Genomic DNA, 55,013 nt, shown 5'->3' on the forward strand with positions numbered 1-55,013 from the left:
CCGCACTGGCTGCATTGCCGGAGACGATCTCGACGCCGTCGTCTCTGAGCCTCGCCAGCGTCTTGTCGGCGTCCTCGATGACCAGGAACGGTAGCGATGCCTGTTTCAGCGCGGCGCCGACCAGGCTGCCGACGCGGCCGTAGCCGATCAGGATGGTGTGGCCCGAAAGCGTCGTGCGCGGCGGCGGGCCATTCTCTTTTGCCGCGGCGGCCACCGAGGCCACTTGTCCGGGCTGCGTCGCCGGGCCGACCGGCTTGGCCTCTTCCGGTGGTGCTGCCTTGGCGGCGCGCGCGTCCAGCCATGGCTTCATCCAGTCGAGGGCGAGGAACATCAGCGGATTGACCAGGATCGACAGGATGGCGCCTGCCAGGATCAGGTCGCGTCCCTGTTGCGGCAACAGCTTCAGCCCGACGCCGAGCTCCGCCAGGATGAAGGAAAACTCGCCGATCTGCGCGAGGCTGGCCGAGATCATCAAGGCGGTTCCCAGCGGATAGCGGAAGGCGATGACGATAACGAAGGCGGCCAGCGACTTGCCGATGACGATGATGGCCAGCGTCGCCAGGATCGGCCAGCCATTGCTCATCAGGCTGAACGGATCGAACAGCATGCCGACCGAGACGAAGAACAGCACCGAGAAGGCGTCGCGCAGCGGCAGCGATTCCTCCGCCGCGCGGTGGCTGAGCTCGGATTCGCTCATGATCATGCCGGCGAAGAAGGCACCGAGCGCCAGCGAGACGCCGAACAGTTTGGCGGCGCCGAAGGCGACGCCGAGCGCGATCGCCAGCACCGCCAGCCGGAACAGTTCGCGCGAGCCGGTATGGGCGACGTAATGCAGGATCCACGGAATGACGCGGCGGCCAACCACCAGCATGACGATGACGAAGGCGGCGACCTTGGCCAGCGTGAGGCCGACGACGCCCCAGATGCCGTAGCTGGCCGGCAGCGACAAAAGGCTCGCATGGTCATCGACCTGCGGCTGGCCGCCGAGCACGCCGGCCAACGCCGGCAAAAGCACCAGCGCCAGCACCATGGCGAGGTCCTCGACGATCAGCCAGCCGACGGCGATGCGGCCGCGCTCGGTCTCGATCAGCCGTCGCTCCTGCAACGCGCGCAACAGCACCACTGTGGACGCGACGGAAAGCGCCAGGCCGAAGACGAGGCCTGCGCCCATCGACCAGCCGAGCATCCATGCGAGGCCGGCGCCGAGCGCGGTGGCAAAGCCGATCTGGACGATGGCGCCGGGTACGGCGATGGCGCGGACGGAGAGAAGGTCCTTCAGCGAGAAATGCAGGCCGACGCCGAACATGAGCAGGATGACGCCGATTTCGGCCAACTCATTGGCAAGACCGGCATCGGCGACGAAACCCGGCGTGTTCGGTCCGACCAGTACGCCGGCGACGAGGTAGCCGACCAGCGGCGGGATGCGAAAACGGTTGGCGAGCGCCCCGAAGATGAATGCCAGCCCCAGACCGGCGACGATGGTGGCGATAAGGGGCGTGTCATGCGGCATTGTCGATGGAGCGCCTTTCGGGAAATGTCGGGTGTGCGCCGCCCGAAGCCGCCGCCTTTTTCAATATGGTGGAGGGGGTGCGGGCGACGCAACCCGCAAGACGTAAATTGGTGGCCAGAGGCACCGAAAACGAAAGGCGCGCGCAGCAAAACCGCTGCGCGCGCCAATACCGAATGATCGATGCGTCACGCCGCCTGCAGCATGGCCTCGATATCGATCAGCGGGCGGTTGGTCAGGGTCTTTGGGATCTCCGCCTGCACCTTGTCCGTGACTTCCTTGTGCAGTTTCTTGCGCATGGTGCCGAGCACCAGCGGTGGCGCGACCAGCACGATGTCGTCGAAGATGCCGTGATGGGCGAGCTTGTAGAGCCGGTCCGCGATCTCTTCGGCAAAGCGTTCCTTGCCCTGCCGGTGCCAGTCGGTTTCCTCAACTGCGCTGCGATGTACGGAGGGGCCGTCATTGTAGCGGCCGGGACTGTCGCTGCCTTGTTCGCGCGTTGCCGGATTGTCCTGGTTCATCTCCTGGAAGAGCTGCAGGTGCGGATAGAGATTGTCGCCCTCGTTCTTCAGGAACAGCGCTTTCTCGCCATCGGCCACCATGACCAGAAGGCCATGTTTCAGGTTGATCTTGCTCATTTGCGGGCTCCTGTTTGAAGGTTCAAATCCAGCCGACGATTGTCTGTTACGGCAGGGGCAGAACGCGTGGCGAAGCGGGAACGTTCCACTTCGTTCGCCGAGATCGCACGCAGCCATATCGAGCCCGATCTATCGTCCATCGGAGCAATGTCCGAGGTGACGGCTTTAATCTACTAAATTGGTAGAATTTAGAAAAACAATTTTGCAGCTTGGCCGACTGCCGGATAAAAGAGCCGCAGAACAAGGCCTGCGGCAGCAGCTTGAATCCGCCTGGTATGCGGATGTGGAATATTTTTCTCTTGGCCCTTTGGCTTGCGGAAAAGCGATTGCCTCCCGCAAGGGGATGCGCGAGTGGGTTCCTTCAGCTTTTTCGCGTCCGCGCCTAAAACTGCCGAATTGTTCCGGAATCTGTTCGTCATGCCGCACGCCAATCCCAAGCTCACCGCGTTCCCGGTCTTCATGCGGGTCGAAGGCGAAGCCGTGGCCATCGTCGGCGGCGGAGGCGAAGCATTGGCCAAGGCGCGGCTGCTTGATCAGTCAAGCGCGACACTGCGCATCATCGCGGATGTTGCCGACGCCGAATTGCTGAGCTTCATCGCCACGACCGGCGCCATCCGTATCGACGCCCCCTACGACGCCGCGCATCTCGAAGGCGCGATCCTGGTGTTTGCCGCCAGCGGCGACGAGACGCTCGACCGCCGCGTCGCCGACGATGCGCGCCGCCTTGGCATTCCGGTCAATGCCGTCGACCGGCCGGAGCTGTGCGATTTCTTCACCCCGGCGCTGGTCAACCGCGCCCCGGTCGCCATCGCCATCGGCACGGAAGGCGCCGGTCCGGTGCTGGCGCAGATGCTGCGCAGCCGCATCGACCGCATGCTGTCGCCGTCGCTCGGGCCGCTGGCAGCGCTTGCCGCCTCGTTCCGGGGTGCCGCCGAAAAGCTGCTGCCGAAAGGCAACGCCCGCCGCCAGTTCTGGAGCAGTTTTTTCCAGGGTGCACCGGCGCGCGCCGTCGAAGCCGGCGAGCTTTCGCAGGCGCATGACGCCGCCGCCGATCTGTTGCTGTCGAAGGCTCCGGCTTCGGGCCATATCGCCCTGGTCGGCGCCGGGCCAGGTGCTGAGGATCTTCTGACGCTGCGCGCGCATCGGCTTTTGATGGAAGCCGACGTCATCGTCTATGACGCGCTGGTGCCGGAGGCGATCGTCGCCATGGGCCGCCGCGACGCCGAGCGGCTGCCGGTCGGAAAACGCAAGGGATGCCACACCAAGAGCCAGGCCGAGATCAATGCGCTGCTGGTCGAGCTTGGCAGGCAGGGCAAGCGCGTCGTGCGGCTGAAGTCGGGCGACCCGCTGGTGTTCGGCCGCGCCGGCGAGGAGATGGCCGCACTGCGCGATGCCGGCATCGCCTATGATGTTGTCCCCGGCGTCACCGCCGCCTTTGCCGCCGCCGCCGACTTCGAGCTGCCGCTGACGCTGCGCGGCGTCTCCTCGTCGATGGTGTTCACCACCGGCCATGATCTGAAGGGCAATTCGCTGCCGGACTGGGCCAAGCTTGCCATTTCCGGCGCCACCGTTGCCGTCTATATGGGCCGCTCGGTCGCCGCCGAAGTCGCCGGACGGCTGATCGAGGCCGGCCTGTCGCCGGACACGGCGGTTGCCGTGGTCGAGAATGCCAGCTTGCAGAACCGCCGCCGTTTCCACGGCACGCTGGCCGATTTGCCGTCGCTGGAAGAGCGCGCCGACCTGGCCGGTCCTGTGATGACCATCATCGGCGACGCGGTTGCCGGCGCCAACTTTGAACGTTCCGAGCCGCTTGCGGCACATAACTATGAGGGCGCCGCCAACGCGGCCGACGCAGAGGTCGAGCCATGAAGATACTGACCGCAAACCGCCTCTCCGACGGCATCGTCGTCTGGTACGCCGATGGCGGTTGGGCCGAGACGGTCGACCATGCCGACCTTGCCCATGACCAAGCGGCAGAGGACAGGCTGGAAGCAATCGGCGCCGAGGCCAACGCCAACAATCAGGTTGTCGACGTCAATCTGATCGACGCTGAAGTCGTCAATGGCGTCGTCGTGCCGGTGCGGCTGCGCGAAAAGATCCGCGCCGCCGGCCCGACCATCCGGGAAGATCTGGGCAAGCAGGCTGCGCGGGCAGCTTAACAAAATACGGGCGGACGCGCCCTGAAAGACGAAACATGTACCGCTACGATGAGTTCGACCACGATTTTGTCCAGGCCCGCGTCGCCGAGTTCAGCGACCAGGTCGAACGCCGGCTGTCCGGCGAGATCACCGAGGATCAGTTCCGGCCGCTGCGGCTGATGAACGGCGTCTACCTGCAGCTGCACGCCTACATGCTGCGCATCGCGGTGCCCTATGGCACGCTGAACAGCGCGCAACTGCGCATGCTCGGCCACATCGCGCGCAAATACGACAAGGGCTACGGCCACTTCACCACGCGCCAGAACATCCAGTTCAACTGGCCGGCGCTGTCCGACATTCCGGCGATCCTGGCCGATCTCGCCAGCGTCGAGATGCATGCCATCCAGACCAGCGGCAATTGCATCCGCAACGTCACCGCCGATCACTTTGCCGGCGCCGCCGCCGACGAGGTCGCCGATCCGCGCCCCTATGCCGAGATCCTGCGGCAATGGTCGTCTGTGCATCCGGAATTCTCGTTCCTGCCGCGCAAGTTCAAGATCGCGGTGACCGGGGCCGAGCGCGACCGCGCCGCCATCCAGACGCATGATATCGGTCTGCATCTGAAGAAGAACGCCGCCGGCGAGCTCGGCTTTGCCGTCTATGTCGGTGGCGGCCAGGGCCGCACGCCGATGGTGGCGCGCAAGATCCGCGACTTCCTGCCGGAAGCCGACCTGCTGTCCTACTGCACGGCGATCCTGCGCGTGTACAACCTCTATGGCCGCCGCGACAACAAGTACAAGGCGCGCATCAAGATCCTCGTCCACGAGACCGGCGTCGGGGAAATCACCCGGCAGGTCGAGGCCGAATGGCAGGAGCTGAAGGACGCCGAGCTGAAGCTGCCGGAAGCCGACATCCGTGCCATCGACGCCTATTTCGCGCCGCCGGCACTGACCGCCCGGCCGGAAGGCGACGCGGCGATTAAGCTGGCGCGGCTCGATTCCAAAAGCTTCTCGGATTGGCTCGACCAGAATGTCGTGACCCATCGCCATCCCGACTATGCCGCGGTGACGATTTCGCTGAAAGGCATCGGCGAGGTGCCGGGCGATGCCACCGACAGCCAGATGGAAGCGGTCGCCGACATCGCCGAGAAATACGCTTTCGACGAATTGCGCGTCAGCCATGAGCAGAACCTGATCCTGCCGCATGTGGCGCGCGCCGATTTGAAAGCGGTCTACGACGCTTTGGTCGACATTGGCCTCGCGACGGCCAATTCCAACCTGATCAGCGATATTATCGCGTGCCCTGGCCTCGACTATTGCGCGCTGGCGACGGCGCGCTCGATCCCGATCGCGCAGGAGATTTCGCTTCGCTTCGCCTCGCTCGAGCGTCAGCGCGAGATCGGCGAATTGAAGCTCAAGATTTCCGGCTGCATCAATGCCTGCGGCCATCACCATGTCGGCCATATCGGTATCCTCGGCGTCGAGAAGAAAGGCTCCGAACTGTACCAGGTGACGCTTGGCGGATCGGCCGACGAGAACACCTCGGTTGGCGAAATCATCGGCCGCGGCTTCTCTTCGGAAGAGATCACGGACGCCATCGAGCAGATCGTCGACACCTATCTCGGCCTTCGGCTCGGTCCCAGTGAACGTTTTATCGACGCCTACCGCCGTGTCGGTCCCGCGCCGTTCAAGGAGGCGCTCTATGCTGGCGAAACCAAGGCCGCTTGACCGCATCGTCGACGTCGACGACAGCATCGCCGCCAAAGCGGCGGGCTTCGACGCGCTGTATGGACATCTGAGCCCGCTCGACATCATCGAACGCGCGGCGAGCGAATTGTTTCATGACGAGATCGCCGCCGTGTCGTCCTTCGGCGCGGATTCCGCCGTCCTGCTGCATATGATCGCCAAGGTCGACCGCACGCTGCCGGTCATCTTCCTGGACACCGGCAAGCATTTCGAAGAGACGCTGGGCTATCGCGATGCGCTGGTCGCCGATTTCGGGCTGACCAACATCAGGGTGATCAAGCCCGAAGACGCGGCGCTCGAGCGGGTCGATCCGACCGGCAATCTGCACCAGAGCAATACCGATGCCTGCTGCGACGTGCGCAAGGTCGAGCCGCTGGCGCGCGGCGTCGCCCCCTTCCGCGCCTGGCTGACCGGCCGGAAGCGCTTCCAGGCGGCGACGCGAGCCGCGCTGCCGGTGTTCGAGGCGGTCGGCCCGCGCGTACGCATCAATCCGCTGGCGCACTGGACGACATCCGACCAGGCCGACTATATGCGCGCGCATGCGCTGCGCGAAAATCCGCTGGTTGCGTACGGCTATCTGTCGATCGGCTGCTTCCCATGCACGCAGCCGGTGCAGCCGGGCGAAGATGCGCGAAGCGGACGCTGGGCCGGTCATGCCAAGACCGAGTGCGGCATCCATCTGTCGGGACTGGAAGTGTCGCTGACCGACGCATCCCTTTAGCTATGGTGATATTCAGGTGAGGCTGGCCTGCAACGGCGGCTTCCGCCCGGAGGCCGCCGGTTTCGTGTGGACCGGCTTTCGCGGACTTCGATTTTGGGGCTTTAGGAATTTTCGATGATTGAACCGACGACAGCGGAGACCCGCCTCTGGACCCGGACGGGTTTTCGCGAGGACGAGTGGACACATGCCGAAAGTGCGGATGCACTGGCGGGCAATGGCCGCTTCATCCTGCCGTTGCAGGCATTTCTCGGCCTCGATGCCGAGGTGCGGCGCTCGGCCAAGGAGCGGCTTGGCGTCGCGTTGCTGCCGGGCGACCAGCTGGAAAAGATCGCCGACCTGCTCGACCAATTGTCGCTGGTGGCGCTGGCCTTTCCGGCCTTCAGCGACGGCCGCTCGTTTTCCAAGGGCGAATTGTTGCGCAGCCGCTACGATTTCGAGGGCGCGGTCCGCGCCACGGGCCAGGTGCTCGTCGACCAGCTGCCGCATATGCTGCGCCTCGGCTTCGACGAGTTCGAGATATCCAACCCGGTTCTGCTGAAGCGCCTCGAAGAAGGCCGCACAGGCGGGCTGGGCCTTTACTATCAGCCGACCGAAGCGTCGGAGCCGAAGGGGCCGAAATACTCCTGGCGGCGCGTTCGCAACAGCTGACGCAGCGGTAATTTCGCCTGTCTTTACAAAAACTGTGATCTCTTGGCTGTCCGGACGGAAGTATCCGCCAGGGAGGAAGCCGCGCTGATCGGCGGCAACACCAATGCAGCGACCATCATGATCGCCGAAAAGGCGGCTGACGTGATCAGGGCTGCAAGGTCATGATGCGCGAGGAGCGCAAGGCCACCTGAGCAGATCTTCTGGGAGATGCAGCCGCGCCTTTGGTGCGGCGGTTTATTTCTTGTTTTATGCGATCCCGAGGGAAAGCGCAGCGCGCTTTTCCCGGGAAAACCGCTTCACTTTGCTGGAATGCTTTCAGGCCAAGGCCCGCGCTTCGCGAAACGAGATCAGCTTGCGGCGATTCTCGTCCCATAGCGCCAGCTTGACGCAGCGCAGGCTGTCGAGAAGCGTGACGCGGCCGATGCCGCGCAATTCCGGATAGTCGCGCAGCACTTCCTGCAGCCGGTACCCCGGCACCTTGGCCGAGAGATGGTGCACGTGATGGACGCCGATATTGCCGGTGAACCAGTTCAGCACCGGGGGCAAATCGTAATAGGATGATCCGTGCAGGGCGGCACGCTGGAATTCCCACTCTTCGTCCTTCGCCCATTCCGTCTCCTCGAACTGGTGCTGGACGTAGAACAGCCAGATTCCGGCCGATCCGGCCAGGATCACGATCGGCAAATGGACGATCAGGAAAGCGCCGGGGCCGACCAGCCAGATAAGCAGCGCTGCCGCGACCGCGATGCCGAGATTGGTGGTCATCGACGACACCCAGGGCGTCAGGCCGCCGCGCATCATGCCGACGGGCAGCCTCTGCTCGAAGATGAACAGCCAGATCGGCCCGAGGCCGAACATCACCAGGGGATGGCGGTAGAGACGATAGGCAAGGCGTCCCCGCCAAGACAGCTGCCGGTATTCAGCAACCGTCAACGTCCTGATATCGCCCATGCCGCGCTCGTCAAGATTGCCGGCGCTGGCGTGATGGGTGGCGTGCGCGCGCCGCCAGCAATCGTAAGGGGTCAGCGTCAGTACGCCGAGCGCGCGGCCGATCCAGTCGTCGGCAGTGCGGTTGGCGAAGAAGGAGCCGTGGCCGCAATCGTGCTGGATCATGAAGATCCGCACCAGAAAACCGGCGGCGGGAAGGATCAGGATCAAGCCCCACCAGTGGCCATAGGAATAGGCTGCCGAAGACAGCGCCCACAGCGTAACGAAAGGAATAAGGGTGATGGCGAGTTCAAGAGTGCTGCGTCGCCGGTCGGGCTTCTTGTAGCGCGCCAGGATCTTCAACCAGGCGCGCTTGCTGTTGGCGGCCGTCTCGGGGGAAATCATGTTCATCAGGAAGCATAGGCGGGGCGTCCCGCTGCCGCAAGGAAAAGCTCACGCAAAATTACTGCGCGTAATTGTCGCGCGATAGCATCGCTATTGACGGCGTTGGCCGCCGGCCATGCTGGCTTCTATGCCGTCCAGGCGGTCGAGCAGGTCCCGGAAACGGGCGGGAATGTCGGCCTCGGTGCGGAAGGCCGGCAAGGTGCGCAAGAAGCGCGTCGTCGCCTCGGTGCCGAACTGGCGCCTGATGTCGGCGGCGAGCTCTTCGCTTCTGTTGCCAGTATTGCGGTCCATTGTCTCAAATCCTGTGTCGGTTTCAAAACTCCTCCAAGCTTTGAATGGTTCCCCATAGCGGGGTATTGGCAAGCAAAGGCTGCCGTTACGGTAAAGTTTGAATTAATTTTGAACGTCCTTGCGCCCCGCACCAAGTCCGACGGGCAGCCCGCAACATTGCCTGCTGTGGGGCGTCCTCCTGGGCTTACCCCTTGATTTTTGGCCGCCAAACCTCGATATCGGGCGCAAATCCAAACCATTCGAATGACGGGAAATGGCGATGAGCGACCAGACAAAAGACGAACGCGCGCCCGAGGATATCGAAACGGTCGAGGCCGAGCGCACGCAAGGCGGCATCGACGGCGACTATGAAGCGCTGGTGCGGCTGCTGAAGGAAAACGAGGAGCTGAAGGACCGCGCGCTTCGCGTCGCAGCCGAGATGGAGAATCTGCGCCGCCGCACCGCCCGCGACGTGCATGATGCGCGCGCCTATGCGGTGGCCAATTTCGCCCGCGACATGCTGTCGGTGTCGGACAATCTGCGCCGCGCACTCGATGCTATCCCCGCCGAGGCGAAAGCGGCCGGAGACGCCGGCTTCAAGGCGCTGATCGACGGCGTCGAGATCACCGAGCGCGCCATGCTGTCGACGCTGGAACGGCATGGGGTGAAGAAGCTTGAGCCGGAAGGCGAGAAGTTCGACCCGAATTTCCACCAGGCGATGTTCGAAGTGCCCAATCCCGATGTGCCGGCCAACACCGTCGTCCAGGTCGTGCAGCCGGGCTATTCGATCGGCGAGCGCGTGCTGCGGCCGGCCATGGTCGGGGTCGCCAAGGGCGGCCCCAAGATCGCGGCCACCGAAGCGCCGGTCGAGCCGGGGCCGGTGAACGAGCAGGCCGAGAAGGATGCGTGAGTAGGGTAGGCAGTAGGGAATAGGGAAGAGGGAGGAGGGAAGAGGGAATAGGCAGGCGTATCAATCGCGCGGCTTCGTGTTATTCATACTTTCCCTAATTCCCAATCCCTACTACCTCATGTCCCTGACACCCATCGACCTCCTCGACTATGCCGGCGTCGCCGTCTTTGCCGCGACCGGGGCGTTGGCGGCTTCGCGCAAGCAGCTCGACATTATCGGCTTCCTGTTTCTGGCCAGCGTCACCGGCATTGGCGGCGGCACGCTTCGCGACGTCATCCTCAACCTGCCCGTCTTTTGGGTCGCCAACTCCGGCTATGTGCTGGTTTGCGCGGCGGTTGCGGTGCTGGTTTTCTTCATCGCTCACCGCGTCGAATCCCGCTGGAAATGGCTGCTCTGGCTCGACGCCATCGGATTGGCGGCCTTTTCCGTAATGGGCGCGGCCAAGGGGCTGGCCATCACCGGCTCGCCGGTCGTCTCCGTTGTTATGGGCGTGTTGACCGCCACATTTGGCGGCATCCTGCGCGATCTGCTGGCCGGCGAGCCATCGGTGCTGCTCAGGCCCGAAATCTACGTCACCGCCGCACTCGCGGGCGCCGGCCTCTACACACTTGGCGATCTCGCCGGCCTGCCGCCGCTCGCCTCGGATGTCGCCGGCTTCGTCGCGGCTTTCCTGGTGCGCGGCGGCGCGCTGAAATTCGGCTGGACCTTTCCGTCCTACAAGAGCCGCCCGGGACGGCGACCGGAGGATATTCCGTAGGGAGAGGGATTAGGGAATAGGGAATAGGGAATAGGGAATAGGGAATAGGGAATAGGGAATAGGGAATAGGGAATAGTCGGTAGTCAGCATTCGCGGCAGCCTTCACTACTGCCTACTGCCTACTGCCTACTGCCTCACGCCGCAAAGCGCTGCGCTTCCCCGCCATAATAGTTGACGTAGCGGGCGCCGATTTCCTTGACCGGCATCACCACGAACACATCGACCGTGGAGAACTCACGGTCGATGACGCAGCCGTCGCCGATGCGGGCGCCGACGCGCAGATAGCCCTTGACCAACGGCGGCATGGCCGCGATCGCCGCCTTGGCGTTGACCGCCTCGATCGGCATCAGATCCATCGAGCAATAGCGGCCGGAGACAGCCCGCACATCCCAGGCGGAGTTGGTCCGGCAGTGATGGGCAAGGTAGGTGAGCGCCTCGGCATGCGCAGCCGGCACCGTGCCAGGGAACGAGGCACAACCGGTCATCACGCCGATCTCATAGTGGTTGATGTAGGCCCAGATGCCTTGCCACAGCGCCTCGATGGTGCGCTTCGAGCGGTATTCCGGCAGCACGCAGGAGCGGCCGAGCTCAAGGAAGCGCTGGCCGGGATGGCGGGCGATCAGCTTGGTCAGTTCGAACTCGCCTTCGGAATAGAAGCCGCCGGCGGTCGCCGCAATCTCTTGCCGCAGCAGGCGGTAAGTGCCGACGATGCGGCGATGCTCGGGGCCGGAGATCGAAGTGTCCAGCACGAGGAGATGGTCGCACAGCGGGTCGAAGCGGTCGGCGTCGCGCCGGTCCTGCGCCTGGAACAGGTCCCCCCTGGCGCCAAGCTCGTCATAAAACACCCGGTAGCGCACTTCCTGCGCGGCGGCGATCTCGGCCTCATTGCGGGCAAGCCGCACTTCGAGATTGCCGATACGGCCCAGCGGTGCGCCTGTTGCGACGGCATCGGCGTTCCGCGCGGCGAGCAAAGCGCCGCCTGCGCTGGGCCGAGTGTCACATTCCGGCATAACTGTATGCACGAGTGATTCTCCTTCGAGCCATCCCTCTTGGCACGGGGATACGGTGTAGGTGCAACAGGATTGTGACAGTACCGTGATACGGCGCGACGGGCAATACTTCGTCGGCTGGCGAAAACCCTCATTCGGCTACCTACGTGACGCGAGGATTGCGCCAGCGTCGCCATGAAGCGCGTCGCGCTGGGACGATTCACGCGACGCGCTTCAAGTCTTTGTTTTGTGCATGTCGTCTTCTCAAAACCGGGGCCATTTTCGAGCGACATGAATTCAGGCGGCCACCTGGCCCTCGACGGCATGGACCAGCGCGTCGGGATCGAGCGGCTTGGTGACAAAGCCGCTGGCGCCATGGGCGAGCACGGTGTGGCGGGTCTTTTCCTGGCTGTCGGCCGAAAGCACCATGATCGGAACCGGCGGCACAGCCATTTCCTCCTCGTGGCGGCGGATGGCGGCGATCGCGTCCAGCCCGTCCATGACCGGCATGTGCAAATCCATCAGCACCACATCGAAGCGATTTTTCAGCCCGGCTTCGGTCACCGCCTCGACCGCGGCCTTGCCATTGCCGACCACTTTCACGCGATGTCCCGCCTTCAAAAGCGTGGCGCGGGCAAGCATGGCGTTGATGTCGTTGTCTTCGGCGATCAGCACCGACAAACCTTGCTGGCGCCCGCCATGGGCACGAAGCGAGGACGCGCCGGTCTTTTCCGGCTTGGGCGGCGGCAAGGCAGGGGCATGACTGGTCAGCAGCACGCGCAGCAGGGTTTCGCCGCGCACCGGCCTCGCCAAGAAGGTGGCGTAGCCGCTGGTGCGGAATTCGCCAAGCATGCCGCGGTCGGTCGGCGCGATCAGCGTGATCGCCTCGCAATCGGCAAAGCCACTCTGGCGCAGGCGCTTGAGCAGTCTGCCGTCGCCGTCCTCCAGGGCCGCGTCGATCAACAGCACATCGCAATGTTCGGCGAAGGGCGTCGCCTGGGAAGCGGTTGCGGCGACGTCGACGGCGCCGCCATGGGCGCGGATGGTGCGGGCGATGGCGTCCGCCTCGACGGCGTTCTTCGACACGATCACGGCGCGCCGGCCGGCGAGGATGTTCTGCCGGTTCTGCGGTGCTTCGGTTGCTCCTGCGGCCGGGATCTCGAAGACGAATTCCGATCCCTCGCCAAGCCGGCTCGACACCGAAATGGCACCGCCCATGGCGGCGACCAGGCGCCTCGATATGGCCAGACCGAGGCCGGCGCCGCCATGGGTGCGGGTCGAGGTGCCGTCGGACTGTTCGAACTCCTCGAAGATGCGCTCCATATCCTCTTCGCGCAGGCCAGGGCCGGTGTCGGCGACGGTGAAGCAGATGCGGTCGCTGGTCTCGGTGCGGGCCCGTGCAACCGAAACCAGCACGCCGCCGGTGTCGGTGAACTTGATCGCATTGCCGATCAGGTTGAGCAGCACCTGCCTGACTCTTCCCGGATCGGCCATGATCATCTGTGGCACGTCGGGCTCGACATGACAGCCGAGGCCGATGTTCTTGGCGAAGGCTTTCGCCGCCATCAGTTCGATGATGTTGTCGGCAATTTCACGCAACGATGTCGGCTGCGGTTCCGGGTCGAAGCGGCCGGCCTCGATCTTGGAATAGTCGAGCAGGTCTTCGATGAGCGCCAAAAGCGCGCTGGCCGAGGTCGAGACGGCGCCGACATAGGTGCGCTGCTCGGGCGACAGATTGGTGTCGGCCAGTAGCTTGGCCATGCCCATGATGCCGTTCATCGGCGTGCGGATCTCATGGCTGACGGTGGCGAGGAAGCGCGACTTGGCCTGGCTGGCATATTCGGCGCGCTCGCGCGCGGTGATCAACGAGGATTCGGCGCGCTTGCGGGCGGTGATGTCACGGGCAATCGCCCGGTGCGAGACGGCGCCGCTATCCTTGTCGCGCACCGACAGTTCGATCCACGAGAACCAGCGCGGACCGTTCGGCGTGCGGATGGAGACGTCGGTGGAACTCAGGCATTCGTGATCCGAAAAGGCGGCGTCGGGAACGATACCGACATCGATGCCGAGGTCGGCCAGAGTCCTGCCGGCAAGGTCGCGCTGATCGGTTCCGACGAGGCCGGCGAAAACCATGTTGGCATAGACGATGTGGCCGTCGCGGTCGCGGTGGACGACGAGATCGCCGAGCGCATCGATCAGCCCGCGAAAACGCTCCTCGCTCTCCTGCATCTCCCACATGCGGTCGGCCAGCGTCTCGATCTCGGCGCGGCTGCGCGCGGCGGTTTCGTCGAGCAAGGCCGTCGCGCGGTGGACGGTGCGGCGGTTGCGCAGGTGCATGGCGACGCCGGCAACGCCTGTCGCCAGCAGGCCGAGGGTGATGAAGATCGGCGCACCGGTGAGGTGGGAGAGGCCCGCCAGCACGACACTGGCGACCACCGTCAGGAACGGCAGGCCCTCGGACGTGGGGCGCGGCAAATCCGGCGCCAGCGGCGGCGCGGCAACATGCTGCCGCTTGGGCGTCGCCGGGTTCGGCCCGTCGATGCTTTCGGCGCGGCTCTTCTCTTTCCTGGCGGACTCCGCGATCATGCGGAACTCCTTGCCAGATAGAGATTATGGAAAAGCGCGGCGGATCGTTCGAATTTTAGCGGTCATGCATTTTTGCCGCCCGTTCTGGCGGCTTCGGGGCCTCACATATCCACGACCATGCGCCCCCTGATCTTGCCCTCGACGATGTCGTGGGCGGCGGCGATGATGTCGTCGAAGCCGATGGTCGTCGACAGGCCGGCGAGCTTTTGCAGATCGAGATCGCTGCCGATGCGGCGCCAGGCTTCGAGGCGCACGGCCTTGGGCGCCATCACCGAATCGATGCCGAGCAGCGAGACGCCGCGCAGGATGAACGGGGCGACGCTCGACGGCAGATCCATGCCACCCGCCAGGCCGCAGGCGGCGACCGCGCCGCCATAGGCGGTCATCGACAGCACATTGGCCAGCGTGTGGCTGCCGACGGCATCGATGCCGCCGGCCCAGCGCTCCTTGGCCAGCGGCTTGGCCGGCTGGGAGAGTTCCTCGCGCGAAATCACTTCGGCGGCACCGAGGTCGATCAGATAGGAGCTTTCGGCGTTGCGGCCGGTCGAGGCGATGACGTGATAGCCAAGGCTGGACAGGATCGAGACCGCGACCGACCCAACGCCGCCGGCTGCACCCGTCACCACCACCGGGCCGCGATCCGGCAGGATGCCGTGCCGCTCCAGCGCCATGACGCTGAGCATGGCCGTATAGCCGGCGGTGCCGACCGCCATCGCATCGTGCGCGCTGATGCCGTCGGGCAACGGCACCAGCCAGTCGCCGTTGACGCGCGCGCGCCCGGCATAGGCGCCGAAATGCGTCTCGCCGACGCCCCAGCCATTGAGGATGACCTTGTCGCCCTTGCGCCAGTCGGCATGCGATGAGGAGAGGACGGTTCCGGCGAAATCGATGCCCGGCACCAGCGGCCAGCGGCGGATCACTGGCGCTTTCCCAGTGATGGCCAGCCCGTCCTTGTAGTTGACCGTCGTCGCCTCGACCGCGACAGTTACGTCGCCTTCCATCAGATCGGCTTCGCTGAAATCGACGATCTCGACCGATTGCTTCTTTTCGGCGTCGCGCGAAACGAGGATGGCTTTGAAGGTTTCAGGCATCTCTTCTCCTCGGCTTCGCAAAGGCTGGCGGTCGGCATTGGCTGGCTCTGGCCGAACTGTGCGGCGACCGTCCGGCGAGGTCAATTGGTCAAAAGAGTCGGGCCGTCAGGCTTCTGGGCCTTGCGGCTTGGCCTCGCGCCGCCAGCCGATGAACTCGTCGAAGACGACCAGCGCCGCGCCGACCGAAATGAAGGCATCGGCAAGGTTGAAGACGGCGAAGGACCATACCGGCGTGTGGAACAATATATAGTCGATGACGTGGCCGTAGACGGCGCGGTCGATCAGATTGCCGATCGCGCCGCCGATGATCAGGGCAAAGCCGATGCGGGCCAGCACATGGCCGGCGGGCGTGCGCGTCGCCAGATAAAGCACGAAGGCAACGACCACGACCGCGATGACGACCAGGCCGGTGTCGCCGAAGGACGAGAACATCGAGAAGGCGATGCCGGTATTGTAGGTGCGAAACAGCGCCAGGAATGGCACCAGGTCGAGCTTTTCCTGGAAGACGAGGCCGGTCTCGATCAGATGCTTTATCCACTGGTCGAGCGCGATTGCCACCACCACCAGCAGCGCATAGGGAGACCATGATTTCACGATGTGGCGTCCTCGGGGGCAAGTTTCAGCGCGCCGCGCCGGATCTCGAACAGCATGATTCCGGTGGCGACCGCCAAATTGAGTGAATCGGCGCGGCCGGCCTGCGGAATCCGCAGCAGCCGGTCGCAGCTTTCCGCCAGATTGTCGGGCAGGCCCTGCTGCTCATTGCCCATCATCAAGAGCACCGGTCCTCGGGAGAAATCGACCGAGCGGTAGTCGACCGAACCCTTCAGATGGGTGCCGACCACCAGGCCCGAGAAGCTGTTTCGCCAAGCCAGAAATGCTTCCGGCGTCGCCTTGGTCACCGGCACGGCGAAGATCGAGCCCATGGTGGCGCGCACGGTCTCGACAGAAAAAGGATCGGTAGTCTCGCCGACCAGGATGACGCCCTTGGCGCCGACGGCATCGACGGTGCGGATGACGGTGCCGAGATTGCCGGGATCGCGCACCCGGTCGAGCGCCACCCAGACGTCGCCGTCGTGAGCGCGGATGTCTCTTAGCGGCAGCAGTTTTTGCCGGAAGACGCCGACAACCATTTGCGGATTGTCACGGCGGGTGATGGCGACCAGCACTTTTTCGGACACTTCGAGCACGGTGCCGCCGGCGGCAACCGTGCGCGCCGCCACCTTTTCGACCGCCGCATTGCCGCGTCCGGCCTTGGCGAAAACCAGCGTCCTGATCGACCAGCCGAGGTCGAGGGCGTCGATGACCAGCTTCAGCCCTTCGGCCATGAAGGCGTTCTGCTGGTCGCGGAATTTCTTCTGGGCGAGCGCCTTGATGTCCTTGATCAGCGGATTGGCAAGGCTGGTGACTTCCTTGACCTGCCCGGGCGCGCCGGCGTGCCGCTCATTCATTCGGGACTCCCGGGCATTCAGGTCTCCGGGGCATTCAGGCCACCCAGCGCGAAAACAGCGATGTCGACAGCGCCCGCCCGGCGGACTGCTCGCGGATGATCAGTTCGCCTGATTCAACCGTGCCGCCCATGCCGGCAAAGGTGTCGCGCATCAAGGCATGGATGGCGAAGAAGGAGGCGCGGATGGAATAGGCGGTCAGCACCACGGCGAGCGGTTTCGGCGTCAGGATCGCGCGGCAAAGATCGGTCAGGCCGGGCAGGTCCTCGAACAACTGCCAGACCTCGCCCTTGGGGCCGCGGCCATAGGCGGGCGGGTCGAACAGGATGATGTCGTAGCGGCTGCCGCGGCGCTCTTCGCGCTCGGCGAATTTCACTGCATCGTCGACGATCCAGCGGATCGGCTTGCTGCCGAGACCGGCCATTTCCTGGTTTTCGCGCGCCCAGCCGACCGCCTTCTTGGAGGCATCGACATGGGTGACTTCGGCACCGGCGCGGGCCGCAACCAGTGAGGCGAGACCGGTATAGCCGAACAGGTTCAGCACCTTGACCGGGCGTTTCGCCGCCGCGATCAGGCTGGCCATATGGTCCCAGTGCGAAGCCTGCTCGGGGAAGACGCCGACATGGCGAAACGAGGTGAAGCGGCCGAGATAGTCGATGCCGTCATGCTTCATCGGCCAGGTCTCGCCCAGCGATACCTTCGGGAACCGCCAGCGGCCGATGCCTTCCTCGTCGGTGTCGCCGGTGAAGATGGCGTCGGCGCGGTCCCAGTCCCTGGCGGGCAAGGCCTTTTGCCAGATCGCCTGTCCCTCGGGCCGCACGATGCGGTAGGGGCCGTATTGTTCGAGCTTCTCGCCGGCGCCGCTGTCGAGCAGTGCATAATCCTGATTGGGCGCCACTTCGAGGATCACCGGCAGGCGCTCAGTGGGCAGGATGCCTTCGCGACGCGCCAGGATACGGGGGGCGGGCTTCGGATCAGACCGGTCGTCCGGTTTTGTTTCGTGGCGTGGCTGTCTGGCTTCGGGTCGGACTGGTACGGTCTCCGGCTGCGGCCGCGCCTGTTCGGTCCTGCCCTTTGCGGGCGGACGGTTGTCGCGGCGTTTGTCGCGAAAGGACTTCAAGCAGGAGCGTCTCCGGAGGCGGCAGGCCGCTTTTGACATAGGGTCACCGGCTGCGCAAACAAAATGGTCCAGCGTGCGTATGTCTGAGGTGGTGGACCTCGCTGAGGAAACAGGCAAATCTGGAATCATGTCCCGTTCCGAACGCCTGCTCGACTTGATCCAGATCCTGCGCCGGCATCGCCGGCCGGTGAGCGGTCGCACGCTTGCCGGCGAGATGGACGTTTCGATCCGAACGCTCTACCGCGACATTGCCACGCTGCAGGGGCAAGGCGCGCCGATCGAGGGCGAGGCTGGGCTGGGGTATGTGCTGAAACCCGGCTTCATGCTGCCGCCGCTGATGTTCACCGACGAGGAGATCGAGGCCATCGTTCTGGGATCGCGTTGGGTTGCCAGACAACCGGACAAGCGGCTGTCGGCCGCCGCCACCGACGCGCTGGCCAAGATCGCCGCTGTGCTGCCGGATGATCTGCGCGAGGACCTCGATGCGACCGCGCTTTTGGTCGGGCCGCACGGCGATGCTGTCGAAAGCATCGACCTTGGCCTGGTGCGCCAGGCGATCCGCAACGAGAGAAAACTCGGCTTTCTTTACCGCGACGCCGGCGGCGCCGCCTCCGAGCGCTTGATCTGGCCATTCGCGCTCGGCTTTTTCGACAAGGTGCGGGTGGTGGTGGCCTGGTGCGAGACGCGGCAGGATTTCAGACATTTTCGCGCCGACCGGATGTCGGGGCTCAACACCACGTATATCCGCTATCCGCGTCGTCGGCAGGCGCTGCTGAAGGAATGGCGCGCGACGCTGGACGCACCGAAGCGCCAGCCTGGCGCTTAATGCTCCTTTCCACGCGCCCACAAGACGCTGCTGCCAGAATCTGACAGTGGGGTCACCTATGCTCCTCCAATCGAAACCCTGGAGAGCAGACATGAACACCCCCAATTTCGTCATCCTTTATGTCGACAGCCCGGAGCGGAGCGGCGCCTTCTACGGTGCGCTGCTGGGACGCCAGCCGGTGGAGACGTCGCCGACCTTCGTGCTGTTCGTGCTCGACAATGGCTTCAAGCTCGGCCTGTGGTCGCGCCACACGGTGGAGCCGTCGGCCGCGGCCGCGGGCGGCGGTGCGGAGCTCGTCTTCGCGTTGGACCGGCCTGATGCGGTGGACGCCGCCTAGACGGACTGGGCAGGACGCGGCTTGACCATTCTGCAGACGCCGACCGACATGGACTTCGGCCGCACCTTCGTTGCGCTCGATCCCGACAAGCACCGGCTGCGCGTCTACTGGCTGAACGACGGAGAACAGGCCAATGGGGAACAGGCCAATGGAGAACAGAAATGAGTGCGCACTGGATCGCGGTCGCTTCCGCCGAACATGTCCGGCGCGGCCGCGAGGCCGGCTTCATGCAGGTCAACCACGGCAAGGCGGCACCTTTGCGCCGCATCAAGCCCGGCGACGGCATCATCTACTACTCGCCGACCACAATTCTGCGCGAGAAGGACGGCCTGCAGGCCTTCACGGCAATCGGCACCGTGCGCGAAGGCGAGCCTTATCAGGGCGACATGGGCGGTGGCTTCACGCCGTTCCGCAGGGATGTCGAATGGGCCAAGGCCGAGGAGGCGCCGATCAAGCCGCTGCTCGAGCAGCTCGACTTCACCGCGGGCAAATCGAACTGGGGTTATCAACTGCGCTTTGGCCTGTTCGAAATTACGGCGCATGATTTCGCGCTGATCGCCGAGGCGATGGGCGCTGCCATGAAGGCAGGCTGAAGCATCCAGCCGCCGGATCGGCAAGGCACCGTGACAAGGCTGCTGACACCAAGTTGTCAGCAGCCTTGTGCGACAAGCGATTGTCTTCAGATAGCGTCGCGCTTGCCCCAGGAGAATAAGATGGACTTCGTCTCGATCCGCATCATTACCGATCAGATCAAGCCCTTGGTGGCATTCTACGACACGATCACCGGGCTTACCGCAACCTGGTTCACAGACGATTTCGCCGAACTGGCAACGCCGTCCTGCACACTGGCGATCGGCAGCACCCGCACGCTGGCCCTGTTCGGAACTGATGTGGCGCAGCCGGCCGCCAATCGCTCAGCGATCGTCGAGTTTCGCGTCGCCGATGTTGATGCTGAGTACAGCAGGCTGGCGAAAATTATCGGCGATTTCGTACAGACGCCGACGACGATGCCATGGGGTAACCGGTCGCTGCTGCTGCGCGATCCCGATGGCAATCTGGTGAACTTCTTCACCCCGGTCAGCGCGGAAGCGATCAGGAAGTTCGATCGCAGAACCGGCGCAGACGCTACTGCTTGAGCGCGTTGTAGACGGCAATGCCGGCGGCAAGGTCCTCAAGCGCGGCGCCGACCGACTTGAACAGCGTGACCTCAGTGGGGCTCTGCCGGCCCTGTTTTTCCCCGCGCGCCAGCTCATGCAGATCGGCGACGATGGCTTCCGGCTTCAGCACGCCGGAGGCGAGCGGCTGGACGATGTCGCCGGCTTCCTTGGTGGCGCCGGCGCGGGTGTCGACATAGACGCGGGCGCGCGCGATCGCGTCGTCGTCGCTCTCGCGCATGGTCGGCGTGAAGCCGCCGACCAGATCGACATGCGCGCCCGGCTTGAGCAGCGCACCCTTGACCAGCGGCGTCGTCGTGATCGTCGCCGATGAGACGATGTCGGCCTCGGCGAGTTCGGCGTCGAGATCGCTTGCGGCCTCGGCGTTGAAACCGTCCGCGCGCAAATCAGCCGCGACCTTTTCGGCATTGGCGGGCGTGCGGTTCCAGATGCGGATGGTCTTGATCGGCCGCACCGCGGAGTGCGCCTTGGCGAGGAACGGCGACAGCGCGCCGGCGCCGACCACCAGAAGCCGCGATGCGTCCTCGCGGGCGAGATAGGAGACGGCCAGCGCCGAGGCGCAAGCGGTGCGCCACTGTGTCAGCCGTTGGCCGTCGATCAGCGCTTCGGGCTCACCGGTGGCGCCGTTGAGCAGGAGATAGAGCCCCATCACCGCCGGTTTGCCGATGGCGTTGTTGTCGGGCGATACGGTGACGATCTTGACGCCGATATGACCGCCGACCGACGTGCCGGCCGCATGGAAGTCGGTCCACGCCGGCATCAACAGCAGCGTGGAAGTGGCACCGTCGGGCCGTTCGACTCCGTGATGATGGCGGACGGGTTGCACAGCACCCTCGCGGAAGGCCGCGCGCAATGTCTCGACCAGCCCGGGAAAGGTCAGCGCCTGGTCGACAGCGTCGGCCGAAATGGTCAGCATGCAAAACTCCGCGAAGACAAAAGCTTCGTCTTCAGGCCGTTGGCTTCGGCAGCGCCGGACCCTGGCCCGAGCCTTGCGGTGCGGCGGGTACCCGGCTGACCGCCTGGCGCAAATTCTCGGCCTCGACCCCGCGCTGGCGCGCCAGCTTGCGGTAGCGGCCCTGCTTGACCCAGGTCGCCAGGCTGCCGACGACCATGCCGATGGCGAGCGCCACGAACAGGAAGATGAACAGCGGCAAGGTCAGCGTCAGTTTCGGATTGCCGGGGTTGAACGGGTCGAGCGTGAAGGCGACCAGCTCGCGGTTGGCGACGGCCAGCGCAATCAGGATGACGGCGAGCGGCACGAAGACCACGATAAGTATGAAGCGGTTCAACATAGAGATTCCCTGGAGAAGGCAGGCCTTGATAACGCCGGCGCGTGGTCCGCGCCTACTTGCCGCCATTCAGCCTTTCACGCAATTCCTTTCCGGTCTTGAAGAACGGCACCCACTTCTCCTCGACCTCGACGGATTCGCCGGTGCGCGGGTTGCGGCCGGTGCGGGCAGGGCGATTCTTCACCGAAAAAGCGCCGAAGCCACGCAACTCGACCCGATTGCCTTCCGCCAGGGCATCGGTGATCTCGTCGAAGATCGCTCCCACGATGTTTTCGACGTCGCGCAGGAAAAGATGCGGGTTGCGCGTGGCAATGATCTGCACAAGCTCGGATTTGATCATCAGAAAGGTCCCCGTGAAAGCGCTGCGGTCAAATTATCAGGATGATTTTATTTGCTTTTTTACTCGCCCCAACCGGCAGATCAAGGGTGCCAGACGGAAACGAGACCGTCAAGAAACAAGCGATCCGCGCCAATTTCGTGAAGCACGTCGCTGCCGGCCTCCGACAGGCCGAGCGCGCTGCCGACGCTGCGCGCTATTGCTTTCGAGAACAGGAAGCCGCCACGCCGCTCGGTGTCCTTCCATTCCACCACATTGAGCTTGGCGTCGACACCCTTGGTCGCCAGCCAGTCGATCGCCACGCTCTCGCCGCCGACAGCGTCGATCAGACCGTTGGCAAGGCCCTGGCGGCCGGTGAAGATCGAGCCGTCGGCAAGGGCCAGTGCCTGATCGCGGGTCATTTTGCGGCGCTCGGCGACGATGCCGACGAACCAGTCATAGCTGTCGAGGATGAGCTTGCGGACCATGGCTCGCTCGTCTTCATTGGTCGGCTTGAAGGGCGAGGGCGATGCCTTCAGCGGCGAGGATTTCACTTCCTCGAGCTTGATGCCGACCTTGTCCATCAGACCGCTGACATCGGGATACTGGATGAGCACACCGATCGAGCCGACGATCGACGTCTTGCGGGCAACGATATGGTCGCTGGCACTGGCGATCATGTAGCCGGCCGATGCGGCCAGCGTGCCGACCTCGGCCACCACCGGCTTGTCGGCGGCAAGCTTGCGCACCTCCTCGTAGATCGATTCGCCGCCGACCGTGGTGCCGCCGGGCGAATCGATCGCCAGGATGACGCCCTTGACCTGCGAGGATGTGCGGATGGTTTCCAGCCGCTTGATCAGTTCCTCGTCCTCGGTGATTGTGCCTTCGATCCTGACCTTGGCGATGTGGTCGACGGAAGAACCGCCGAGGTCGCCGCCATAGAACCAGCTTGCAAGCGCAATCACCCCAAGGGCCACGACGGCAATGGCGGCGCCGCGCCAGAAGGTCAGCTTGCGCCGCAAGCGGCGGCGGTCGATCAGGTCGTCGGCTCTCAGTGCCATGGTCTGCCTCACAGTCGGTGGGAAGCGATGCTTTTAAAGCAAGCGTCCGCGCCCGGCTACCTCTTCCTCAAGGGCCTGCGACGAAGCGACCTTCACGACGGAGGCATTTCAGGAAAAAATGACGCGGCGCGTTCGTTTCTGCTATGAAGTGACGAAATTGTGTCGCCTGAGTTCCGTCTGTAAAACAGCGGCCGTCACATTTTTGCGGTTTTCCTCCGCTTGTGCTTGCTTGCGGGGGCCGGCAACCCACCTATAGCAGGTGTTTTGGCGGACAAGGGTTTATTAGAAGTCAGTCATGCTTGCGCGATCGAACGAACCGACCAATGCCGATGCGGCCTTGGCGCCCACGGCGCCAGCGGGCACGCGCGGCGACGCCTTCGACCGCGCCCAGCGCCACTCGCGCCGCGTGCGCGTGCTTAAGTTTGCCGTGCCGGTGCTTGCCGCCGGGATCGCGGTTGCGTTTCCGGTCTATTCCTATCTGGCGGCGCCGATCAACATTTCGATACAGGCAGACGGCACCGCTTTCGCGGATGGCAAGCTGGTGATGGCCAATCCGAAGCTCAACGGCTTCACCAAGGACAAGCTGCCCTATTCGCTGACGGCCTTGCGCGCCATCCAGGATGTCGGCAAGCAGGACATCATCGAACTCGAAGGCATCCATGCCAAATTGCCGCTGACGGCCGACAATGTGGCGACCGTCGACGCCAAGCGCGGGATCTACAACAGAAACGCCAACACGATGGACATGACCAGCGACGTTACCGTCACCACCACCGACGGCGTCGCTGCCATCTTCAAATCGGTCTTCCTCGATATGGGCAAAGGCTCTATGAAGACAGGTGATGCGGTCGATGTCAGCCGTAACGGCTCGCGGATCACCGCGGGTTCAATGTCGGTCGAAGACAATGGCAAGGTCATCGTTTTCGAGAACAAGGTAAGCGTTCACATCGATCCGGCCACTATGAAGGCGGCAGAGGCAAAGAGCGGAGAAACGAATGCGTCCCAGTAATTCGGCACGGCTTGTCGCCGCAGCTTCGGCCTTGCTGTTGCTGGGTATGGCGCCGTCCTGGGCTCAGTCCAGCGCCAGCAGCCAGTCCGGGCTCAAACTGTCGGGCGACCAGCCGATCCAGATCGAGAGCGACAAACTTGAGGTCCGCCAGGCCGACAGCATGGCGCTGTTCAGCGGCAACGTCACCGTCACGCAAGGGCCAACGCTGCTCAAGGCCGGCAGCATGGAGGTCTACTACGTCAAGGACCCCAACGCCGCCAAAGGTGCTGCCGCCGGCGCTTCGGCGATGACCGGTTCGGCCAATATCGACCATCTGGTGGTCAAGAACAAAGTCTACATCAAGTCGAATGACCAGATCGCCACCGGCGACAACGCCACGTTCGACATGAAGACGCAGGTGCTAGTTCTGTCGGGCAAGGAGGTCGTCTTGTCCCAAGGACCCAACGTCCTCAAGGGCTGCAAGCTCACCGTGCAGATGAAAAGCGGCCTTGCTCAGGTCGATGGCTGCGGCGGGCGCGTCATCATGTCGATGACGCCGCCACCGAAATCCGAGGCCCCGAAGCCCGAATGACTGGCGTGTCTTCGCTGCTGACTCGCCTTCCCGGACGGGCGGCCAGTAAACTTGCAGCACCGGCCACAGTCACCGTTGATTCCTCGAAGTTCAAGGGCACCCTGATCGCCAAGGGTCTGACCAAGAGCTACAAGGGCCGCAAGGTGGTCAGCGGTGTCACCATCGGCGTGCGCGCCGGCGAGGCTGTCGGGCTGCTCGGGCCGAACGGCGCCGGCAAGACCACCTGTTTCTACATGGTCACCGGCTTGGTGCCGGTCGATGAGGGCACGATCGAGATCGACGGTTTCGACGTCACCTCGATGCCGATGTACCGCCGCGCCCGCCTCGGCATCGGCTATTTGCCGCAGGAAGCCTCGATCTTCCGCGGCCTGAATGTCGAGCAGAACATCCGCGCCGTGCTCGAAGTGGTTGAGAAGGACCGCAAGGTGCGTGAGCGCAATCTCGACGAACTGCTCGAGGAATTTCACATCAGCCATCTGCGCAAGTCGCCGTCCATGTCGCTGTCGGGTGGCGAGCGGCGGCGTCTTGAGATCGCCCGCGCTTTGGCGACGCGCCCGGCCTACATGCTGCTCGACGAGCCGTTCGCCGGCATCGACCCGATTGCCGTCGCCGACATCCAGCAGCTGGTTCGTCATCTGACGGCGCGCGGCATCGGCGTGCTGATTACCGACCACAATGTGCGCGAAACGCTCGGCCTCATCGACCGCGCCTACATCATCCATGCCGGCCAGGTGCTGACGCATGGCCGTGCCGACGAGGTGGTGGCGAACCCCGATGTGCGCCGGCTCTACCTCGGCGAAGGTTTCACGCTCTGAGCGTGAAATTTGTTTCCTGACGTGATTTTTGCCGCCCCGCCGGGCTTTTTTCTCCGATTTTGTGTGAGATAATGCTTCGGTAGGGGCCTTTTGCCATCGTTCGCCTTGACAAGCAAAAGCCGGGCCAGTTTCTATGGAAGGTCGAAAAATTCATTTTCGGCAGCTTCTGATGTGTAGGCTTCCGGGTGCAGAAGGGCGTTTGAAACCGAACCATGGCGTTGGCGGCGAAACTACAGCTACGACAATCCCAGTCGCTGGTGATGACGCCGCAGCTGATGCAGTCGATCAGGCTGTTGCAGCTCACCCATGTCGAGCTCGACCACTTCATCGACGACGAGATCGAGCGCAATCCGCTGCTGGAGCGCGCCGAGCCCCAGGATGACGCCGCAAGCGACCAGGTGCAGAAGGGCGATGCCGCTCCTGAGCCTGCCGCCGATGGCGACTGGTTCGAAAACGAGACGGCGTGGAGCGCCGAAGCGATCTCCGACAAGCTCGACAGCTCGCTGGAAAATCTGTTCCCCGACGATCCCGGCACCAGCGAGCGGCTCGGTCCGGACCTGACGGCGCAGTGGAAGTCGGCCACCGGCAATAGTTCGTCCGGTTCTTCCGAAGGCTTCGACGTCGGCGACATGGCCGCCGCGGCGATCACGCTGCGCCAGCATGTCGGCGAGCAGATCGCGCTTGCCTTTGCCGATCCGGCCGCAAGGCTGATCGCAGCCGAACTGGCCGACGGCCTGGACGAGGCCGGCTATCTGCGCGCCGATCCCGCCGAGATCGCCAAACGGCTCGGCGCCGATCAGGCGATGGTGGCCAATGTGCTGGCAGCCTGCCACACATTCGAGCCGGTCGGCCTGTTTGCGCGCGACCTTGCCGAATGCCTGTCGCTGCAGCTTGCCATGCGCGATCGTCTCGATCCGGCGATGAAGACGCTGATCGGCAACCTAGAACTCCTGGCGCGGCGCGATTTCCAGACGCTGAAGCGGCTTTGCGGGGTCGACGAGGAGGATCTCCTCGACATGCTGGCCGAAATCCGCGCGCTCGACCCGCGCCCGGGCATGGCGTTTTCGGGCGGCGCCAGCGACGCCATCGTCGCCGATGTCGAAGTCCGCGCCGCCAATGACGGCAGCTGGACGGTCGAGCTCAATGCCGAGACGCTGCCGCGCGTGCTTGTCGATCACATCTATTTCGCCCAGGTCTCGCCGCATGCGAAGAATCAGGCGGAGAAGGATTTCCTGGCCGAATGCCTGCAGAATGCCAACTGGCTGACGCGCAGTCTCGACCAGCGGGCAAAGACGATCCTGAAAGTGGCGTCGGAAATCGTGCGCCAGCAGGACGCTTTTCTCGTCCATGGCGTGCGCCAGCTCAGGCCGCTCAACCTGCGCACGGTGGCCGATGCCATCGGCATGCATGAATCGACCGTCAGCCGGGTGACGGCCAACAAATACATGCTGACGCCGCGTGGCGTGTTCGAGCTGCGTTATTTCTTCACGGCTTCGATCGCGGCGTCGGGCGGCGGTGATGCGCATTCCTCGGAAGCGGTGCGCGACCGCATCAAGCAGCTGATCGACGAGGAAAAGCCCGCCGATGTGCTGTCCGATGACGCAATCGTCGACATGTTGAAGGAAAGCGGCGTCGATATTGCCCGGCGCACGGTGGCCAAGTACCGGGAGGGTATGAATATTCCCTCGTCGGTGCAGCGGCGGCGTGAAAAGCGCGCTCTGGCGAGCGCGGGGCGCTAGGTCTGCTTGCCTGGCAAGGCTTTTGCTATGGCTGGATTCCACAACTTTCCGACCTTAAAGCGCATTGCGCTGAAACGGATTCATACGACGCGCTTTAAGCCTTTGTTTTGATGCATGTCGTTGTCCCAGAACCGCAGCGCACTTCTGGGCGACATGCATTAATTGACAAGCTGCAATGAAGTGTCTAGAAGCCCGCCCGCATGAGACGGGCTCGCGGCCCGCATGCGGATGGTCCGTCACGATGAAGGCCACGGGACGGCCAAGAAGGCGGATTGTGATCAACCGGAAAGTTCGGATCTAAAATCGGCGCGAGTTGACGCCGCAAAGCTTGTGCGCACGGATCACGAGTATAAACTCTGGCCAGTTTGAAGCCTGAGCAAGGAAGGTCAGTTTTCAGATGAAATTGCGCATATCGGGTAAACACATGGATATCGGCGATGCGTTGCGTACGCGCATTACCGATCGTGTCGGCGAGGCGATTGGAAAATATTTCGATCGCGGTTTTTCAGGGCACGTCACGGTCATCAAATCGGGGTCGCGTTACTCGGCCGATTGCATGATCAGGCTGGATTCCGGCGCTTCGCTGCAGGCAACCGGCGATTCCCAGGATCCGACACTTGCCTTCGAGGCGGCCGCGGACCGCCTCGAAACCAGGCTGCGGCGCTACAAACGCCGTCTGAAATCGCACAATTCAGGCAATGGAAATGGCGAAATCACCGACATCGCCTATACGGTGATGGCGCCGCTGACTGATGACGATGAGGACATTCCGGAGGACTACGCCCCGGCCATCGTCGCCGAATCAACCATGACGCTGCAGACCATGTCGGTCGCGTCGGCGGTCATCGAACTCGACACCAAGGACAGCCCGGTTTTCGTCTTCCGCAACGCCGGAAACGACCACCTCAACATCGTCTATCGGCGGCCGGACGGAAATATCGGCTGGATCGACCCGTCGACGACCAAAGTCGCACAGGCCTGACGACAACGACAATGGTCGCACAGGTGACGACAATGGTCGCACAGGGATAATAGCCAGCCGCGCGAGGGGCGAGGACTGGCGACGGCAGGCGAATAAGGGATTTCAAATATGGATCTGAGCGATCTTCTCAACGTTCCGGCGATCTTGCCGGCGTTGAAGGCGAACTCCAAAAAGCAGCTTCTGCAGTTGCTGTCCGAGAGAGCGGCGGCGATTTCCGGCATTCCGGAGCGCGAAGTGTTCGACACCATCCTGCAGCGCGAACGGCTGGGCTCCACCGGCGTCGGCAACGGCATCGCCATTCCGCACGGCAAGCTCGCCGGGGTGAAGCGCATCGCCGGCGTCTTTGCCCGGCTGGAGACGCCGGTCGATTTCGAGGCCTTGGATGACCAGCCGGTCGATCTGGTGTTTTTGCTGCTGGCCCCGGAAGGCGCCGGCGCCGATCACCTCAAGGCACTGTCGCGCATCGCCAGGGTTTTGCGCGACGCCGACACGGTGGCCAAGATCAGAGGCACGCGCGACGCGGTCGCCATCCACGCACTGCTTTCGGACACGCAGGCCTCGCACGCCGCCTGAAGTTCTTCGGATTTAAGTCTTCCAGGGGCCGCCGAAGGCGGCCCTCTCCATTTCAACCGCCAGCAGTCGCCTTAGTGAATGGCGACAGTGGTCAGGTCGTTTTCCATGGCGCCGGCCAAAGCCCGGTCTTTCGCATCCGAAAGCAGGATCGGCTGGCCGTTGGCGGCAAACAGGGCCCACAGGACCATACCAGGCGCTATTTCGCCGAGGTTGGGGAAGCGCCCGAGCAGATCGTCGCTCGAGACCTTGCGGAGATAAGCGACCGAGCCTTCGCCGAGATGGGCGAATTCGCCGCTGGTCATGGTGATGGTTTCGTCAGTTCTGGTCATTTCAAGCCTCCTTGGCGCGAGGACGCCGCTCAAGGCCATCCCGCATGAGAGCCATCGGTAAAGATCAGTCTTTCACCGATATATTTATTTTCCGTACCAGCCGTTCGGTATCCGGCCGATCGAGATCGATCGACAAAAGGCCGTTCTTCAGTTCCGCTGCGATCACCCGCATGCCGTCTGCCAGCACGAAACAGCGCTGGAACTGGCGCGCGGCGATGCCGCGGTGGAGGAATTCGCGCTCAGTGTCGTCGGTTTGACGGCCGCGCACGACCAACTGGTTTTCCTCCGTGGTGACATCGAGATCGCTTTCGGCGAAACCCGCGACAGCCAGCGTAATGCGCAGCCTTTCGGCCTTGCCGTCAGCACCGCTGAGGCGCTCGACGTTGTAGGGAGGATAACTGTCACCGGATTTCGCCAGTCGTTCCAGGGTCTTTTCCATGGCATCGAAACCAAGGAGAAGCGGGCTGGAGAAGGGCGTCATTCGGCTCATGTTACACTGTCCTCTTTGGAGCGACATAAACTGGAAAAACCCGGATGGCATTTTTCCCGATGGTCTTGATATGGTCCGCGCCGCGGCCAAGTTCAAGCCGCCGAACACCCCCGCCAAAAAGACTCCCCCGCATAAGGAAATGAAATGCCCCAGACCCGCAAGATCATCATCGACACGGATCCCGGCCAGGACGATGCCGTCGCCATATTGCTGGCGCTCGGCAGCGCCGAGCTGGAGATCGTCGGCATCTCTGCTGTTGCCGGCAACGTGCCGCTGAAATTGACCGAAAAGAACGCCAGGAAAATCTGCGAACTGGCCGGCCGGCCCGACATCAAGGTCTATGCAGGCGCCATCCGCCCGTTGGCGCGCGAGCTGGTCACCGCCGAGGAAGTGCATGGCAAGACCGGCCTCAACGGCCCGCAACTGCCCGATCCGAAGATGAAGCTGCAGGGCCAGTATGCCGTCGATTTCCTTGTCGAGACGCTGATGAAGGAAGAGGCCGGCACGATCACGCTGTGCGCGCTCGGCCCGCTCACCAATGTCGCGCTGGCGCTGATCCGCGAGCCGAAGATTGCACCGCGCATCAAGGAGATCGTGCTGATGGGCGGCGGCTTCTTCGAAGGCGGCAATGTCACGCCGACCGCCGAGTTCAACATCTATGTCGATCCGCAAGCGGCCGACCTGGTGTTCAAATCCGGCATTCCGATCGTCATGATGCCGCTCGACGTCACCCACAAGGCGCTGACCACGGCCAAGCGCACGCAGGCCATCCGCCAGCTCGGCACCAAGGTCGGCACCGCGACGGCCGAGATGCTGGAATTCTTCGAACGCTTCGACGAGGAGAAATACGGCACCGATGGCGGCCCGCTGCACGACCCGTGCGTCATCGCCTATCTGTTGAAGCCGGAGCTGTTCAAGGGCCGCAACTGCAACGTCACCGTGGAAACCACCTCCGAACTCACCATGGGCATGACCGTGATCGACTGGTGGGGCGTGACCAAGCGGCCGAAGAACGCCATGGTGATGCGCGACATCGACCATGACGCGTTTTTCGCGCTGCTGGTTGAGAGGTTGGCGCGGCTTTAGCTCTGTCTTTCCTTTCTCCCATTGTGGGTTCCGAAGGGACGGGGCGAGACAAGTGGCTCGCCCCCGGGCGGCGTCGCCGAAGGCGACGGATGTGGGGTGTTCCAGGGAACGCCCACGTCTCACTCCGCTGGAACACCCCTCATCCGTCTCGGCGCTATCGCGCCGATCCACCTTCTCCCACAGGGGGAGAAGGAAGGCGCCGCCGCCGTTCACTTTGCAAATCGATAGAAGACCATTCCATTCTCGCGCGTGACGCGCTCCATGTTTGCCGTCGCGCCGATCAGATGCGGCCGGTCGTCATCGACAAGAATGGACGAACCGCTTTCGAGCGAAACCAGATAAAGGGTGTGGTCGTGGTCCGATTGGGCGCTTTTGACCGTTGCGTGGATTGGCTCGACTGACCGGATAGGGCTCGCGTCATTCGTCCATTTGTAGAGCGCCGAAGGAACCATCATCGCGAACATGGCGACGATCAGGACCACGCCGGGCGCGTTCCTTTTCAAATCCCTATAAGTCCATGACATTTGAAAGAATCCCCAGCACAAAGTCATGTGGTGGCGTGGAGACTGACTTTCAATCAGCCTTCACGTACGGGCTCATTCTGCCGTTGGAAACGACCGTCCACGGTTGTTACTTCGCCTTCGAAAAAGCTAGCCACAGGCCGCCGCCGACCAGAAAGCTGCCGCTGATCCTGGACATCAGCTTAATGCGGCTTGCCGAGAGCAGGCGGCCGGCGCGGCTGGCGGCGAGAGCATAGGTGGAATCCGAGACGGCGGCGAAGATCATGGCGGTGAGGCCCATGACGACGATCTGCAGGGTGTAATTGCCCTGCGGGGCGATGAATTGCGGGAAGAAGGCGCCGAAGAACACCAGGGTCTTGGGGTTGCTCAGCGCCACGAGCAGGCCCTGCAGGAAGAAGCCGCCGCGCGGCTTTCTCGCGGTGCCGTCGGCATTCAGCGCGCCCTTGGAACGGAACATCTGCACCCCCATCCAGATCAGATAGGCGGCGCCGATCAGGCGTACCCATTCGAACCAGTGGCCCATGCCCGATATCAGCGTGTTGAGGCCGATGCCGACAATGGCGATCATCACGGCGAGCCCAGCCTGCGTGCCGGCGACATTGGCAAGGCCGGCGCGGTAGCCATGGCGGATGCTGTTGGCGATGATCAGCGTGACAGTCGGACCGGGCACCAGGATGATGACGATGCAGGCAAGGACATAGGCAGCGTAGAGTTCCAGCGACATGGGGATTTCCTCGAGGATGCGCTTAGGCGGCTGGCTGCAATCAATGCATGGCGGCGGGGGTTGGTGCAAGCCGGTCGCAGACCGTGCCGCCCCTCGCGTCAGGACGCCCCAGCCTGCCAAGGCACGGTCGCCTCATAGGCCGCTCCGGCCCTGAGCACGGCGAGGTCGCCGCGCGGCCGGCCGATCAGCTGCATGCCCAAGGGGCGGCCTTTGTCGTCGAAGCCGACGGGCACGTTGAGCGCCGGACAGCCGCCGAGCGTGGCGAAGGCCGAAACCTGCATCCAGCGATGGTAGCTGTCCATCGTCCGTCCGGCGACCTCACTTGGCCAATGCGTGCCGACTTCGAAAGGAAACACCTGCGCCGTCGGCAGCGCGATGAGATCGAAGTGCTCGAACAGCCACAGCAGCGTCCGGTGCCAGGAGGTGCGGATGACCGAGGCCGCGCGGATCTGCGGCGCCGTCAGTCGCATGGCGTTCTCCACCTCCCAGACGGCTTCCGGCTTCAGCAGGGCGCGCTTGTGTGGGTCGTCATAATGGACTTTCAGCGCCGAGCCGCTGCTCGCCTGCCGCAGCGTCACGAAGGCTTGCCACAGTGCCTCGAAATCGAAATCCGGCAGCAAGGGCTCGGTCAGGAAGGATGCCTCCGCGAAGCGGCCGAGTGCGGCCTCGCACAGGTCGAGGATGCCAGGCTCTACCGGCAGGTGACCGCCGAGATCACCGAGCCAGCCGACGCGGCCGCCGCTTGCCGGCGTTGCCAGCCCTTCGAGGAACGAACCAGGCTTTTCCCAGGACAAGGGCGCATGCGGATGGTAGCCCGCCTGCACATCGAGCAGCAGCGCCATGTCGCTGATGCTGCGGCCCATCGGTCCGTCTATGCCCATCTGGGCATGAAAGACTTCAAGATCCGGCCCGCCGGGGACAAGGCCCTGCGACGGGCGGAAGCCATAGACATTGTTCCACGCCGCCGGATTGCGCAGCGAGCCGCCGAAATCGCTGCCGTCGGCGACCGGAACCATGTCGAGTGCAAGGGCGACCGCAGCGCCGCCGCTCGACCCGCCTGCGGTGAGCGCCGGATCGAAGGCGTTCAGCGTCGGGCCGAACACGTTGTTGTAGGTGTTGGATCCCAGCCCGAATTCGGGAACATTGGTCTTGCCGATGATGATGGCGCCGGCCTTGCGGATGCGCTCGACGAAGAAATCGTCCTCCTGCGGCACGAAATCGGCAAAGATCGGCGAGCCGAAACTGGTCCTCAAGCCGCGCGTCATGGCGAGGTCTTTTATCGCCATCGGCAGGCCAAACAGCGAGCCGGCCGGCCCGCCTTGCGCTAGATGCGCGTCCGCCGCGTCGGCCTCGCGCAGGATGTCGGAGCGCTCGCGCAACGAGACGATGGCGTTGACCAGCGGGTTTACCGCGTCGATGCGGTCGAGGAATGCGGCGACCAACTCGCGCACGGACAGGCGGCGCAGCCGGATCGCCTCGGCCAGGTCGACAGCGGACATCCGGCAGATGTCGCCGGCGGGGGGCACGGCGTGCTTCGTTGCGGGGCGCAGGGCTGTCATCCGGCGTTGTTGCGCAGGGCGGTGTCGACATCCGCCGCCAGCGGGATGGCCGGCTGGGCGCCGGGCTTCAGGCAGGCGAGCGAGCCGGCGGCTGCGGCGCGGGTGAGAGCCTGCTCCAGCGGCAGGTTGGACGCCAGCCCGGCGGCGAGATAACCGCAAAAAGTATCGCCGGCCCCGACGGTGTCGACCGGCGTGATCTTCAGCGCCGGCACGGTCAGGAAATCCTCCGGGGTCGCCGCCAGCACGCCGTCGCCGCCGAGCGTGACGACGATGGTGCGGCCGGTCTTGCCGGCGAAGTCGCGCATGCGCGCCGGGCGGTCGCGGCCTTTCAGCGACAGCGCCTCGCCGTAAAGATCGAATTCGGTTTCGTTGGCGATGGCGTAGTCGGCCTTGCCGAGCAACGCTGCCGCCTCGCTACGGAACGGCGCGGTGTTGAGCACGGTGACCGCGGCGGCGGCGCGTGCGGCGTCGAGCGCTGCATCGACAGTCTGCAACGGGATCTCGTGCTGCAGCAGGACGACGTCGCCCTTCGCAAGGAAAGCCTTGGCGAGATCGCCGGGCAGCACCGAATCATTGGCGCCCGGCACGACGGCGATGACATTCTCGCCATCGGCGCCGACGAGGATCAGCGCCGTGCCGGTGGAGGCGAAGCTCTGGCCGACGCCGGAGAGATCGACCTTGCCGGCCACGAGCAAAGCGAGGGCTTCGGTTGCGAAATTGTCCTTGCCGACGGCGCCGACCATGCGCACCTTGGCGCNCCTTGGCGCCGGCGCGCGCCGCAGCCAGCGCCTGGTTGGCGCCCTTGCCGCCGGGCGCGGTGGCGAAGCCGGAGCCGCGGACCGTCTCGCCCGGCGAAGGCAGGCGGTCGACATTGGCGATAAGGTCGAGGTTGATCGAGCCGACAACGATGATCAAGAAAGCCTCCTGCGGAATGCGCGGGAAGCTAACCTGTAAGCCGGCGGCTTGCCAGAGCGTGCGGATGTTTTGCGCCGGGAGCTCGCAAAAAGAACAACACCGGCGAAGGGATTTCGCCGGTGTTGTTTGATGCGGGCAGCTTCAGGACGCGGTCTGGCCCGCTTCCCAACCGAGGATGGCGCGTTTGCGGGTCAGGCCCCAGTGGTAGCCGGTGAGTGCGCCGGACTTGCCCAGCGCCCGATGGCAAGGGACGACGAAGGACAATGGGTTGGCGCCGACCGCCGCCCCCACCGCCCGGCTGGCGTTTGGCGCGCCGATCCTGGAGGCGATCGAGGAATAAGTGCAGGCCTTGCCCATCGGGATCCTGAGCAGCGCGTCCCAGACGCGCAGCTGGAAGTCGGAGCCGATCATCACCACGCGCAGCGGCTGGTCGGCGCGCCACAATGTCGGATCGAAGATGCGCGCCGCATAGGGCTGGGTGGCGCTCATGTCCTCGACATAGGTGGCGTTCGGCCAGCGGCCCGACATGTCGGCGAAAGCCGCCCGCTCGCCGCCCGGATCGTTGAAGGCGAGCCCCGCAAGGCCACGGTCGGTGACCATGATCAGGGCGATGCCGAAGGGCGAGATGTGGTAGCCGTAGCGGATGGTCAGGCCAGCGCCGCGCGTCTTGTAGTCGCCCGGCGACATCGCCTCGTGGGTGACGAACAAATCGTGCAGCCGGCCGGGGCCGGACATGCCGAGTTCGAACGATGTTTCGAGGAGCGGCATGCCGGAATCGAGCAGTTTGCGGGCATGGTCGAGGGTGACCGCCTGCAGGAAGGCTTTTGGCGACAGGCCGGCCCAGCGGGTGAACAGCTTTTGCAGGCCCGTGGGTGTCTCGCCGACATCAGCGGCCAAGGCTTCCAGCGAGGGCTGGTCGCGATAGTCGAGGCTGATCTTCTCGATGGCGCGGCGCACGACCTCGTAGTCGCTGCCGTTGGGGGTGATGTCGTGCTGCAGGATCGCTGTCGGTTTCATCTGCGTATTCATGGTCATCTGGGCGTTCATGGCAATATCTCCTTGACCGCGAATATCGGTCTTTCCGCCCCTTGCAACCACCCGAAACTTGCCTTGTTGCCGCCTGTTCCCAGATAAATACTGGATTGCGCCCCGGGAGATGCCAATGGCCGGCGAAAGGGTGAATCTGAGCGGAGCAAGGGAGACCTTGCTGATGACGCTTTATGGCAAGGCACTGGAAAGCCGGCTGCCGCATTCGCTGCTCGGGGATCGCTTCGCCGACGAGGCCGTGCGCAAGATCGACTATGATTTCTCGCGCCTCAAGGTCGACACCAATCTCGGCATCGGCCTGGCGATCCGGGCCAAGACGTATGATGTCCGCGTTCAGGACTTCATCGCCAGAAATCCCGGCGCCATCGTGCTGCATCTCGGCTGCGGGCTCGATACGCGCATTTTCCGTGTCGATCCACCCGAAGGCGTGGAGTGGTTCGATGTCGATTTTCCGGATGTCATCGCGCTCCGGCGCAAGCTTTACCCGTCCCGGGACCACTACCACCTCGTCGGCTCTTCGGTAACCGACCCAGACTGGCTGGCAGAAGTGCCGAGCAATCGTCCGGCCGTCGTGGTGATGGAGGGGTTGACGCCTTATCTCCCGGTAGAGGAGGGGCCACGGCTGCTGTCACGCCTTGTCGCGCATCTTGCCGGCGGCGAGCTGATGTTCGACGCCTACAGCCACTTCGGCCTGAAGATGCTGCGCCTCAATCCGACCATCAGGGCGACGGGCGCCGAGGTTCACTGGGCGATCGACGACCCGCAGGTACTGGAGCGTGCCGTTCCGAAGCTGCGCTTTGTCGACGATATCTCGGCCTACAGCGCGGAACGCACAGCGCATATGAGCTGGTCCGCAAAACTGTTCATCGGGCTGTGGAGGCATATCCCAGCGCTGCGCAAGGTCGGCCGGATCTTGCGCTATCGGTTCTAACGCCGGCTCATCGTGTCTTGGCAGTTGCCAGGGCGCGCGAAAATGCAGTGGCAAAACTCTCGCGTGAGTCGGGGTCCAGGAATGACCCGATCGGCACATTCTTCCCCTGTGCTTCCACCACCATTTTGGTGATGCCGATCTCGGCATGGCGAGCGACGGAAAAGCGCGCCCAGAACGGGTTGAAGCGATGCGCTTCCGACTTTCCCGAGGGCGCCGTCTTGCGGATGTCGAGGCTGGTGCGCGACACCGACACTTCCTCGCGGGCACGGGCGGCACGATAGTTGGCGCGGAAGGCGACGTAGACGGCGATGACGTCGAGGCCGAAGAAGCCGAACACCGGCCAGGCGCCGCGCGACAGGAAAAACGCCCCGGTCACCACCCAGCCGAACAGCAGCGCGCCCATCAGCACGGCAAAGCCGGTGCGGCCCAGCGAGCGGTGCGGTGTCAGCAGCGCCTGGAAGAATGGCTCGTCGGCCTGAAACGAGGCGTTTGTGTCGCTCATCCCAGGATATTATAGGAAGGGGATGGCGAGCCCCAAGTCCAAAAACCTTTCCCAATCCAAAAGTGAACTGCCGCCCGGGCGGCGCGACGGCTCGAATGCCAAGCCGCGACCGCGGCCGGCCCGTTCGCTCTACAGCGCGGCCGAGGTGCATGAGATCTTCCGGCGGTTTTCGGTGCAGCGGCCCGAGCCGAAGGGCGAGCTCGAGCATGTCAACGCCTTCACGCTGCTGGTGGCCGTGGTGCTGTCGGCGCAGGCGACCGATGCCGGCGTCAACAAGGCGACGCGGGCGTTGTTCAAGGTCGCCGACACACCTGAAAAGATGCTGGCGCTGGGCGGAGCCAGGGTCGGCGAGTACATCCGCACCATCGGACTCTGGCGCAACAAGGCCAAGAATGTCGTGGCGCTCTCGGAGGCGCTGATACGCGATTACGGCGGCGAGGTGCCCAGCGAGCGCGATGAATTGGTCAAGCTGCCGGGGGTCGGGCGCAAGACCGCCAATGTCGTGCTCAACATGGCGTTCGGCCAGCACACGATGGCGGTCGACACCCATATTTTCCGCATCGGCAACCGCCTCGGCCTGGCGCCAGGCAAGACGCCCGAACAAGTCGAGCAAGGGCTGCTGCGGATCATCCCGGACGAGTATATGCGCCATGCGCATCACTGGCTGATCCTGCATGGCCGCTATGTCTGCAAGGCGCGCAAGCCCGATTGCCCGGCCTGCGTCATCGCCGATCTCTGCAAGGCCGAGGTGAAGACGACAGACGTGCCGGCGCCGCTCGTGGAAATCGCGGCGCCCGGCGTCCCGACAACTAGCTTTCCTCCACGAACACCTCTTCGCGCTTCTTCTTGACCGACGGCAGGAAGACGACGACGAGCACGGCAAGTGCGACGAGCAGCAGGCCGGCGCTGATCGGCCGCGTCACGAAGGTCGAGGGGTCGCCGCGCGACAGGATCATGGCGCGGCGCAGGTTTTCCTCGAGCAGCGGGCCGAGCACGAAGCCGAGCAGCAGGGGTGCGGGTTCGCAGCGCAGCTTGGTCAGGATGTAGCCGAGCAGGCCGAAGAATGCGACCGCGTAGAGATCGAAGGCGTTGGTGTTGACGCTGTAAACGCCGATCGAGCAGAACGCCATGATGATCGGGAAGAGCACATAATAGGGGATCGTCAGCAGCTTCACCCACAGCCCGATCAGCGGCAGGTTCAGCACGATCAGCATCAGATTGCCGATCCACATCGAGGCGATGGTGCCCCAGAACAGCGCCGGCTGCTCGATCGCGACATTGGGGCCGGGCACGATGCCCTGGATGATCATGGCGCCGATCATCAGCGCCATGACCGGATTGGCCGGAATGCCCAGCGTCAGCATCGGAATGAAGGAGGTCTGGGCGCCGGCATTGTTGGCCGATTCCGGTCCGGCGACGCCGGCAATGGCGCCCTTGCCGAACTCCTCCGGGTGTTTCGACACGCGCTTTTCGACCGTGTAGGAGGCAAAGGCCGCAAGCACCGCGCCGCCGCCGGGCAGGATGCCGAGCGCCGAACCGATGATCGTGCCGCGCACGATGGGCGCGGCCATCGCCTTGAAGTCGTCGCGGGTCGGCATCAGGCCGGAGACCTTTTTGATCATCACCGAGCGCTCGTGCTCGTTTTCGAGATTGCGCAGGATCTCGGCAACGCCGAAGACGCCGACCGCCACCGCGACGAAGTTCAGCCCGTCGGCATATTCGCGGATGCCGAGCGTGAAGCGCGGCGTGCCGGTGTAGATGTCGGTGCCGACAATGCCGAGCAGCAGGCCGAGCACGACCATCGCCAGCGCCTTGACGATCGAGCCGTGGGCGAGCGCGATGGACGAGACGAGGCCGACGATCATCAGCGAAAAATATTCGGCCGCGCCGAATTGCAGGGCTATTGCCGTCAGCGGCGGGGCAAAGACGGCGACGAGAAAGGTCGACACCGTGCCGGCGAAGAACGAGCCGATCGCGGCGATCGCCAGAGCCGCCCCGGCGCGACCGTTCCTGGCCATCTGGTAGCCGTCGATGGCGGTCACGGCCGAGGAGGATTCGCCGGGCATGTTGATGAGAATGGCGGTGGTCGAACCGCCATACTGGGCGCCGTAGTAGATGCCGGCCAGCATGATGAGGGACGAGACCGGGTCGCCGATCTGGAAGGTGATCGGCAGCAGCATGGCGATGGTTGCGGTGGCGCCGATGCCGGGCAGGACGCCGATCAGCGTGCCGAGCAGAACGCCGATGAGGCAAAAACCCAGATTGGCCGGCGTGGTGGCCGTCGAAAAGCCGAGTTCGAGGTTCCTGAGGAGGTCCATCTCAGCGCCTCACAATGCCAGCCATTGGGGCAACCAGGGGCCGAAGCGCTGGAATGGCAGCCCGAGCGCGTAGCTGAAGACCAGCACCGAAAACAGCGTCAGGCCGGCCGACAGCAGAAGTGCCGTCAGCGGCTTCATGCGGGCGCTGGCAAAAGAGGCGATCAGCGCCGTCAGGAAGATCGACGGGACGAAGCCGAGGCCGCGCACGGTCATGCCGAAAAAGATCGGCGCCGGCAGGATGAACAGCATGCCGCGCCACGCAATGGGGCCGATCGGCTCGCCCTCGACGCGCACCGCCTGGACGAGGATGATGGCGCCAAGCACGATCAGCACGATCGCCAGCACCAGCGGGAAATAGCCCGGTCCCATGCGGAAGGCGGTGCCGATTTCGAGGCCGAGCGATTGTATCGCGAAAAAGGCGCCGAAAAAGATGAACAGCGCGGCGCACAGGCCGTTTGTCCTGTCGATGGCGAAAGGTTTCATGGCGGTCCTCCCTGACCCTTGCGACGGCTGCCGTTGCAAATGTGAAACGGACGTCGAAGCGAAAACGGGGCGCCGGCAGCGCCCCGTTCAAGCCTCAGTCGGCGTATTGGCCGGCGGCTTCGATGATCGGCTTCCAACGCGTGATCTCGCCTTCCAGCTTGGCCTTCAGCGCTGCCGGCGTCGCGTCGGACTCGGACGACGGCTTGGTGCCCAGTTCGGCAAAGCGGGCGATGACGTTGGGGTCCTTCAGCGCGACCTGGAGCGATTTCGACAGTCGGCCGGTGATCTCGGCCGGCGTGCCCTTCGGCGCATAGAGGCCGTGCCAGATGCTGACCTGCACCGCGGGCAGGCCGGCTTCGATGGTCGTCGGCACGTCCTTCAGCACGTCGAGGCGTTCCGGCGTGGTGACGGCATAGGCCTTGATCGTGCCGCCCTGGATCTGCTTGGTGGTGTTGGTAGTCTGGTCGCACATAATGTCGACCTGGCCGCCGAGAAGGTCGGTCATGGCCGGGCCGGTGCCCTTGTAGGGTACGGTGACCAGCGGCGTGCCGATGGCGCTCATGAATAGCATGCCGCACAGATGCGAGGCAGCGCCGATGCCGGCATTGGCTACAGTGATGGTGTCCTTGTTGGTCTTGGCGTATTCGACCAGCCCTTTCAGGTCGGCCGGCTCCAGGTCCTTGCGGGCGACGATCGCCATCGGCACCTCCGTGACGAGGCCGACATACTCGAAGGCGTTCAGCGTGTCATAGGCGAGTTTTCTGTAGAGGGTCGCGCTGGTCGCCATGCCGATGTGATGGAGGAGCAGCGTGTAGCCATCCGGGTCGGCGTTGGCGACGCGGCCGGCGCCCAGCGTGCCGCCGGCGCCGCCGACATTTTCGACGATGATCTGCTGGCCGAGATCCTTCGACATGGCTTCGGCGACGAGCCGCGTAACCGTGTCGGTCGGACCGCCGGCCGCAAACGGCACGACGACGGTGATGGTGCGCTCGGGATAGGTCTGTGCGCTGGCGGCGAACGAATAAAGCGAGACGGCCGCGGCGGCGGCCAGGGCGGCTACAATTTTCCTCATCGTAATTCTCCTCCCAGGATATCAATCTCCGATCGCTGTGCAGGTCAGGCAGCGACGGTGCAACAAAGGCAAGCTAACAGATTGTCGCCTGACGCAAACTGCAAAATACAGCCGTGCGCAACCATGGCGATCAGTGCGGAGTATGCCCGGCGGAGATGGGTTTGGTGTTGGCGTTGCTTCAATAACCGTAGCCGCGCGCCATCGCCGCCGCGAAGATCGGGATCAGCAGGAAGATGAAGGCTTCGGCGCGCACATAGGTCTTCACCGAGGCGAGTTCCGCCACCGGCACCTGAAAGCCGGGATTTGCACTGGCTTGCCGCTTCCAGGAGATGAAGCGGATGGTCGGGATGATCGACAGCAGGCCAACGATGCCGAATGCCGCCATCTTGGCCCAGAACACCCAGTTGTAGACGTAGAATTCCCAGCCCTTCAGGCCGTAGATGACGCGGCAGATGCCGATGATGATGATCAGCATGGCGATGATGCCATAATGGCGGTCGATGCCGGCAAGCCGCTTGAGCGTGGCGGCGGAGAGGTCGCCGCGGATCAGGACAAATTCGGCGCCGATGATGCCGGCCAGCGACAACACCAGCAGATGATGGAAAATGGCAAGCACGAGATCGGTGGTGTCCATGGCGTTCTCCTCCCATTGGCAGTATCGAGACCGGCCCTTGCCGGACCGGTTGCGAAAGGTAGCATCGTTCGGCAGAATTCCCAGAGGCGGACCTGGGTTGGACCATCGGCGTCGCCATCCTGACAGCTGGGGTTTTCTGAAATGACCGGACTGAAGCGCGCCCTGAACCCGATGCCGGACGACATCCGCATCGCCCTGACCGAAAAAGGACTGACAGCGGCCTACGAGGCGCGGCCGGACTACCAGAAGAACGACTATCTCGGCTGGGTCGCCCGCGCCAAACGCAGCGACACCAGGCAGAAGCGGCTCGACCAGATGCTGGACGAATTGCGGCGCGGTGGGCTCTACATGAAGATGGTCTGGCACGGCTGAAAGTAAGCCGACGCTGTTCGCTTCGACCGCCTGGTCGCGCCAGGCCGTTCGGAAGCTTCCCTGGCTGAATGATGATCCGGCTTGGCCCTTGTCCGGGCGCGCTGGTTTGCTAAGCGCTGACCGTCAACGGAGGCAGAGTTTCATGGGCAGTCCAAAAACAGCCGGCGTCCCGGTTCTCGAAACGGAACGGACCATCATGCGGGCGCACCGGATCGAAGATTTCGACGACTATGCCGTCATGTGGGCCGACCCCGTCACCACCCGTTTCATCGGCGGCAAGCCGCGGACGCGGGAGGAAAGCTGGATGCGGTTCCTGCGGCATGCCGGCCTGTGGTCGCTGCTCGGCTACGGCTTCTGGGCGGTCGAGGACAAGGCCAGCGGTCGCTTCATCGGCGAGGCCGGATTCCACGATCTGAAGCGGGACATCGAGCCGTCGCTCGAGGGCATTCCGGAAGCCGGCTGGGCGCTGGCGCCGCAAGCGCATGGCAAGGGTCTTGCCAGCGAAGTCGTCAGAAGGGCCCTGGCCTGGGGCGACGACACCTTTGCCGGCGCGAGAACCGTCTGCATCATCGATCCGGAAAACACCGGTTCGTTGAACGTTGCGGCAAAGTGCGGCTACACCAAGGTCCTGGAAACCACCTATCACGACGGGCTGACGATCCTGCTCGAACGGCGGGTGTGAAGCGCTTCATCGACGCAATTTCCACGTTCTGCCAGGGTTGGCTATTCTAATCTAGCTACGCAATTCCTGTGGGAAAACCGCTCACACTTTTCCTGGAATTGCTCTTTGGGGGAGCCGACCATGCGTGCGATCAATGCGATATTTCTGAAGCTTTTCTGGGCGGGGCTGCTGCTGCTGGCGGCCGTGCAACTGGCGGGCGCCGATGCGACGGTGCCGACCGCCGACATCGAGGGCGGTGCCGACAATCATCTGGCCAAGCGCTACGAGGGGTCGTTCATCGTCTCCTACGAAAAATTCGCCTATACCGATTTTACAGTGCCGCTGTCGCCGCTGAAGCCGAGCGCCGATCCGGAGGCCCGTGACACGATGAACAACCGTGTGTTCGCGCCGGACAAGAAGGCTGAGGTCGAAGGCGCGCTGACCCGCATCGCCTATGTGCTGCCGGCCGAGCGCTCCCCGCTCGAAGTGCTGCGCAACTACCAGGATGTGATCGCGGCCGCCGGCGGCGAAGTCCTGTTCGAATGCAAGAAGGAAGAGTGCGGCGGCGCCGCCGACCGGTCGTCGAGCGGTGGCGGCGGCGACATGAGCCTGATGATGTATTTCTTCCATGAAAGCGACGTCAAGGACGCGGCCTTTTCCAATGGCGCCTGTGCGGTAACCACCGGTATCAACGACCAGCGCTTCTTCGCCGCCAAGCTGCCGCAGGACGGCGGCGACGCCTATGTCACGGTTCAGGCCTATTCGCTGATCGACGACCTCTACTGCAAGGAACTCAACGGCCGCACCATTGCCGTCGTTCAGGTGCTGGAGCCCAAGGCGCGCGACAAGAAGATGGTGGTGGTCGAAGCGGCCAAGATGGCGGATTCGCTGTCGGCCACCGGCTCCATCTCGCTCTACGGCATCTTCTTCGACACCGACAAGGCCGACATCAAGCCGGAATCGGAACCGACGCTGAAGGAGATCTCGACGCTTCTGACCAACGAGCCCGGCATGGCGGTGATCGTCGTCGGTCATACCGACAACCAGGGCGCGTTCGACTACAATATCGATCTGTCGTCGCGGCGGGCGCAGTCGGTGAAGGCGGCGCTGGTCTCGAAATACGGCATCGATGGCGGCCGGCTGACCGCCGCCGGCGCCTGCATGATGGCGCCCGTCGCCAGCAATGACGACGAAGCCGGCCGCGCCAAGAACCGCCGCGTGGTGCTGGTCAAGGCGAACTGAGGCCGATCACGGTTTCAGCGCCGGCTAGGCGCGCTGCCTGCTCCAGCATCGAGGCATCCTCGCCGAAGGCGCGGGTGGCGCGAGCGGCGGCCTCCAGCAGGTCCGGTGTCATGCGGCGCAGGAACGCCGTATCGACGCGTGTCGACGGGCCGGCGAGCGTCAAGGCGCCGAGCAGAACGCGGCCCGGTCCGAACACCGGCACCGAGACGCCCGCCGTCTCAGGGTCGCGGTCGCCGATCGACAGATAGTGGCAGGCCTTGCGGATGGTCTCGTATGGTTCGCCCGGCTGGCCTGAAAACGCTGCCAGCACGCGGCCGCCCGAGCCGGTGAGCAACGGCAGCAGGTCGCCTTCCCGGATCGTGTAGCGGATAGGATGCTTGGATTCGACGCGGTAGAGACAGGTGCGGGCGTCGCCCGAGCGGACATAGAACGCCACGCTTTCCCAGCTGCGCTCGGCGAGATCGCGCATGATCGGCAGCAGGATGTCGACCGCCACCACGGAGCGCTGGTAGAGCGCGCCGAGCCGGAAGGTGGCGGGTCCGATGCGGTAGCGGCCATCGTCGAGCCGCTCCAGCAACTGCCCGCGCAGCAATGAGTTCGCCAGCCTCAAAATGGTGCTTTTGTAGAGCCCGGTGCGCGCCGCGATCTCGGCCAGGCTGAGCGAGCGGTCGGCGGTCGCGAACGCGTCGAGAATGGCGATCGCGCGGTCGAGCGCGGCAACGCCATCGGCCGGCAACGGCTGGGATCGCGCTTCGGTCATCTCACGAACAGTTTCATTCCAGTTTACCTGCTCGGACAAAGGCCGGCCGAAGTGATTGTGCCGCACATCCATGGTTCTGTCTAGTAGAACAGCGTTCCTGTTGACAGAACGTACCGAAATCGGCATGAATTTTTGCCGAGCGGGTCTGTTTTCAGGCTACGTTTCTGGCAGGCACCGGAGGAGGTGTCGTGATTTGGAGGAATCCCATGCTGAACAGACGCAGATTTTTGATGAGCACCGCGGCCGCAGGCGCTGCCGGATTCGTCGCAACGCATTTGACGCCCGCTTTCGCTCAGGATGCACCGCAGATCCAGATCTTCGTGCCGGCCGCGCCCGGCGGCGGCTGGGACCAGACGGGGCGCACCATCGACCAGGTGCTGCGCAGTGAAAAACTGATCTCCGGCTCGCAGATCACCAATGTCGGCGGCGCCGGCGGCACTGTCGGCCTGCCGCAGTTCATCAGCCAGTGGAAGGGCAAGGGCAATTCGCTGATGGTGGCCGGCATGGTCATGGTCGGCGCCATCATCGCCAACAAATCGGCCAACAACCTTTCCGAAGTGACGCCCATCGCCCGCCTCACCGGCGAGTTCGAGGCGCTGGTGGTGCCGGCGGATTCGCCGTTCAAGACGGCCGGCGATTTCGTCGCCGCGCTCAAAGCGGATCCGACCAAGGTTCCCGTGGCCGGCGGCTCGGCCGGCGGCTCCGACCACATCCTGTTCGGGCTGATCGCCAAGACGGTCGGCGTTCCGGCAACCAACCTCTCCTATGTGCCTTTCGCCGGCGGCGGCGAGGCGCTGTCGGCGCTGCTCGGCAACCAGGTGGCGGCCGGCATTTCTGGCTTCGGCGAGTTCTCCGAGCAGGTCAAGGCGGGCGCGCTTCGGCTGTTGGCGATCTCCGCCGACAAGCGCCAGGACGGCATCGACGCACCGACGATGAAGGAAGCCGGCATTGACGTCGAACTGTTCAACTGGCGCGGCGTCTTCGCACCGCCAGGCGTCTCCGACGCCGATGAGGCGGCGATGGTCACGATGATCGAGACCATGGCCAAGAGCGATGCCTGGGCAGCCGAATGCAAGAACCGCAACTGGACGCCCATCCTGCTCACCGGCGACGACTATGCGAAATTCCTCGTCGACGACACCGCCCGCATCACCGCGATCCTCAAGGATCTCGGCCTCGCCTGATGTCTTCAGGGGCGGCCACGGCCGCCCCTTCCGACATTCGCCTGCGGCATGGACATATCATGCGCTGGGAGTGAAACTGCGGATGCGGCCGGCGGGAGGATGCCGGCCATCTCGGGAGGACATCGATGAGCACCAGCGACCAGCAGCCGGCGCCCCCGCGCCTTGCCATGCCCGAATTGTTGATCGGCATCGGGCTTCTCGCCTGTGCTGCGGCCGTGGCGTGGCAGACCCTGGCGATCCCGGTTTCGCCGCTCTATTCCAAGGTCGGGCCGACCGTCTTTCCCTACATCACCATGACCGGCATGATCGTGCTTTCGCTGCTGCTCATCGTCGCCGCGCTGCGCGGCGGCTGGCAGCCGCAGGAGGAAAAGGAAACGCCGACCGACTGGAAGGCCATGGGCATCGTCGTTGCCGGCCTGGTCGCCAATCTGGTGCTGATCCAGCCGCTCGGCTTCACCGCCGCCTCGGTCATCATGTTCGTGCTCGTCTGTTATGGCTTCGGCAGCAAGCACACGCTGCGCGATGCGCTGACCGGCCTGATCCTGGCGCTTGCCGCCTATTTCGGCTTTGCCAGGGCGCTCGGCGTCAACATTGGCGCCGGCTTCATCGAAAACCAGCTGAACACGGTGATCGACGCGATCATCGCCACTGCGAGGGGCTGACGCCATGGAGACGCTCGGCCATCTCGCCCACGGATTTTCCGTCGCTTTCTCGCCGATGAACCTGCTGTGGTGCCTGGTCGGCACCACGCTCGGCACGGCCATCGGCGTGCTGCCCGGCCTCGGGCCGGCGCTGACCATCGCGCTGCTGCTGCCGATCACCTACCAGGTGGCGCCGGAGGCGTCCTTCATCCTGTTTGCCGGCATCTATTACGGCGCCATGTATGGCGGCTCGACGACCTCGATCCTGCTCAACACGCCGGGCGAAAGCGCCACCATCGTCACCGCGCTGGAAGGCAACAGGATGGCCCGCTCGGGTCGCGGCGGCGCGGCACTGGCGACCTCGGCGATCGGCTCCTTCGTCGCCGGCACCATCGGCACGATGGGCGTCGCCTTCCTGGCGCCGGTGGTGGTGAAGTTCGCGCTGGCCTTCGGGCCGGCTGAATATTTCTCGCTGATGGTGCTCGCCTTCATCACGGTTTCGGCGGTGCTCGGCTCGTCCTCCGTGCGCGGCCTCACCAGCCTGTTCATCGGCTTCGTCATCGGCATGATCGGCGTCGACCTGCAGACGGGACAGCCGCGCTTCACCTTCGGCATGAACGAACTGCTCGATGGCGTCGATGTCATCATTGCCGCGGTCGGCCTGTTTGCCGTCGGCGAGACGCTCTACATGGCCTCGCGCCGCTATGCCGGCAAGGACGAGATCGTGCCGCTCAAGGGATCGCTCTACATGACAGCGGCCGAATGGGGACGATCGTGGAAGCCATGGCTGCGCGGCGCTTTTATCGGCTTCCCGATCGGCGCCATGCCTGCCGGCGGCGCCGAGATCCCGACCTTCCTGTCCTATGCCATCGAAAAGAAGCTGTCGAAGCACAAGGAGGAGTTCGGCACGGTCGGCGCCATCGAGGGCGTTGCCGGACCGGAAGCCGCCAACAATGCGTCTGCCGCCGGCGTGCTGGTGCCGATGCTCACCCTTGGCCTGCCGACCTCGGCGACCGCCGCAATCATGCTGTCGGCCTTCCAGAGCTACGGCATCAATCCGGGACCGCTGCTGTTGACGACGCAGGGCGATCTGGTCTGGGGCCTGATCGCCAGCCTGTTCATCGCCAACGTCATCCTGGTCGTCCTCAACCTTCCGCTGATCGGGCTGTGGGTACGGCTGTTGAAAATCCCGGCGCCGCAGCTCTATGCCGGCATCCTGGTGTTCGCCACCGTCGGCACCTACGGCATCTCGCAATCGCCGATCGACCTCGTCATCCTCTATCTCCTGGGGGCCGCCGGCTTCCTGATGCGGCGCTTCGATTTCCCGACAGCGCCGGTCATCATCGGCATGATCCTGGGGCCGCTCGCCGAAACGCAGTTCCGCCGGGCGATGACGATCTCGAACGGCGACTGGTCGGTGTTCTACACCCACAAGCTGTCGCTGGTGCTGCTGATCCTCGCCTTCATCGGCCTAGCCGGGCCGCATATCTGGGCCTTCATCGAGCACCGGCGCCGTCGCGGACCGGAGCATGTGCCGGGCGATGCCTGAGCAACCTGGAGCATCATGACCGATCTGCTTGCCGGCATCCGCATCCTCGATCTGACCAATGTGCTGGCGGGCCCTTATTGTGCCTATCAGCTGGCGCTGCTCGGCGCCGATGTCATCAAGGTCGAGACGCCGCAAGGCGGCGATCTGGCGCGCCAGCTCGGCGCCTCGCCGGCGCTCAACAAAGCCGGCATGGGCGCGTCGTTCCTGGCGCAGAATGCCGGCAAGCGATCGGTGGTGCTGGATCTCAAAAGCGAAGCCGACCGCGAACGCTTCCTCGATCTCGTCGCCTCGGCCGACGCGCTGGTCGAGAATTTTCGACCGGGCGTGATGGGGCGGCTGGGTCTCGGCTATGAGGTGCTGAAAGCGGTCCGCCCCGGTCTCGTCTATTGCGCCATATCCGGTTTCGGCCAGAGCGGGCCGATGCGCGACAATCCGGCCTACGACCAGATCATCCAGGGGCTGTCCGGTATCATGAGCATCACCGGCACGCCGGAGACAGCACCCTTGCGGGTCGGCTATCCCGTCGCCGACACGCTGGGCGGGCTGGTCGGGGCCTTCGCAATCGCCGCGGCGCTGGTCAAGCAGAAGACCTCGGGCGAGGGCGCGTTTCTCGATGTCTCGATGCTCGAATGCACGCTGTCGGCGCTGGGCTGGCCGGTGTCCAACTATCTGACCGCCGGCGTCGAGCCGCAGCCGATGGGCAATGAGAACATGACGGCTGCGCCCTCCGGCGCGTTTCGCACCGGCGACGGCCTGCTCAACATCGCCGCCAACAAGCAGGAGCAGTTCGTCATGCTTTGCCGGCTGATCGGCCAGCCGGAACTGGCCGACGATCCGCGCTTTGCCGAGCGCGAGACGCGCAAGCAGAACCGCGCTGTGCTGAAGGTGCTGATCGAGACGGCCTTGGCGAGCGCCTCGGCCGCAGCCTGGGAGGAAAAATTCAACCGCGCCGGCGTGCCGGCGGGCCGGGTGCTGACGATCCCCCAAGTGCTTGGCGAGCGTCAGGTCGTCGAGCGCGACATGACCACGCGTTTCCAGGGTCTGCCCGGCATGGCGCAGCCGCTGACCGTGGTGCGCGGCGGCTTCATGGTCGATGGCGCGGCACCCTTGCCGGTCCTGCCGCCACCGGTGCTGGGTGAGCATATGGACGAGGTTTTTTCCACCCTGCCGCCGCGCGCCAGGAGAAGCGCGTGAGCGAGAGAAAAACCGGCCGCGAACGCGGCGAGGAATGGTGGCAGACCGGCATCATCGAGATGAGCCCCGGCATCATCCGGCTGCGCGGCTATGAAATCCAGGAGCTGATCGGCCGCGTCAGCTTTCCGGCCACGATCTGGCTGATGCTGCGCGGCGAATTGCCGAGCGAGGAGCAGGCGGCGCTGCTCGGCATTGCGCTGGGGGCGGCCGTCGACCACGGGCCGCAGGCGCCGTCGATCGCCATTGCCCGCATGGCCATCACCTGCGGCGTCGGCATCAACAGCGCCATGGCGTCCGCCGTCAACGTGCTGGGTGACGTGCATGGCGGCGCCGGCGAACAGGCGCTGTCCTTCTATGGCGACATTGCCGTGGCACTTGACCAGGGTGTTGCGCTGGACCAAGCCGTAGCCGCACGGCTCGACCGTTTCTTCGCCGAGGAGAAAGGCTATGTGCCGGGATTTGGCCATCGCTTCCACCCGGTCGATCCGCGCGCGCCGCGCCTGATCGAAGTGACGCGCGATTTTGCCGCGCGCGGCGTCGTCAGCGGACGCTTCGCCGACATCGCCGAGGCCGTCGAAGCAGAGGTGGCACGGCGCAAGGGCAAGAAAATACCGCTCAACATCGACGGCGCCACCGCCGTCATCTATGGCGAGCTCGGCTTTCCGCCGCCGTTGACGCGCGGCCTGTTCGTGCTCTCGCGCTCGGTGGGCATCCTGGCGCATGCATGGGAACAGTCGCAGCAAAGCGAGCGCAACAAAGGGCCGCTGCCGCGCGAATGGCTGTGGGCCTATACGGGCACGCCGCTGCGACCATTTCCCGCTGAGGGGGATGAGGGTCCCGCTGAAGGGGACGAGGGCAAGTGAGGTTGGTCAGGCCGGGTCCGGCACTGCCGGCTGAGGCGGCGCCAGGTTGGCCATCAGCGTCGAGAGATCCGGCTCATCGATGAGCAACGCCGCGTCCTGCGGCTTGAGCCATGCCCGCTGGCGGCTCTTGGCCTCCTGCCAGTTGGCCAGTTCCTCGGACACCTCCAACAGATAGACGACGACGTCGACGCGCACGAAATTGTGCTCCAGCCGTTTCCAGTAGGAATAGCTGCCGGCCGGCGCCTTGCGGGTCTTGCCGAGCACGCCGGCTTCTTCGCGCGCCTCGATGGTGGCGGCCTTGCGCCCGCTCTTGCCTTTCATGGGCCAGCCCTTGGGCACGATGAACCGCTTCGTCGCTCGCGACGTCACCAGCATCACTTCGAAATTGCCTGAAACGTCCAGGCGAAAGGGAATGGCGGCGACTTGGCGAATGCGTTCGCCTCGCCTTGCCTTGCGTACCGCCTTTTTCTTGGTCGTCGCCATGTGCTGAAAATCCGGTCGGCGGGCGCACCGCCGCACGCCGCCTGCAAACCCCTGATATGCCCGCGAGGCAATGAGGCATTTTTAGTAAATAAGTCGACTAAGTAAATCGCAAGCGACCGATATCAACGGCAAACACGCACAATCTGGTTGTTGACGATCTGAATCGGACAAGCTTGCCGGACGACGGGCACTTCGGGGCGCGGCTGCGGCACGATCCGACGGTCCTGCTCGCGATATTGCTGCTGCTGTTGCTGGAACTGCTGCCGCTGCAGGCTGTTGCGCAATTGCTGCAGCTGGTTCTGCTGGATCAGCCGGTTGGCGCTGGGATTGACGGACTGAGCCGCAGCAGATTGCATGATGCCGGCGAGCGTTGCCGCCGCCAGCATTGCCGACATCAGAACTGTCGATAGGCGAAGCGTCGACATCAGTTCATTCCCGTACAGATATAACCTCCTCTCTATATAGGGCGTTCGTCTCGATCTGCCATGGGCGGGTCTGCCATGGGCCGATCTGCCACGGGTTGGCGAAATCCCTGAGGATGCGGCCTGCCGCACTTGACAGAAAAGATCGATTGACCGCTCTATCGGGCGCGGATCTCGGCCTCAATCGCGGCTGACTCGAGGCACAATCGGGAGCATATTGATGAAAAGCAGGCAAGTATATTTCGCGGCGCTACTGGGCAGCATCTGTATTCTTGGCTCCGTGGCAGTCGCGGCGCAAACCAAGACCGACAAGGCGGCGCCTGCCGCCGCAGCGCCCGCCCCTGCTGCCGGCCCGACATTGCCTGGCGGCGCCTCGGCGCTGTCCGAGACACATGGCGACTGGACGGTCAATTGCCAGGTAACCGGCACGGCCAAGGTTTGCAGCCTGTCGCATCAGCAGTTCAACAAGCAGTCCAACCAGCGCCTGCTGGCCATCGAGCTGTCGAGCAAGAGCGGCGAGGATGCCACCGGAACGCTGGCGCTGCCGTTCGGCCTGGCACTCGCCAAAGGCGTCAGCCTGACCATCGACGACCAGAAGCTGGAAGGCAGCCTGCCGTTCAACACCTGCCAGGCCGTCGGCTGCCTGGTGCCGGTGGCGTTCGATGCCAGCGTCACGCCGCTGCTCAAGGCAGCCACCACGCTGAAGATCGACGCCTTCGCGGCCGACACCGGTCAAGCGGTGAGTTTCACCATCCCGCTCAACGGCTTCGGCGGCGCACTGGCACGGACGGCGGAATTGTCGGTCGACTGAGCAGCAAGCGCGCGGTCACTCAACCTCGCGTAGCCGGTACCCCACCCCGGTTTCGGTGGTGATGTAGCGCGGCTGGTCGGGCGACTTTTCGATCTTCTGCCGGAGCTGGCGGACATAGACCCTGAGATACTGCACGTCGGTCGAATCGCCCCACACCTGCTTCAGAAGGAAATGGTGGGTCAGCACCTTGCCGGCATGCTGCACCATAATACGCAATATGTCGTATTCCTTGGGGGAGAGCTTTATCTCCTTGCCTTCGACCTTGACGATGCGCTTGACCAGGTCGACGCTGAGATCGCCGGTGTGGAACACCGGCTTTTCGCCATGCTGCTGGAATTTGTGGCGCAGCGCGACGCGGATGCGGGCGACCAGCTCGTTCATGCCGAACGGCTTGGTGATGTAGTCGTCAGCGCCGAGTTCGAGCGCCGCGACGATGCCGGCTTCGTCGGTGCGGCTGGACAGGATGACCACGGGCACGTCGAGGCCGTCGTCGCGCCATTTGCGCAGGAGATCGAGGCCACCCATGCCGGGCAGGCCGAGGTCGAGCAGGATCAGATCCGGCTTTTGTGCATCGACGAGTTCGATCGCAGCGTTGGCGTTGGGCGCTTCGCTGACCGCATAACCCTGGCTGCCGAGGCCGACGCGCAGCAGTTTGCGGATCGGCGGCTCGTCGTCGACGACCAGTATGCTGACGTTGGAATTTGTCATGCCGGATCACCAGAGTTTTGCCCGTCCGCGTTCCGTTCGTCCAGGCCGGGCGATCGTGCCGGCTTCGGCATGCGGATGGTGAAGACCGCGCCTTGGCGATCGCTGCGGTTCGCCGCCATGATAGTGCCGCCCATCGCCTCGATGAAGCCCCGGCAGATCGACAGGCCGAGCCCGGTGCCGGCCTGGACCTGATCGCGCTTGCGCACCCGGTAAAAGCTGTCGAAGACGCGCTCCAGGTCGGCGGGCGGAATGCCCGGTCCCTCATCCATGATCTGCAGCACGACGGAGCCATTGTCGGCCCAGCCCTGCAGCCGGATTGTCGATCCCGGTGGCGCGTATTTCGCGGCATTGTCGAACAGATTGAACAGCACCTGCTCGAACAGCACCGGATCGAGCTTCAGCATCGGCAGGTCGGGCGGAATATCGATCTCGGTCTTGTGCCCGGCAGTGATCTTGCGTGCCCGCTGCAAGGCCGAGCCAACGACATCGCCGACATAGTGCAGGGCGAAATTCGGTTCCATGGCGCCCGATTCAATCTTGGTCATGTCGAGCAGATTGGCGATGAAGCGGTTCAGCCGTTCGGACTCGTCGAGCACGGTGGTCAGCAGCTCGGCCCGATCGTTCTCGGGCAGTGCCGGCGCAAATTCCCTGAGCGTGCCGGCCGCGCCCATGATGGCCGCCAGCGGCGTCTTCAGATCATGCGAGATCGACGTCAGCAGTGCCGAGCGCAAGCGGTCGGCCTCGGCCGCCAGCCTGGCGCGATCGACATCGGCGACCAGCTGGATGCGCTCGATGGCAACCGCCGCCTGGTCGGCCAGCGCGTCGAGCAGGCGCTGTTGCTCGGGCGTCAGCAGCGGGCCTTGCTTGTCATTGTCGAGGCCGACGACGCCGACGGCCGTGCGTGCGGTGCGCAAGGGGAGGTAGAGGCGTTTTGCCCCGGGCAGGGTATCGGCGCCACGGCCGGCAGCCCGGTTGTGTTCCCAAGCCCAGCGTGCAGCCGCGATGTCGGCCTCGGCCAGCGTGTCATCGGGGGGATAACCGGCCTTGACGGTGATCGTGCCTTCTTCCGGCAAAAGCAGCACCACGCGCAGCTTCAGCATCGAGGCGATCTGGAAGGCTGTGGCCCACAAAACGTCGTCGAGCGTGCCGGCGCCGGCGAGCTTCTTTGAAAAGAGGTAGATGTCCTCGGTGGCCCGGGCGCGTGAACGGGCGGCGGCTGCCTGACGCTGCACACGCGCCGTCAGATTGCTGGCGATGACGGCAACGACGAGGAAGACGGNAGACGGCGAAGGCAACGATGCTCTCCGGATCGCGGATCGTCATCGTGTAGCGCGGCTCGAGAAAGAAGAAGTTGAAGGCAATGGCGCTGAGGAAACAGGCGTACAGCGCCGGCCACAGGCCAAAGGTCACTGCCGATGTCAGCACCGCCAGCAGCAGCACGCTGGCAAGGTTGCGAACGTCGAGGAACTGATCGAGGACGGCGCTGACGGCAAGCGCGCCGGCGACATAGACCGTCGAGAAAAGATAAGGCCAGATTTGAAATGGCGTCTGCTCGGCCGCCGCCTTGACCCTCGACGTGGCCTCGTTGTCGCGCTCCGTTCCTGAAATGACATGGACGCTGATATCGCCGGCATTGCGGATCAGATCGTAGGTGAGCGAACCCTCGATCAGTTCGCGCCAGCGCGAGCGGGTCGGCCTGCCGACGACGATATGGGTGAAGTTGTTGGCCGTGGCGTGGCGGACGATGTCCTGGGCGACGTTCTGGCCCGGAATGGTCGTCACCTCGGCGCCGAGCTGCTCGGCCAGGCGCAAGAGCGTGGCCAGCTGGTCCTTGTCTTCCTCCGACATGGCGGCCGAACGCGGCGTGTCGACATGCAGCGCCGTCCACGGTGCGCGCAGCCGGTCGGCCAGCCGGCGCGCATAGCGGACACGAGACGCTCCGCCCGGACGCGCATCGACGCAGACGAGCACCCTTTCGCCCGCCGCCCAAGGGCCGGGAATCGCGTGCGACTGCATGTGGTTGAGCAACTGCTCGTCGACGCGCTGGGCGGTGCGGCGCAGCGCCAATTCCCGAAGCGCGGTCAGATTGCCCGGCGAGAAATAGTTTTCGACTGCGCGCTGGGCAGTGTTGGGGAAATAGACCTTTCCCTCTTTCAGCCGCTTGATCAGGTCGTCGGGCGTGAGGTCGATGATCTCGATGTCGTCGGCCTGGTCGATGATGGAGTCCGGGACCGTTTCGCGCACCCTGACGCGGGTGATCTGTGCCACGACGTCATTCAGGCTCTCGACATGCTGGATATTGAGCGTGGTGTAGACGTCGATGCCGCGCGCAAGGATTTCCTGGACGTCGAGATAGCGCTTGGGGTGGCGGCTGCCGGGTGCGTTGGTGTGGGCGAGTTCGTCGACGAGCACCAGCGCCGGCCGGCGGGCGAGGATGGCGTCGATGTCCATCTCATTCAGCACGCGGTCCTTGTAGTCGACCTTCTGGCGCGGGATGACCTCGTAGCCTTCGACCAGCGCCAGGGTTTCCTTGCGGCCGTGGGTTTCGACGATGCCGATGACCACGTCGATGCCGTCGGCAAGCATGGCGCGGCCGGCCATCAGCATTTCGTAGGTCTTGCCGACACCGGGTGCAGCACCCAGAAATATCCGCAGGCGGCCGCGCTCTTCCCGTTCCGCATGCTCGAGCAGCGCGTCCGGAGAGGGTCTGGTATAGTTGCTTCTGGCGTCCGGCATCAGGCTCGATCATGAACGGCGCCGAGGATCGTGTCGATCCCTGGCCCCTGGCTTCAGAGATTGTCTCTCACTGCTTGGTATCGTCCAGTGCCAGGTTGAGCGCCAGCACATTGACGACCGGCTCGCCGAGGAAGCCGAGTTCGCGGCCTTCGACATGGCTGTCGACAAGCGCCTTGACCTTGGCTT

At 64.2% G+C, this 55,013-nt stretch carries 59 protein-coding genes and 3 pseudogenes (1 of these 62 running past the window's edge); 30 read left to right on the top strand and 32 right to left on the bottom strand.

Translation table 11 applies throughout. From position 1 onward, the window contains the following. Both ybaL and X733_RS165660 read right to left on the bottom strand, forming a co-directional pair. On the bottom strand, window positions 1–1,510 hold a 1,510-nt coding region (ybaL, locus tag X733_RS165665; protein WP_023817158.1), incomplete at its 3' end, for a YbaL family putative K(+) efflux transporter. Between the two features lie 185 nt (window positions 1,511–1,695). Continuing rightward, on the bottom strand, window positions 1,696–2,145 hold the full coding sequence (locus X733_RS165660; RefSeq protein ID WP_023704214.1) for a host attachment family protein: 450 nt from the start codon (window positions 2,143–2,145) through the stop codon (window positions 1,696–1,698). Window positions 2,146–2,562: 417 nt separating this feature from the next. Between X733_RS165660 and cysG the strand changes: the two genes are divergently transcribed. From cysG to X733_RS1000000171235, 6 genes are all read left to right on the top strand, one after another. Continuing rightward, window positions 2,563–4,014, top strand: a complete 1,452-nt coding sequence (gene cysG / locus X733_RS165655) for a siroheme synthase CysG (RefSeq protein WP_023747037.1) — start codon at window positions 2,563–2,565, stop codon at window positions 4,012–4,014. Next, window positions 4,011–4,304, top strand: coding sequence for a DUF2849 domain-containing protein (locus X733_RS165650; RefSeq protein WP_023747038.1), 294 nt, complete (start codon window positions 4,011–4,013; stop codon window positions 4,302–4,304). Before cysG ends, X733_RS165650 begins: the two co-directional genes overlap by 4 nt. A gap of 35 nt (window positions 4,305–4,339) precedes the next feature. Next, window positions 4,340–6,010, top strand: coding sequence for a nitrite/sulfite reductase (locus X733_RS165645; protein WP_023747039.1), 1,671 nt, complete (start codon window positions 4,340–4,342; stop codon window positions 6,008–6,010). After that, window positions 5,985–6,749: a phosphoadenylyl-sulfate reductase gene (locus X733_RS165640; RefSeq protein ID WP_023700114.1), complete on the top strand. Its 765-nt coding sequence runs from the start codon at window positions 5,985–5,987 to the stop codon at window positions 6,747–6,749. The genes X733_RS165645 and X733_RS165640 overlap by 26 nt, the downstream gene beginning before the upstream one ends. A gap of 114 nt (window positions 6,750–6,863) precedes the next feature. Next, the gene (locus X733_RS165635; RefSeq protein WP_023817159.1) at window positions 6,864–7,397 is read left to right on the top strand and encodes a DUF934 domain-containing protein; all 534 of its coding nucleotides are present in this window, start codon (window positions 6,864–6,866) and stop codon (window positions 7,395–7,397) included. Between the two features lie 42 nt (window positions 7,398–7,439). Then, complete coding sequence (locus X733_RS1000000171235) at window positions 7,440–7,562, top strand: hypothetical protein (RefSeq protein ID WP_023728539.1); 123 nt, start codon at window positions 7,440–7,442, stop codon at window positions 7,560–7,562. A 150-nt stretch (window positions 7,563–7,712) separates the two neighbouring features. Here the strand turns inward: X733_RS1000000171235 and X733_RS165630 are convergent, their stop codons facing one another. Together X733_RS165630 and X733_RS165625 are read right to left on the bottom strand one after the other, a co-directional pair. Then, complete coding sequence (locus X733_RS165630) at window positions 7,713–8,735, bottom strand: fatty acid desaturase (RefSeq protein ID WP_023691976.1); 1,023 nt, start codon at window positions 8,733–8,735, stop codon at window positions 7,713–7,715. An 84-nt stretch (window positions 8,736–8,819) separates the two neighbouring features. Further along, entirely contained in the window at window positions 8,820–9,020 is a 201-nt protein-coding gene (locus tag X733_RS165625) for a hypothetical protein (protein WP_023669766.1), read from the bottom strand. Between the two features lie 259 nt (window positions 9,021–9,279). Here X733_RS165625 and grpE point away from each other — a divergent pair, with 259 nt between their 5' ends. Together grpE and X733_RS165615 are read left to right on the top strand one after the other, a co-directional pair. After that, window positions 9,280–9,909 carry a nucleotide exchange factor GrpE gene (gene grpE / locus X733_RS165620; RefSeq protein WP_023817160.1) on the top strand — a complete coding sequence of 210 codons (630 nt, stop codon included), beginning with the start codon at window positions 9,280–9,282 and terminating at the stop codon, window positions 9,907–9,909. Between the two features lie 124 nt (window positions 9,910–10,033). Next, window positions 10,034–10,666, top strand: a complete 633-nt coding sequence (locus X733_RS165615; RefSeq protein WP_023744087.1) for a trimeric intracellular cation channel family protein — start codon at window positions 10,034–10,036, stop codon at window positions 10,664–10,666. A 134-nt stretch (window positions 10,667–10,800) separates the two neighbouring features. On the opposite strand, the gene X733_RS165610 is transcribed toward X733_RS165615, so the two are convergent. From X733_RS165610 to X733_RS165585, 6 genes are all read right to left on the bottom strand, one after another. Further along, complete coding sequence (locus tag X733_RS165610; protein ID WP_081740561.1) at window positions 10,801–11,688, bottom strand: GNAT family N-acetyltransferase; 888 nt, start codon at window positions 11,686–11,688, stop codon at window positions 10,801–10,803. Between the two features lie 264 nt (window positions 11,689–11,952). Next, a complete protein-coding gene (locus X733_RS165605; protein ID WP_023817162.1) occupies window positions 11,953–14,241 on the bottom strand; it encodes a response regulator in 2,289 nt (762 codons plus the stop codon). Between the two features lie 101 nt (window positions 14,242–14,342). After that, window positions 14,343–15,332, bottom strand: a complete 990-nt coding sequence (locus X733_RS165600) for an MDR family oxidoreductase (protein WP_023669761.1) — start codon at window positions 15,330–15,332, stop codon at window positions 14,343–14,345. A gap of 105 nt (window positions 15,333–15,437) precedes the next feature. Next, window positions 15,438–15,926 (bottom strand): signal peptidase II, encoded by a 489-nt coding sequence (gene lspA / locus X733_RS165595; RefSeq protein ID WP_023817163.1) that lies wholly within the window; start codon window positions 15,924–15,926, stop codon window positions 15,438–15,440. Further along, a complete protein-coding gene (locus tag X733_RS165590; RefSeq protein WP_023817164.1) occupies window positions 15,923–16,780 on the bottom strand; it encodes an RNA methyltransferase in 858 nt (285 codons plus the stop codon). Before X733_RS165590 ends, lspA begins: the two co-directional genes overlap by 4 nt. 34 nt (window positions 16,781–16,814) lie before the next feature. Further along, window positions 16,815–17,897 (bottom strand): class I SAM-dependent rRNA methyltransferase, encoded by a 1,083-nt coding sequence (locus X733_RS165585; RefSeq protein ID WP_023817165.1) that lies wholly within the window; start codon window positions 17,895–17,897, stop codon window positions 16,815–16,817. 127 nt (window positions 17,898–18,024) lie between these two features. On the opposite strand from X733_RS165585, the gene X733_RS165580 reads away from it, so the two are divergent. The 4 genes and pseudogenes from X733_RS165580 to X733_RS165570 all read left to right on the top strand — a co-directional run bounded on the left by X733_RS165580 (window position 18,025) and on the right by X733_RS165570 (window position 20,196). Next, window positions 18,025–18,723, top strand: coding sequence for a YafY family protein (locus X733_RS165580; protein WP_023683063.1), 699 nt, complete (start codon window positions 18,025–18,027; stop codon window positions 18,721–18,723). Window positions 18,724–18,814: 91 nt separating this feature from the next. Then, window positions 18,815–19,225 (top strand): annotated as a pseudogene (locus X733_RS01000000165670) (VOC family protein). Beyond that, the gene (locus X733_RS165575; protein ID WP_023714121.1) at window positions 19,222–19,653 is read left to right on the top strand and encodes an EVE domain-containing protein; all 432 of its coding nucleotides are present in this window, start codon (window positions 19,222–19,224) and stop codon (window positions 19,651–19,653) included. The pseudogene X733_RS01000000165670 and the gene X733_RS165575 overlap by 4 nt, the downstream one beginning before the upstream one ends. Before the next feature lie 120 nt (window positions 19,654–19,773). Further along, on the top strand, window positions 19,774–20,196 hold the full coding sequence (locus X733_RS165570) for a VOC family protein (RefSeq protein WP_023817166.1): 423 nt from the start codon (window positions 19,774–19,776) through the stop codon (window positions 20,194–20,196). Here the strand turns inward: X733_RS165570 and X733_RS165565 are convergent. From X733_RS165565 to sppA, 4 genes are all read right to left on the bottom strand, one after another. Continuing rightward, window positions 20,186–21,151 (bottom strand): ornithine cyclodeaminase family protein, encoded by a 966-nt coding sequence (locus X733_RS165565; RefSeq protein WP_023751410.1) that lies wholly within the window; start codon window positions 21,149–21,151, stop codon window positions 20,186–20,188. The two genes, X733_RS165570 and X733_RS165565, sit on opposite strands and share 11 nt — an antisense overlap. Before the next feature lie 31 nt (window positions 21,152–21,182). Next, complete coding sequence (locus X733_RS165560; protein ID WP_023698203.1) at window positions 21,183–21,527, bottom strand: lipopolysaccharide assembly protein LapA domain-containing protein; 345 nt, start codon at window positions 21,525–21,527, stop codon at window positions 21,183–21,185. Window positions 21,528–21,579: 52 nt separating this feature from the next. After that, window positions 21,580–21,864, bottom strand: coding sequence for an integration host factor subunit beta (locus tag X733_RS165555; RefSeq protein WP_006200394.1), 285 nt, complete (start codon window positions 21,862–21,864; stop codon window positions 21,580–21,582). 80 nt (window positions 21,865–21,944) lie between these two features. After that, entirely contained in the window at window positions 21,945–22,901 is a 957-nt protein-coding gene (gene sppA, locus X733_RS165550) for a signal peptide peptidase SppA (protein WP_023817167.1), read from the bottom strand. Window positions 22,902–23,196: 295 nt separating this feature from the next. On the opposite strand from sppA, the gene lptC reads away from it, so the two are divergent. The 6 genes from lptC (at window position 23,197) to ptsN (ending at window position 28,590) form a co-directional block, all read left to right on the top strand. Further along, window positions 23,197–23,910: an LPS export ABC transporter periplasmic protein LptC gene (lptC, locus tag X733_RS165545; RefSeq protein WP_023669748.1), complete on the top strand. Its 714-nt coding sequence runs from the start codon at window positions 23,197–23,199 to the stop codon at window positions 23,908–23,910. Further along, window positions 23,897–24,481, top strand: a complete 585-nt coding sequence (locus X733_RS165540; RefSeq protein ID WP_023683069.1) for an LptA/OstA family protein — start codon at window positions 23,897–23,899, stop codon at window positions 24,479–24,481. The genes lptC and X733_RS165540 overlap by 14 nt, the downstream gene beginning before the upstream one ends. Beyond that, on the top strand, window positions 24,478–25,296 hold the full coding sequence (gene lptB, locus X733_RS165535; RefSeq protein WP_023669746.1) for an LPS export ABC transporter ATP-binding protein: 819 nt from the start codon (window positions 24,478–24,480) through the stop codon (window positions 25,294–25,296). Before X733_RS165540 ends, lptB begins: the two co-directional genes overlap by 4 nt. A 212-nt stretch (window positions 25,297–25,508) precedes the next feature. Further along, window positions 25,509–27,035 carry an RNA polymerase factor sigma-54 gene (rpoN, locus tag X733_RS165530; protein WP_023683070.1) on the top strand — a complete coding sequence of 509 codons (1,527 nt, stop codon included), beginning with the start codon at window positions 25,509–25,511 and terminating at the stop codon, window positions 27,033–27,035. A 397-nt stretch (window positions 27,036–27,432) separates the two neighbouring features. Continuing rightward, window positions 27,433–28,017, top strand: a complete 585-nt coding sequence (gene raiA, locus X733_RS165525; RefSeq protein ID WP_023751408.1) for a ribosome-associated translation inhibitor RaiA — start codon at window positions 27,433–27,435, stop codon at window positions 28,015–28,017. Window positions 28,018–28,125: 108 nt separating this feature from the next. Beyond that, a complete protein-coding gene (gene ptsN, locus X733_RS165520) occupies window positions 28,126–28,590 on the top strand; it encodes a PTS IIA-like nitrogen regulatory protein PtsN (protein WP_023669743.1) in 465 nt (154 codons plus the stop codon). Window positions 28,591–28,661: 71 nt separating this feature from the next. On the opposite strand, the gene X733_RS165515 is transcribed toward ptsN, so the two are convergent. Both X733_RS165515 and X733_RS165510 read right to left on the bottom strand, forming a co-directional pair. Further along, the gene (locus X733_RS165515; protein WP_023817168.1) at window positions 28,662–28,919 is read right to left on the bottom strand and encodes a DUF1150 family protein; all 258 of its coding nucleotides are present in this window, start codon (window positions 28,917–28,919) and stop codon (window positions 28,662–28,664) included. A gap of 64 nt (window positions 28,920–28,983) precedes the next feature. Then, the gene (locus X733_RS165510) at window positions 28,984–29,409 is read right to left on the bottom strand and encodes an Hsp20 family protein (protein ID WP_023817169.1); all 426 of its coding nucleotides are present in this window, start codon (window positions 29,407–29,409) and stop codon (window positions 28,984–28,986) included. Between the two features lie 144 nt (window positions 29,410–29,553). On the opposite strand from X733_RS165510, the gene X733_RS165505 reads away from it, so the two are divergent. Continuing rightward, window positions 29,554–30,495: a nucleoside hydrolase gene (locus tag X733_RS165505; protein WP_023817170.1), complete on the top strand. Its 942-nt coding sequence runs from the start codon at window positions 29,554–29,556 to the stop codon at window positions 30,493–30,495. A gap of 209 nt (window positions 30,496–30,704) precedes the next feature. Here X733_RS165505 and X733_RS165500 read toward each other — a convergent pair whose 3' ends face one another. The 5 genes and pseudogenes from X733_RS165500 to X733_RS165485 all read right to left on the bottom strand — a co-directional run bounded on the left by X733_RS165500 (window position 30,705) and on the right by X733_RS165485 (window position 35,261). Next, complete coding sequence (locus X733_RS165500; protein ID WP_245261353.1) at window positions 30,705–30,977, bottom strand: hypothetical protein; 273 nt, start codon at window positions 30,975–30,977, stop codon at window positions 30,705–30,707. Window positions 30,978–31,125: 148 nt separating this feature from the next. Further along, on the bottom strand, window positions 31,126–31,740 hold the full coding sequence (locus X733_RS165495; protein ID WP_023669737.1) for a LysE family translocator: 615 nt from the start codon (window positions 31,738–31,740) through the stop codon (window positions 31,126–31,128). A gap of 98 nt (window positions 31,741–31,838) precedes the next feature. After that, window positions 31,839–33,299, bottom strand: coding sequence for an amidase (locus X733_RS165490; RefSeq protein ID WP_031192911.1), 1,461 nt, complete (start codon window positions 33,297–33,299; stop codon window positions 31,839–31,841). Next, window positions 33,296–34,214 (bottom strand): annotated as a pseudogene (locus X733_RS01000000165675) (ribokinase). Before X733_RS01000000165675 ends, X733_RS165490 begins: the two are co-directional and overlap by 4 nt. A gap of 141 nt (window positions 34,215–34,355) precedes the next feature. Then, complete coding sequence (locus tag X733_RS165485) at window positions 34,356–35,261, bottom strand: methylated-DNA--[protein]-cysteine S-methyltransferase (protein ID WP_031192912.1); 906 nt, start codon at window positions 35,259–35,261, stop codon at window positions 34,356–34,358. Window positions 35,262–35,376: 115 nt separating this feature from the next. On the opposite strand from X733_RS165485, the gene X733_RS165480 reads away from it, so the two are divergent. Further along, the gene (locus X733_RS165480) at window positions 35,377–36,192 is read left to right on the top strand and encodes a class I SAM-dependent methyltransferase (protein ID WP_023737543.1); all 816 of its coding nucleotides are present in this window, start codon (window positions 35,377–35,379) and stop codon (window positions 36,190–36,192) included. A 7-nt stretch (window positions 36,193–36,199) separates the two neighbouring features. Here X733_RS165480 and X733_RS165475 read toward each other — a convergent pair whose 3' ends face one another. Further along, a complete protein-coding gene (locus X733_RS165475) occupies window positions 36,200–36,694 on the bottom strand; it encodes a DUF2244 domain-containing protein (RefSeq protein WP_023728522.1) in 495 nt (164 codons plus the stop codon). Between the two features lie 22 nt (window positions 36,695–36,716). Between X733_RS165475 and nth the strand changes: the two genes are divergently transcribed. Then, window positions 36,717–37,544 (top strand): endonuclease III, encoded by an 828-nt coding sequence (gene nth / locus X733_RS165470; RefSeq protein WP_023817172.1) that lies wholly within the window; start codon window positions 36,717–36,719, stop codon window positions 37,542–37,544. Here the strand turns inward: nth and X733_RS165465 are convergent. The 4 genes from X733_RS165465 to X733_RS165450 form a co-directional block, all read right to left on the bottom strand. Beyond that, window positions 37,504–39,012, bottom strand: coding sequence for a tripartite tricarboxylate transporter permease (locus tag X733_RS165465; protein WP_023817173.1), 1,509 nt, complete (start codon window positions 39,010–39,012; stop codon window positions 37,504–37,506). The genes nth and X733_RS165465 overlap by 41 nt on opposite strands. Before the next feature lie 9 nt (window positions 39,013–39,021). Further along, entirely contained in the window at window positions 39,022–39,495 is a 474-nt protein-coding gene (locus X733_RS165460) for a tripartite tricarboxylate transporter TctB family protein (RefSeq protein ID WP_023686558.1), read from the bottom strand. A gap of 94 nt (window positions 39,496–39,589) precedes the next feature. Then, entirely contained in the window at window positions 39,590–40,567 is a 978-nt protein-coding gene (locus X733_RS165455; protein WP_023704194.1) for a tripartite tricarboxylate transporter substrate-binding protein, read from the bottom strand. A gap of 178 nt (window positions 40,568–40,745) precedes the next feature. Next, entirely contained in the window at window positions 40,746–41,201 is a 456-nt protein-coding gene (locus tag X733_RS165450; RefSeq protein WP_023704193.1) for a DUF2214 family protein, read from the bottom strand. Window positions 41,202–41,342: 141 nt separating this feature from the next. On the opposite strand from X733_RS165450, the gene X733_RS165445 reads away from it, so the two are divergent. The 3 genes from X733_RS165445 (at window position 41,343) to X733_RS165435 (ending at window position 43,476) form a co-directional block, all read left to right on the top strand. Beyond that, on the top strand, window positions 41,343–41,573 hold the full coding sequence (locus tag X733_RS165445; RefSeq protein WP_023683083.1) for a YdeI/OmpD-associated family protein: 231 nt from the start codon (window positions 41,343–41,345) through the stop codon (window positions 41,571–41,573). Between the two features lie 142 nt (window positions 41,574–41,715). Then, window positions 41,716–42,255 (top strand): GNAT family N-acetyltransferase, encoded by a 540-nt coding sequence (locus X733_RS165440; RefSeq protein WP_023683084.1) that lies wholly within the window; start codon window positions 41,716–41,718, stop codon window positions 42,253–42,255. Between the two features lie 120 nt (window positions 42,256–42,375). Then, entirely contained in the window at window positions 42,376–43,476 is a 1,101-nt protein-coding gene (locus X733_RS165435; protein ID WP_023817174.1) for an OmpA family protein, read from the top strand. Here the strand turns inward: X733_RS165435 and X733_RS165430 are convergent. Continuing rightward, entirely contained in the window at window positions 43,463–44,236 is a 774-nt protein-coding gene (locus tag X733_RS165430; protein ID WP_023683085.1) for an IclR family transcriptional regulator, read from the bottom strand. The two genes, X733_RS165435 and X733_RS165430, sit on opposite strands and share 14 nt — an antisense overlap. Before the next feature lie 206 nt (window positions 44,237–44,442). Here X733_RS165430 and X733_RS165425 point away from each other — a divergent pair, with 206 nt between their 5' ends. The 5 genes from X733_RS165425 to X733_RS165410 all read left to right on the top strand — a co-directional run bounded on the left by X733_RS165425 (window position 44,443) and on the right by X733_RS165410 (window position 49,667). Then, window positions 44,443–45,420: a tripartite tricarboxylate transporter substrate-binding protein gene (locus X733_RS165425; RefSeq protein ID WP_023683086.1), complete on the top strand. Its 978-nt coding sequence runs from the start codon at window positions 44,443–44,445 to the stop codon at window positions 45,418–45,420. A gap of 125 nt (window positions 45,421–45,545) precedes the next feature. Next, window positions 45,546–46,082: a tripartite tricarboxylate transporter TctB family protein gene (locus X733_RS165420; RefSeq protein WP_023683087.1), complete on the top strand. Its 537-nt coding sequence runs from the start codon at window positions 45,546–45,548 to the stop codon at window positions 46,080–46,082. Window positions 46,083–46,086: 4 nt separating this feature from the next. Then, window positions 46,087–47,610: a tripartite tricarboxylate transporter permease gene (locus tag X733_RS165415; protein WP_023683088.1), complete on the top strand. Its 1,524-nt coding sequence runs from the start codon at window positions 46,087–46,089 to the stop codon at window positions 47,608–47,610. Between the two features lie 15 nt (window positions 47,611–47,625). Beyond that, window positions 47,626–48,804 (top strand): CoA transferase, encoded by a 1,179-nt coding sequence (locus X733_RS0133700; protein ID WP_031192914.1) that lies wholly within the window; start codon window positions 47,626–47,628, stop codon window positions 48,802–48,804. Further along, a complete protein-coding gene (locus X733_RS165410; protein WP_031197621.1) occupies window positions 48,801–49,667 on the top strand; it encodes a citryl-CoA lyase in 867 nt (288 codons plus the stop codon). The genes X733_RS0133700 and X733_RS165410 overlap by 4 nt, the downstream gene beginning before the upstream one ends. A gap of 6 nt (window positions 49,668–49,673) precedes the next feature. On the opposite strand, the gene X733_RS165405 is transcribed toward X733_RS165410, so the two are convergent. Together X733_RS165405 and X733_RS165400 are read right to left on the bottom strand one after the other, a co-directional pair. Continuing rightward, window positions 49,674–50,150 (bottom strand): NUDIX hydrolase, encoded by a 477-nt coding sequence (locus tag X733_RS165405; RefSeq protein ID WP_023669717.1) that lies wholly within the window; start codon window positions 50,148–50,150, stop codon window positions 49,674–49,676. Window positions 50,151–50,272: 122 nt separating this feature from the next. Next, on the bottom strand, window positions 50,273–50,545 hold the full coding sequence (locus tag X733_RS165400; RefSeq protein ID WP_023669716.1) for a hypothetical protein: 273 nt from the start codon (window positions 50,543–50,545) through the stop codon (window positions 50,273–50,275). 247 nt (window positions 50,546–50,792) lie between these two features. On the opposite strand from X733_RS165400, the gene X733_RS165395 reads away from it, so the two are divergent. Beyond that, the gene (locus X733_RS165395) at window positions 50,793–51,383 is read left to right on the top strand and encodes an invasion associated locus B family protein (RefSeq protein ID WP_023683091.1); all 591 of its coding nucleotides are present in this window, start codon (window positions 50,793–50,795) and stop codon (window positions 51,381–51,383) included. Between the two features lie 15 nt (window positions 51,384–51,398). On the opposite strand, the gene X733_RS165390 is transcribed toward X733_RS165395, so the two are convergent. The 3 genes and pseudogenes from X733_RS165390 to kdpC all read right to left on the bottom strand — a co-directional run. Beyond that, window positions 51,399–52,091, bottom strand: coding sequence for a response regulator transcription factor (locus tag X733_RS165390; RefSeq protein WP_023683092.1), 693 nt, complete (start codon window positions 52,089–52,091; stop codon window positions 51,399–51,401). Continuing rightward, a pseudogene (locus tag X733_RS01000000165680) lies at window positions 52,088–54,827 on the bottom strand (sensor histidine kinase KdpD). The gene X733_RS165390 and the pseudogene X733_RS01000000165680 overlap by 4 nt, the downstream one beginning before the upstream one ends. 67 nt (window positions 54,828–54,894) lie before the next feature. Then, window positions 54,895–55,013 carry the end of a potassium-transporting ATPase subunit KdpC gene (kdpC, locus tag X733_RS165385; protein ID WP_023817175.1) on the bottom strand. It continues 448 nt past the right edge of the window, so only the last 119 of its 567 coding nucleotides appear in the window; the start codon falls outside the window, past its right edge; it ends in the stop codon at window positions 54,895–54,897.

This window comes from Mesorhizobium sp. L2C066B000 (assembly GCF_000502335.1).
Taxonomy (GTDB): Bacteria; Pseudomonadota; Alphaproteobacteria; order Rhizobiales; family Rhizobiaceae; genus Mesorhizobium.

Bases quoted from the DNA above. Each gene is read 5' to 3' on its own strand.
- X733_RS165395 (WP_023683091.1), top strand. From the start codon at position 50,793: ATGAAAAGCAGGCAAGTATATTTCGCGGCGCTACTGGGCAGCATCTGT.
- X733_RS165465 (WP_023817173.1), bottom strand. From the start codon at position 39,012: ATGGACCTCCTCAGGAACCTCGAACTCGGCTTTTCGACGGCCACCACG.
- X733_RS165390 (WP_023683092.1), bottom strand. From the start codon at position 52,091: ATGACAAATTCCAACGTCAGCATACTGGTCGTCGACGACGAGCCGCCG.
- X733_RS165420 (WP_023683087.1), top strand. From the start codon at position 45,546: ATGAGCACCAGCGACCAGCAGCCGGCGCCCCCGCGCCTTGCCATGCCC.
- sppA (WP_023817167.1), bottom strand. From the start codon at position 22,901: ATGGCACTGAGAGCCGACGACCTGATCGACCGCCGCCGCTTGCGGCGC.
- X733_RS165400 (WP_023669716.1), bottom strand. From the start codon at position 50,545: ATGTCGGCAATGCTGGCGGCGGCAACGCTCGCCGGCATCATGCAATCT.
- X733_RS165405 (WP_023669717.1), bottom strand. From the start codon at position 50,150: ATGGCGACGACCAAGAAAAAGGCGGTACGCAAGGCAAGGCGAGGCGAA.
- lptB (WP_023669746.1), top strand. From the start codon at position 24,478: ATGACTGGCGTGTCTTCGCTGCTGACTCGCCTTCCCGGACGGGCGGCC.
- X733_RS165455 (WP_023704194.1), bottom strand. From the start codon at position 40,567: ATGAGGAAAATTGTAGCCGCCCTGGCCGCCGCCGCGGCCGTCTCGCTT.
- X733_RS165540 (WP_023683069.1), top strand. From the start codon at position 23,897: ATGCGTCCCAGTAATTCGGCACGGCTTGTCGCCGCAGCTTCGGCCTTG.
- X733_RS165630 (WP_023691976.1), bottom strand. From the start codon at position 8,735: ATGAACATGATTTCCCCCGAGACGGCCGCCAACAGCAAGCGCGCCTGG.
- raiA (WP_023751408.1), top strand. From the start codon at position 27,433: ATGAAATTGCGCATATCGGGTAAACACATGGATATCGGCGATGCGTTG.
- X733_RS165560 (WP_023698203.1), bottom strand. From the start codon at position 21,527: ATGTTGAACCGCTTCATACTTATCGTGGTCTTCGTGCCGCTCGCCGTC.
- X733_RS165605 (WP_023817162.1), bottom strand. From the start codon at position 14,241: ATGATCGCGGAGTCCGCCAGGAAAGAGAAGAGCCGCGCCGAAAGCATC.
- X733_RS165590 (WP_023817164.1), bottom strand. From the start codon at position 16,780: ATGAATGAGCGGCACGCCGGCGCGCCCGGGCAGGTCAAGGAAGTCACC.
- X733_RS0133700 (WP_031192914.1), top strand. From the start codon at position 47,626: ATGACCGATCTGCTTGCCGGCATCCGCATCCTCGATCTGACCAATGTG.
- X733_RS165430 (WP_023683085.1), bottom strand. From the start codon at position 44,236: ATGACCGAAGCGCGATCCCAGCCGTTGCCGGCCGATGGCGTTGCCGCG.
- cysG (WP_023747037.1), top strand. From the start codon at position 2,563: ATGCCGCACGCCAATCCCAAGCTCACCGCGTTCCCGGTCTTCATGCGG.
- nth (WP_023817172.1), top strand. From the start codon at position 36,717: ATGGCGAGCCCCAAGTCCAAAAACCTTTCCCAATCCAAAAGTGAACTG.
- X733_RS165645 (WP_023747039.1), top strand. From the start codon at position 4,340: ATGTACCGCTACGATGAGTTCGACCACGATTTTGTCCAGGCCCGCGTC.
- X733_RS165425 (WP_023683086.1), top strand. From the start codon at position 44,443: ATGCTGAACAGACGCAGATTTTTGATGAGCACCGCGGCCGCAGGCGCT.
- X733_RS165555 (WP_006200394.1), bottom strand. From the start codon at position 21,864: ATGATCAAATCCGAGCTTGTGCAGATCATTGCCACGCGCAACCCGCAT.
- X733_RS165650 (WP_023747038.1), top strand. From the start codon at position 4,011: ATGAAGATACTGACCGCAAACCGCCTCTCCGACGGCATCGTCGTCTGG.
- rpoN (WP_023683070.1), top strand. From the start codon at position 25,509: ATGGCGTTGGCGGCGAAACTACAGCTACGACAATCCCAGTCGCTGGTG.
- X733_RS165415 (WP_023683088.1), top strand. From the start codon at position 46,087: ATGGAGACGCTCGGCCATCTCGCCCACGGATTTTCCGTCGCTTTCTCG.
- X733_RS165460 (WP_023686558.1), bottom strand. From the start codon at position 39,495: ATGAAACCTTTCGCCATCGACAGGACAAACGGCCTGTGCGCCGCGCTG.
- X733_RS165640 (WP_023700114.1), top strand. From the start codon at position 5,985: ATGCTGGCGAAACCAAGGCCGCTTGACCGCATCGTCGACGTCGACGAC.
- X733_RS165505 (WP_023817170.1), top strand. From the start codon at position 29,554: ATGCCCCAGACCCGCAAGATCATCATCGACACGGATCCCGGCCAGGAC.
- X733_RS165635 (WP_023817159.1), top strand. From the start codon at position 6,864: ATGATTGAACCGACGACAGCGGAGACCCGCCTCTGGACCCGGACGGGT.
- X733_RS165625 (WP_023669766.1), bottom strand. From the start codon at position 9,020: ATGGACCGCAATACTGGCAACAGAAGCGAAGAGCTCGCCGCCGACATC.
- X733_RS165580 (WP_023683063.1), top strand. From the start codon at position 18,025: ATGTCCCGTTCCGAACGCCTGCTCGACTTGATCCAGATCCTGCGCCGG.
- X733_RS165440 (WP_023683084.1), top strand. From the start codon at position 41,716: ATGGGCAGTCCAAAAACAGCCGGCGTCCCGGTTCTCGAAACGGAACGG.
- X733_RS165575 (WP_023714121.1), top strand. From the start codon at position 19,222: ATGAGTGCGCACTGGATCGCGGTCGCTTCCGCCGAACATGTCCGGCGC.
- lptC (WP_023669748.1), top strand. From the start codon at position 23,197: ATGCTTGCGCGATCGAACGAACCGACCAATGCCGATGCGGCCTTGGCG.
- X733_RS165510 (WP_023817169.1), bottom strand. From the start codon at position 29,409: ATGAGCCGAATGACGCCCTTCTCCAGCCCGCTTCTCCTTGGTTTCGAT.
- X733_RS165570 (WP_023817166.1), top strand. From the start codon at position 19,774: ATGGACTTCGTCTCGATCCGCATCATTACCGATCAGATCAAGCCCTTG.
- ptsN (WP_023669743.1), top strand. From the start codon at position 28,126: ATGGATCTGAGCGATCTTCTCAACGTTCCGGCGATCTTGCCGGCGTTG.
- X733_RS165515 (WP_023817168.1), bottom strand. From the start codon at position 28,919: ATGACCAGAACTGACGAAACCATCACCATGACCAGCGGCGAATTCGCC.
- grpE (WP_023817160.1), top strand. From the start codon at position 9,280: ATGAGCGACCAGACAAAAGACGAACGCGCGCCCGAGGATATCGAAACG.
- X733_RS165450 (WP_023704193.1), bottom strand. From the start codon at position 41,201: ATGGACACCACCGATCTCGTGCTTGCCATTTTCCATCATCTGCTGGTG.
- X733_RS165480 (WP_023737543.1), top strand. From the start codon at position 35,377: ATGGCCGGCGAAAGGGTGAATCTGAGCGGAGCAAGGGAGACCTTGCTG.
- X733_RS165445 (WP_023683083.1), top strand. From the start codon at position 41,343: ATGACCGGACTGAAGCGCGCCCTGAACCCGATGCCGGACGACATCCGC.
- X733_RS165485 (WP_031192912.1), bottom strand. From the start codon at position 35,261: ATGAACGCCCAGATGACCATGAATACGCAGATGAAACCGACAGCGATC.
- X733_RS165490 (WP_031192911.1), bottom strand. From the start codon at position 33,299: ATGACAGCCCTGCGCCCCGCAACGAAGCACGCCGTGCCCCCCGCCGGC.
- X733_RS165600 (WP_023669761.1), bottom strand. From the start codon at position 15,332: ATGCCTGAAACCTTCAAAGCCATCCTCGTTTCGCGCGACGCCGAAAAG.
- X733_RS165435 (WP_023817174.1), top strand. From the start codon at position 42,376: ATGCGTGCGATCAATGCGATATTTCTGAAGCTTTTCTGGGCGGGGCTG.
- X733_RS165660 (WP_023704214.1), bottom strand. From the start codon at position 2,145: ATGAGCAAGATCAACCTGAAACATGGCCTTCTGGTCATGGTGGCCGAT.
- X733_RS165565 (WP_023751410.1), bottom strand. From the start codon at position 21,151: ATGCTGACCATTTCGGCCGACGCTGTCGACCAGGCGCTGACCTTTCCC.
- X733_RS165475 (WP_023728522.1), bottom strand. From the start codon at position 36,694: ATGAGCGACACAAACGCCTCGTTTCAGGCCGACGAGCCATTCTTCCAG.
- X733_RS165495 (WP_023669737.1), bottom strand. From the start codon at position 31,740: ATGTCGCTGGAACTCTACGCTGCCTATGTCCTTGCCTGCATCGTCATC.